At 39.3% G+C, this 56,696-nt stretch carries 57 protein-coding genes and 2 tRNA genes (2 of these 59 only partly in view); 34 read left to right on the forward strand and 25 right to left on the reverse strand.

Features of this window, described 5'->3' with window-relative positions; translation table 11 throughout:
* On the forward strand, nt 1-590 hold the 3' portion of the coding sequence (locus LEP1GSC203_RS11940) for a TRAP transporter large permease (protein ID WP_002973760.1). The gene continues 712 nt to the left of window position 1, outside the view; 590 of the gene's 1,302 nt are visible here — the last part of the coding sequence; its start codon lies beyond the left edge, outside the window; the stop codon is at nt 588-590.
* Between the two features lie 103 nt (nt 591-693).
* Here LEP1GSC203_RS11940 and LEP1GSC203_RS11945 read toward each other — a convergent pair whose 3' ends face one another.
* From LEP1GSC203_RS11945 to fliS, 3 genes are read right to left on the reverse strand one after another with little or no spacing between them, the layout of a single operon-like run.
* Entirely contained in the window at nt 694-1,224 is a 531-nt protein-coding gene (locus LEP1GSC203_RS11945; RefSeq protein ID WP_002973646.1) for a DnaJ domain-containing protein, read from the reverse strand.
* Nucleotides 1,203-1,616, reverse strand: coding sequence for a hypothetical protein (locus tag LEP1GSC203_RS11950; protein ID WP_002974377.1), 414 nt, complete (start codon nt 1,614-1,616; stop codon nt 1,203-1,205). The genes LEP1GSC203_RS11945 and LEP1GSC203_RS11950 overlap by 22 nt, the downstream gene beginning before the upstream one ends.
* Nucleotides 1,617-1,634: 18 nt before the next feature.
* The gene (gene fliS, locus LEP1GSC203_RS11955; protein WP_002974218.1) at nt 1,635-2,081 is read right to left on the reverse strand and encodes a flagellar export chaperone FliS; all 447 of its coding nucleotides are present in this window, start codon (nt 2,079-2,081) and stop codon (nt 1,635-1,637) included.
* A gap of 77 nt (nt 2,082-2,158) precedes the next feature.
* Between fliS and purN the strand changes: the two genes are divergently transcribed.
* Genes purN through fsa form a run of 5 tightly spaced genes read left to right on the forward strand, consistent with a single transcriptional unit; the run spans nt 2,159 to nt 6,424 of the window.
* On the forward strand, nt 2,159-2,773 hold the full coding sequence (gene purN / locus LEP1GSC203_RS11960) for a phosphoribosylglycinamide formyltransferase (RefSeq protein ID WP_002974098.1): 615 nt from the start codon (nt 2,159-2,161) through the stop codon (nt 2,771-2,773).
* Nucleotides 2,770-4,311: a bifunctional phosphoribosylaminoimidazolecarboxamide formyltransferase/IMP cyclohydrolase gene (gene purH, locus LEP1GSC203_RS11965; protein ID WP_002973978.1), complete on the forward strand. Its 1,542-nt coding sequence runs from the start codon at nt 2,770-2,772 to the stop codon at nt 4,309-4,311. Before purN ends, purH begins: the two co-directional genes overlap by 4 nt.
* Nucleotides 4,311-5,015, forward strand: a complete 705-nt coding sequence (locus LEP1GSC203_RS11970; protein ID WP_002973856.1) for a hypothetical protein — start codon at nt 4,311-4,313, stop codon at nt 5,013-5,015. The genes purH and LEP1GSC203_RS11970 overlap by 1 nt, the downstream gene beginning before the upstream one ends.
* A 43-nt stretch (nt 5,016-5,058) precedes the next feature.
* On the forward strand, nt 5,059-5,727 hold the full coding sequence (locus LEP1GSC203_RS11975) for a hypothetical protein (RefSeq protein WP_002973863.1): 669 nt from the start codon (nt 5,059-5,061) through the stop codon (nt 5,725-5,727).
* 52 nt (nt 5,728-5,779) lie between these two features.
* Nucleotides 5,780-6,424, forward strand: coding sequence for a fructose-6-phosphate aldolase (gene fsa / locus LEP1GSC203_RS11980; protein ID WP_002973789.1), 645 nt, complete (start codon nt 5,780-5,782; stop codon nt 6,422-6,424).
* A 4-nt stretch (nt 6,425-6,428) separates the two neighbouring features.
* Here fsa and LEP1GSC203_RS11985 read toward each other — a convergent pair whose 3' ends face one another.
* Genes LEP1GSC203_RS11985 through LEP1GSC203_RS11995 form a run of 3 tightly spaced genes read right to left on the reverse strand, consistent with a single transcriptional unit; the run spans nt 6,429 to nt 8,768 of the window.
* Nucleotides 6,429-6,920: an HPP family protein gene (locus LEP1GSC203_RS11985; protein ID WP_456297489.1), complete on the reverse strand. Its 492-nt coding sequence runs from the start codon at nt 6,918-6,920 to the stop codon at nt 6,429-6,431.
* Nucleotides 6,921-6,942: 22 nt separating this feature from the next.
* Complete coding sequence (locus tag LEP1GSC203_RS11990; RefSeq protein ID WP_002974368.1) at nt 6,943-7,968, reverse strand: DUF1574 domain-containing protein; 1,026 nt, start codon at nt 7,966-7,968, stop codon at nt 6,943-6,945.
* A 56-nt stretch (nt 7,969-8,024) separates the two neighbouring features.
* Nucleotides 8,025-8,768 (reverse strand): pseudouridine synthase, encoded by a 744-nt coding sequence (locus LEP1GSC203_RS11995; protein ID WP_002974548.1) that lies wholly within the window; start codon nt 8,766-8,768, stop codon nt 8,025-8,027.
* Nucleotides 8,769-8,817: 49 nt separating this feature from the next.
* On the opposite strand from LEP1GSC203_RS11995, the gene lipA reads away from it, so the two are divergent.
* Nucleotides 8,818-9,726 carry a lipoyl synthase gene (gene lipA / locus LEP1GSC203_RS12000; RefSeq protein ID WP_039937965.1) on the forward strand — a complete coding sequence of 303 codons (909 nt, stop codon included), beginning with the start codon at nt 8,818-8,820 and terminating at the stop codon, nt 9,724-9,726.
* Nucleotides 9,727-9,741: 15 nt separating this feature from the next.
* Entirely contained in the window at nt 9,742-10,038 is a 297-nt protein-coding gene (locus tag LEP1GSC203_RS12005) for a hypothetical protein (RefSeq protein ID WP_002974459.1), read from the forward strand.
* 161 nt (nt 10,039-10,199) lie between these two features.
* Here the strand turns inward: LEP1GSC203_RS12005 and LEP1GSC203_RS12010 are convergent, their stop codons facing one another.
* Nucleotides 10,200-11,381, reverse strand: coding sequence for a lipoprotein LipL45 (locus LEP1GSC203_RS12010; protein WP_002974154.1), 1,182 nt, complete (start codon nt 11,379-11,381; stop codon nt 10,200-10,202).
* Between the two features lie 258 nt (nt 11,382-11,639).
* On the opposite strand from LEP1GSC203_RS12010, the gene LEP1GSC203_RS12015 reads away from it, so the two are divergent.
* Together LEP1GSC203_RS12015 and LEP1GSC203_RS12020 are read left to right on the forward strand one after the other, a co-directional pair.
* Nucleotides 11,640-12,962 (forward strand): radical SAM protein, encoded by a 1,323-nt coding sequence (locus LEP1GSC203_RS12015; protein ID WP_039937968.1) that lies wholly within the window; start codon nt 11,640-11,642, stop codon nt 12,960-12,962.
* 36 nt (nt 12,963-12,998) lie between these two features.
* The gene (locus tag LEP1GSC203_RS12020; RefSeq protein WP_002973825.1) at nt 12,999-15,074 is read left to right on the forward strand and encodes a PP2C family protein-serine/threonine phosphatase; all 2,076 of its coding nucleotides are present in this window, start codon (nt 12,999-13,001) and stop codon (nt 15,072-15,074) included.
* Between the two features lie 17 nt (nt 15,075-15,091).
* On the opposite strand, the gene LEP1GSC203_RS12025 is transcribed toward LEP1GSC203_RS12020, so the two are convergent.
* Together LEP1GSC203_RS12025 and LEP1GSC203_RS12030 are read right to left on the reverse strand one after the other, a co-directional pair.
* Nucleotides 15,092-15,520 carry a hypothetical protein gene (locus LEP1GSC203_RS12025; protein ID WP_002973941.1) on the reverse strand — a complete coding sequence of 143 codons (429 nt, stop codon included), beginning with the start codon at nt 15,518-15,520 and terminating at the stop codon, nt 15,092-15,094.
* 262 nt (nt 15,521-15,782) lie between these two features.
* Complete coding sequence (locus tag LEP1GSC203_RS12030; RefSeq protein WP_039937970.1) at nt 15,783-16,976, reverse strand: aminotransferase-like domain-containing protein; 1,194 nt, start codon at nt 16,974-16,976, stop codon at nt 15,783-15,785.
* Between the two features lie 73 nt (nt 16,977-17,049).
* Here LEP1GSC203_RS12030 and LEP1GSC203_RS12035 point away from each other — a divergent pair, with 73 nt between their 5' ends.
* Nucleotides 17,050-18,456: an aminotransferase-like domain-containing protein gene (locus tag LEP1GSC203_RS12035; RefSeq protein ID WP_002974333.1), complete on the forward strand. Its 1,407-nt coding sequence runs from the start codon at nt 17,050-17,052 to the stop codon at nt 18,454-18,456.
* 51 nt (nt 18,457-18,507) lie between these two features.
* Entirely contained in the window at nt 18,508-18,765 is a 258-nt protein-coding gene (locus LEP1GSC203_RS12040) for a hypothetical protein (protein ID WP_039937811.1), read from the forward strand.
* 7 nt (nt 18,766-18,772) lie between these two features.
* Here the strand turns inward: LEP1GSC203_RS12040 and LEP1GSC203_RS12045 are convergent.
* A tRNA-Phe gene (locus LEP1GSC203_RS12045) sits at nt 18,773-18,845 on the reverse strand.
* Between the two features lie 70 nt (nt 18,846-18,915).
* Between LEP1GSC203_RS12045 and LEP1GSC203_RS12050 the strand changes: the two genes are divergently transcribed.
* From LEP1GSC203_RS12050 to LEP1GSC203_RS12075, 6 genes are all read left to right on the forward strand, one after another.
* Nucleotides 18,916-19,851, forward strand: a complete 936-nt coding sequence (locus LEP1GSC203_RS12050; RefSeq protein ID WP_002973797.1) for an alpha/beta fold hydrolase — start codon at nt 18,916-18,918, stop codon at nt 19,849-19,851.
* An 85-nt stretch (nt 19,852-19,936) separates the two neighbouring features.
* Nucleotides 19,937-20,557 (forward strand): dephospho-CoA kinase, encoded by a 621-nt coding sequence (gene coaE, locus LEP1GSC203_RS12055; protein WP_002973973.1) that lies wholly within the window; start codon nt 19,937-19,939, stop codon nt 20,555-20,557.
* Complete coding sequence (locus LEP1GSC203_RS12060) at nt 20,554-21,339, forward strand: SPOR domain-containing protein (RefSeq protein WP_002973974.1); 786 nt, start codon at nt 20,554-20,556, stop codon at nt 21,337-21,339. The genes coaE and LEP1GSC203_RS12060 overlap by 4 nt, the downstream gene beginning before the upstream one ends.
* Nucleotides 21,340-21,474: 135 nt before the next feature.
* The gene (locus LEP1GSC203_RS12065) at nt 21,475-21,885 is read left to right on the forward strand and encodes a DUF2452 domain-containing protein (RefSeq protein WP_002973810.1); all 411 of its coding nucleotides are present in this window, start codon (nt 21,475-21,477) and stop codon (nt 21,883-21,885) included.
* A gap of 9 nt (nt 21,886-21,894) precedes the next feature.
* Nucleotides 21,895-22,605: a VanW family protein gene (locus LEP1GSC203_RS12070; RefSeq protein ID WP_002974220.1), complete on the forward strand. Its 711-nt coding sequence runs from the start codon at nt 21,895-21,897 to the stop codon at nt 22,603-22,605.
* Nucleotides 22,562-24,055, forward strand: a complete 1,494-nt coding sequence (locus LEP1GSC203_RS12075; protein ID WP_002974481.1) for a hypothetical protein — start codon at nt 22,562-22,564, stop codon at nt 24,053-24,055. The genes LEP1GSC203_RS12070 and LEP1GSC203_RS12075 overlap by 44 nt, the downstream gene beginning before the upstream one ends.
* Here LEP1GSC203_RS12075 and LEP1GSC203_RS12080 read toward each other — a convergent pair.
* A complete protein-coding gene (locus tag LEP1GSC203_RS12080; RefSeq protein WP_039937972.1) occupies nt 24,030-24,788 on the reverse strand; it encodes an SH3 domain-containing protein in 759 nt (252 codons plus the stop codon). The two genes, LEP1GSC203_RS12075 and LEP1GSC203_RS12080, sit on opposite strands and share 26 nt — an antisense overlap.
* 108 nt (nt 24,789-24,896) lie before the next feature.
* Nucleotides 24,897-25,298, reverse strand: a complete 402-nt coding sequence (locus tag LEP1GSC203_RS12085) for a YidB family protein (RefSeq protein ID WP_002974470.1) — start codon at nt 25,296-25,298, stop codon at nt 24,897-24,899.
* Between the two features lie 407 nt (nt 25,299-25,705).
* On the opposite strand from LEP1GSC203_RS12085, the gene LEP1GSC203_RS12090 reads away from it, so the two are divergent.
* Nucleotides 25,706-27,598 (forward strand): VCBS repeat-containing protein, encoded by a 1,893-nt coding sequence (locus LEP1GSC203_RS12090; RefSeq protein WP_002974181.1) that lies wholly within the window; start codon nt 25,706-25,708, stop codon nt 27,596-27,598.
* Between the two features lie 128 nt (nt 27,599-27,726).
* On the opposite strand, the gene LEP1GSC203_RS12095 is transcribed toward LEP1GSC203_RS12090, so the two are convergent.
* Both LEP1GSC203_RS12095 and LEP1GSC203_RS12100 read right to left on the reverse strand, forming a co-directional pair.
* Nucleotides 27,727-28,206 (reverse strand): Lcl C-terminal domain-containing protein, encoded by a 480-nt coding sequence (locus LEP1GSC203_RS12095; protein WP_002974063.1) that lies wholly within the window; start codon nt 28,204-28,206, stop codon nt 27,727-27,729.
* Nucleotides 28,207-28,228: 22 nt separating this feature from the next.
* The gene (locus LEP1GSC203_RS12100; protein ID WP_002974460.1) at nt 28,229-30,874 is read right to left on the reverse strand and encodes an Lcl domain-containing protein; all 2,646 of its coding nucleotides are present in this window, start codon (nt 30,872-30,874) and stop codon (nt 28,229-28,231) included.
* 246 nt (nt 30,875-31,120) lie between these two features.
* Here LEP1GSC203_RS12100 and LEP1GSC203_RS12105 point away from each other — a divergent pair, with 246 nt between their 5' ends.
* Complete coding sequence (locus LEP1GSC203_RS12105; RefSeq protein WP_002974409.1) at nt 31,121-31,555, forward strand: hypothetical protein; 435 nt, start codon at nt 31,121-31,123, stop codon at nt 31,553-31,555.
* A complete protein-coding gene (locus LEP1GSC203_RS12110) occupies nt 31,555-32,484 on the forward strand; it encodes a hypothetical protein (protein ID WP_002973701.1) in 930 nt (309 codons plus the stop codon). The genes LEP1GSC203_RS12105 and LEP1GSC203_RS12110 overlap by 1 nt, the downstream gene beginning before the upstream one ends.
* A 93-nt stretch (nt 32,485-32,577) precedes the next feature.
* On the opposite strand, the gene LEP1GSC203_RS12115 is transcribed toward LEP1GSC203_RS12110, so the two are convergent.
* The 4 genes from LEP1GSC203_RS12115 to LEP1GSC203_RS12130 form a co-directional block, all read right to left on the reverse strand.
* The gene (locus LEP1GSC203_RS12115) at nt 32,578-33,063 is read right to left on the reverse strand and encodes a VOC family protein (protein ID WP_002973607.1); all 486 of its coding nucleotides are present in this window, start codon (nt 33,061-33,063) and stop codon (nt 32,578-32,580) included.
* Between the two features lie 69 nt (nt 33,064-33,132).
* Entirely contained in the window at nt 33,133-33,954 is an 822-nt protein-coding gene (locus tag LEP1GSC203_RS12120; RefSeq protein WP_002973937.1) for an AraC family transcriptional regulator, read from the reverse strand.
* Nucleotides 33,955-34,120: 166 nt separating this feature from the next.
* Complete coding sequence (locus LEP1GSC203_RS12125; protein WP_002973857.1) at nt 34,121-34,939, reverse strand: arylamine N-acetyltransferase family protein; 819 nt, start codon at nt 34,937-34,939, stop codon at nt 34,121-34,123.
* A 380-nt stretch (nt 34,940-35,319) separates the two neighbouring features.
* Nucleotides 35,320-35,401, reverse strand: a tRNA-Leu gene (locus LEP1GSC203_RS12130).
* A gap of 118 nt (nt 35,402-35,519) precedes the next feature.
* Between LEP1GSC203_RS12130 and LEP1GSC203_RS12135 the strand changes: the two genes are divergently transcribed.
* From LEP1GSC203_RS12135 to LEP1GSC203_RS12145, 3 genes are all read left to right on the forward strand, one after another.
* Nucleotides 35,520-35,942, forward strand: a complete 423-nt coding sequence (locus LEP1GSC203_RS12135; protein ID WP_039937975.1) for a cyclic nucleotide-binding domain-containing protein — start codon at nt 35,520-35,522, stop codon at nt 35,940-35,942.
* A complete protein-coding gene (locus LEP1GSC203_RS12140; protein WP_002974305.1) occupies nt 35,939-36,454 on the forward strand; it encodes a Crp/Fnr family transcriptional regulator in 516 nt (171 codons plus the stop codon). Before LEP1GSC203_RS12135 ends, LEP1GSC203_RS12140 begins: the two co-directional genes overlap by 4 nt.
* Before the next feature lie 78 nt (nt 36,455-36,532).
* A complete protein-coding gene (locus LEP1GSC203_RS12145; RefSeq protein WP_039937976.1) occupies nt 36,533-37,627 on the forward strand; it encodes a PilZ domain-containing protein in 1,095 nt (364 codons plus the stop codon).
* Here LEP1GSC203_RS12145 and LEP1GSC203_RS12150 read toward each other — a convergent pair.
* Nucleotides 37,610-38,314 (reverse strand): IspD/TarI family cytidylyltransferase, encoded by a 705-nt coding sequence (locus LEP1GSC203_RS12150; RefSeq protein ID WP_002973564.1) that lies wholly within the window; start codon nt 38,312-38,314, stop codon nt 37,610-37,612. The genes LEP1GSC203_RS12145 and LEP1GSC203_RS12150 overlap by 18 nt on opposite strands.
* Nucleotides 38,311-39,579, reverse strand: a complete 1,269-nt coding sequence (locus LEP1GSC203_RS12155) for a diaminopimelate decarboxylase (RefSeq protein WP_039937814.1) — start codon at nt 39,577-39,579, stop codon at nt 38,311-38,313. The genes LEP1GSC203_RS12150 and LEP1GSC203_RS12155 overlap by 4 nt, the downstream gene beginning before the upstream one ends.
* Nucleotides 39,580-39,636: 57 nt before the next feature.
* Between LEP1GSC203_RS12155 and LEP1GSC203_RS12160 the strand changes: the two genes are divergently transcribed.
* Genes LEP1GSC203_RS12160 through LEP1GSC203_RS12180 form a run of 5 tightly spaced genes read left to right on the forward strand, consistent with a single transcriptional unit; the run spans nt 39,637 to nt 46,016 of the window.
* The gene (locus tag LEP1GSC203_RS12160) at nt 39,637-40,707 is read left to right on the forward strand and encodes a zinc dependent phospholipase C family protein (RefSeq protein WP_002973875.1); all 1,071 of its coding nucleotides are present in this window, start codon (nt 39,637-39,639) and stop codon (nt 40,705-40,707) included.
* A gap of 26 nt (nt 40,708-40,733) precedes the next feature.
* A complete protein-coding gene (locus tag LEP1GSC203_RS12165; RefSeq protein WP_002974197.1) occupies nt 40,734-43,286 on the forward strand; it encodes a penicillin-binding protein 1A in 2,553 nt (850 codons plus the stop codon).
* 59 nt (nt 43,287-43,345) lie between these two features.
* Entirely contained in the window at nt 43,346-43,750 is a 405-nt protein-coding gene (locus LEP1GSC203_RS12170) for a bactofilin family protein (protein WP_002974102.1), read from the forward strand.
* Between the two features lie 17 nt (nt 43,751-43,767).
* Nucleotides 43,768-44,892 (forward strand): M23 family metallopeptidase, encoded by a 1,125-nt coding sequence (locus LEP1GSC203_RS12175; RefSeq protein WP_039937816.1) that lies wholly within the window; start codon nt 43,768-43,770, stop codon nt 44,890-44,892.
* Nucleotides 44,893-44,915: 23 nt separating this feature from the next.
* Nucleotides 44,916-46,016 carry an alpha/beta hydrolase gene (locus LEP1GSC203_RS12180; RefSeq protein WP_039937979.1) on the forward strand — a complete coding sequence of 367 codons (1,101 nt, stop codon included), beginning with the start codon at nt 44,916-44,918 and terminating at the stop codon, nt 46,014-46,016.
* Here LEP1GSC203_RS12180 and LEP1GSC203_RS12185 read toward each other — a convergent pair whose 3' ends face one another.
* Nucleotides 46,017-47,780 carry a transglutaminase-like domain-containing protein gene (locus LEP1GSC203_RS12185; protein ID WP_002973850.1) on the reverse strand — a complete coding sequence of 588 codons (1,764 nt, stop codon included), beginning with the start codon at nt 47,778-47,780 and terminating at the stop codon, nt 46,017-46,019.
* A 49-nt stretch (nt 47,781-47,829) separates the two neighbouring features.
* Between LEP1GSC203_RS12185 and LEP1GSC203_RS12190 the strand changes: the two genes are divergently transcribed.
* Nucleotides 47,830-48,603 (forward strand): helix-turn-helix transcriptional regulator, encoded by a 774-nt coding sequence (locus LEP1GSC203_RS12190; protein WP_002973629.1) that lies wholly within the window; start codon nt 47,830-47,832, stop codon nt 48,601-48,603.
* A gap of 62 nt (nt 48,604-48,665) precedes the next feature.
* Here the strand turns inward: LEP1GSC203_RS12190 and LEP1GSC203_RS12195 are convergent, their stop codons facing one another.
* From LEP1GSC203_RS12195 to LEP1GSC203_RS12205, 3 genes are all read right to left on the reverse strand, one after another.
* Complete coding sequence (locus tag LEP1GSC203_RS12195) at nt 48,666-49,205, reverse strand: Mpo1 family 2-hydroxy fatty acid dioxygenase (RefSeq protein WP_002973589.1); 540 nt, start codon at nt 49,203-49,205, stop codon at nt 48,666-48,668.
* 82 nt (nt 49,206-49,287) lie between these two features.
* Complete coding sequence (locus LEP1GSC203_RS12200; protein WP_002973936.1) at nt 49,288-51,012, reverse strand: 4-alpha-glucanotransferase; 1,725 nt, start codon at nt 51,010-51,012, stop codon at nt 49,288-49,290.
* A 5-nt stretch (nt 51,013-51,017) separates the two neighbouring features.
* Nucleotides 51,018-52,082 (reverse strand): class I fructose-bisphosphate aldolase, encoded by a 1,065-nt coding sequence (locus LEP1GSC203_RS12205; protein WP_002974334.1) that lies wholly within the window; start codon nt 52,080-52,082, stop codon nt 51,018-51,020.
* A 128-nt stretch (nt 52,083-52,210) separates the two neighbouring features.
* Between LEP1GSC203_RS12205 and LEP1GSC203_RS12210 the strand changes: the two genes are divergently transcribed.
* The 3 genes from LEP1GSC203_RS12210 to LEP1GSC203_RS12220 are packed head-to-tail and all read left to right on the forward strand — an operon-like array spanning nt 52,211 to nt 54,534.
* Nucleotides 52,211-53,074 carry a sensor histidine kinase gene (locus LEP1GSC203_RS12210; RefSeq protein WP_002973704.1) on the forward strand — a complete coding sequence of 288 codons (864 nt, stop codon included), beginning with the start codon at nt 52,211-52,213 and terminating at the stop codon, nt 53,072-53,074.
* Nucleotides 53,071-53,754, forward strand: coding sequence for a response regulator transcription factor (locus LEP1GSC203_RS12215; RefSeq protein WP_002974522.1), 684 nt, complete (start codon nt 53,071-53,073; stop codon nt 53,752-53,754). Before LEP1GSC203_RS12210 ends, LEP1GSC203_RS12215 begins: the two co-directional genes overlap by 4 nt.
* A gap of 48 nt (nt 53,755-53,802) precedes the next feature.
* The gene (locus LEP1GSC203_RS12220; protein WP_002974196.1) at nt 53,803-54,534 is read left to right on the forward strand and encodes a hypothetical protein; all 732 of its coding nucleotides are present in this window, start codon (nt 53,803-53,805) and stop codon (nt 54,532-54,534) included.
* On the opposite strand, the gene LEP1GSC203_RS12225 is transcribed toward LEP1GSC203_RS12220, so the two are convergent.
* The gene (locus tag LEP1GSC203_RS12225) at nt 54,531-56,270 is read right to left on the reverse strand and encodes a PP2C family protein-serine/threonine phosphatase (RefSeq protein WP_002974341.1); all 1,740 of its coding nucleotides are present in this window, start codon (nt 56,268-56,270) and stop codon (nt 54,531-54,533) included. The genes LEP1GSC203_RS12220 and LEP1GSC203_RS12225 overlap by 4 nt on opposite strands.
* A gap of 361 nt (nt 56,271-56,631) precedes the next feature.
* On the opposite strand from LEP1GSC203_RS12225, the gene glnA reads away from it, so the two are divergent.
* On the forward strand, nt 56,632-56,696 hold the beginning of the coding sequence (glnA, locus tag LEP1GSC203_RS12230) for a type I glutamate--ammonia ligase (RefSeq protein ID WP_002973606.1). 1,396 nt of this gene lie beyond the right edge of the window; the window shows 65 of its 1,461 coding nt (coding positions 1-65); the start codon lies at nt 56,632-56,634; the stop codon falls past the right edge of the window.

Below are 56,696 nucleotides of genomic sequence, written 5' to 3' on the forward strand. Positions count from 1 at the left end.
TTACAGCCACAGAATCGGCAGCGATTGCAGTATTTTATGCCATCCTCGTCGAAGTGTTCATCCACAAAGAACTTAGTTTTCCTAAGATCCCGAAGATCATGGCAGAAAGTGCAGAGATGCTTGGGATTCTTTTCCTTATCCTAATCCTTGCAGTCAGTCTGAATAAGTTCATGATCGAAAACGAAATTCCACAGAATTTAGTAGCGACAATGTCTGGACTCATTTCAAGCCCTGTTACCTTCCTCATTGGTGTAAACATATTGTTACTCATTGTGGGAATGTTTATGGATATCATGAGTGCGATCCTTGTATTGGCACCACTACTTGCACCAATGGCAGTGAACTACGGAATCAACCCAGTTCATTTTGGAATCATTATGATTGTGAATTTGGAAATTGGATATTTGACTCCTCCAGTCGGTGTGAACCTATTTGTGGCTTCTGGTATCTTCAAACAACCGTTAGGTAAGGTCATCCAATCGGTAGCTCCGATTGTTGGACTATTCTTAATTGGACTAATTCTTATCAGTTGGATTCCTGATATTTCCCTTGGTCTTTTGGGTAGCGATGCAGTGGCACCTACTCCTTAGATTATGATTTTTGGGAGCTTTTGGTTCGAATTTTTAAATCGTTAAAAGTTTTATGGACCAAAAAAATCTTTGTAAAAAGCCGGGGCAATCCTCCGGCTTTTTTTTAACTCCACCAAACTCGCAGTCGTTCCAAAGAATCTTTGGCATCTTTTGCCCAAATGCTTGTAGAATGTTTTTTTAAAATCTCCGCATAAACTAAAAGCACGGGTTCTAAATCCTTTCGTAACTGGACAAGTTCCTTGTTTAGGTTATCCGAAAGTTCAATGGGATGGAGATTTCTTTTTTCATAATACCTTAAAATGGCTTCCGTTTCTTTTTCCTTCGCCAATTTGTATTCATGAAAAATGGGATCCTTGGAAGGTTTGTGAGTACGTATCTTTGCATCCAGTGGAGCCTCTTCAACCGCAATTTCTCTGTTCGAATATTCATCTTCGGGATGGATGAGAAGGTAGTCTTTTAGTGACTCATAATGTTTGTTTAGTTCCAAAAACATTACATCACTTGTGAATTCACCAGAATCAGGATGGTATTTTTTGGCAAGTTTGTGATAGGATTCTTTGAGTTCGGATTCTGTAAAACCGAGAGAGAGACCTAAAAAATGTAGGGAATCATTTAACAGTAATTTTTTGTCCATGAGAGGCCGGAGGACTGTAGCAAATGAAACTTGAGTCTTCGTTTGATACTGAATTCCCAATATTCTTTTTTACTCTCATTCATTTCGAAAACAAGTAATTCTTGAACTTTCTCTTGGAGATTTCTAGCTTCATCCAACCTTTCAAAGACGGTTTCAGAAATGGCAATTTCCTCTTCCGTATAAACTTCCATTTCTTGCCTTTCCCAAAGTTCCCGGTCCACTTCTTCCAACTTTCGTATTAAGGTTTCATTTTTAAATTCTATCTTTACAGCCGTATCCGCATCTCGGTAAGAAAGTAATTCTTCTTCTCTTTTCAAATTAACGATGAGAGAATCTAAGTATTGGATTTTTTTTTGTAAAAGTTGTTTTGTGGATTGTTTGGATGAAATCATAAATTTGTGAGTAATCAATTATCCAGTAATGGAAATTCCTGTAGGTCGTGTGCCGGGAGGTGTATTTGGATTTGGAGTGTCTTTTTTTTCTAACTCTTCCCAAGAGATTTTTAACTCAATTAGGATTTTAATACACTCTTCAATGATTTCTTTGTCTTTTCGCATGTTGGCTTCCAACAAACGTTTCTTCAAATAAACATATAAGGACAAAAGGTTATTTGCGACTTCTTTCCCCTCTTCCATATTGAGAGAAAGAAGAAGTTCAGTAATGATGTCTTGGGTTTTGATGATATTGTTGTTCACAACATCATACTTTCTGGGAGTCATATTGTCTTTTGCCACACCAAGGAATCGAATGGCTCCGTCAAAGAGCATCACAATTAGTTTGATTTGGCTAACGGTAGATATCTCATTGGCTTTGTATTCATTGTAAGCAGAGGCACCGGTTTTTCTCGCAAGCGACATTTTTTTCTCCTGAGTATTCCCATCGACCAAAAAGGATACTTGCTTAATGACCCAAGTGAATATTCTTAGAATATCACATGGGAAAAATAAAACGTGCCGTTTTTTTGGCCTCAGGAAGAGGATCCAATTTTACCGCTTCTGTCGAGTACATTCGAAAAAAAAAGCTAAAGCTCGACCTGGTTGCCCTTGTGACTGACAACCCGGAGGCCAAAGCCATAAGTGTTGCCAAAACCTTTGGAATACCTACAAAAGTCATTCCTTACGCCACTTATGCACAAAAAACGGACTACCATAAGGATTTACTCCACGAAGTGGAAAACCTAAAACCCGATCTCATTGTGGCATGTGGGTACATGCGAATTCTAAAATCGGAGTTCGTGCGCCGGTTTCAAAACCAAATCATCAATGTCCACCCAAGCCTCCTGCCTGCATTTCCTGGCCTTGATTCCCAAAAGCAGGCACTGGACTATGGTGTGAAGGTGGCAGGTTGTACGGTTCATTTTGTGGAAGAAGGTGTGGACACAGGTCCCATCATTTTGCAAAAAGCGATTGCCATTGCTCCCGAATGGACTGAAAAAGAACTATCCCTTGCAATCCTTGCGGAAGAACATAAAATCCTTCCTCTCGCTATACAACTGTTTTGTGAAGATAAATTAAAAATCAAAGAACGAAAGGTAGAAATCCTAAAATGATCGAAATCAAACGAGCACTCGTATCCGTATCCGACAAAGCCGGAATTACGGAAATCTGTTCCTTCCTCGCCAAAAACGGTGTGGAAATTCTTTCCACTGGTGGAACCTATGATGCCCTCTCCAAAGAAGGAATTCCTGTAAAAAAAGTAGATGAGTTTACTGGTTTTCCTGAAATCCTCCATGGCCGAGTGAAAACCCTCCACCCGAAAATTCACGGAGGACTTCTCGGTGATACGACAAACCCCGACCATGTCAAACAAATGGAAAGTAATGGAATTGTTCCCATCACTCTAGTCATTGTGAACTTGTATCCCTTTGTCAAAACTGTGATGAAACCGGATGTAACCTTGGAAGATGCAATCGAAAATATTGATATCGGTGGACCATCTATGCTTCGTTCGGCGGCAAAAAACCATAAAAACGTTGTGGTGCTCACTGATCCAAAAGATTACGAATCCTTCCAAACAGAGTTTACGACAAACAAAGGAAAGGTTTCTCGCGAAACTGCATTTCAATATGCTGCCAAAGTTTTTTCTGAAACCGCATCATACGACTCAGCGATATCTACATTTTTTAATAAAAAACTAGATATAAAATACCCTGATAAAATTACCTTAGCCTTTAACAAAAAACAAAAACTTCGTTACGGTGAAAACCCGCACCAAGATGCAGCCTTCTACGAACCACTCTTCATCAAATCACAGTTTGAAGCCTTGCAAGGAAAAGAACTCTCTTTCAACAATATGTTGGATTTTGATGCGGCCTTTCATGTAGCAAGCCTACTTCCAAAAAATGCAGTCTCCATTGTAAAACATTTAAACCCTTGTGGGATTGCCTTTGGGGAAACGGTTCTCGAATCCTTTGAGCTAGCGAGAAAAACAGATCCTATTTCTGCATTTGGTGGAATCATAGGAATCCATGGTCGCGTGGAAAAAGAATCTGCTGAAGAAATTACAAAGAACTTTGTGGAAGGTGTGATTGCCGAAAGTTTTTCAGACGAGGCATTAGAGATTTTTTCAAAAAAACCTAACATCCGTTTAATTCCCATTGCTAAGTTTGACGAAGCATTGGACGAATTAGATTTACGTTCCCTCCACCACGGCCTTCTCATTCAAAATCGCGATTATGATTTGATCACTAAAGACAAACTAAAAATTGTTTCAAAAAAACAACCCACAGCAGATGATTTAGAAGGTTTGATGTTTGCTTGGAACTGTGTGAAGTTTATCAAATCGAATGCGATTGTTTATACGGATCAAAACTCCACTTTGGGAATTGGAGCCGGACAAATGTCTCGTGTGGACTCTGTAGAACTTGGGGCAATGAAAGCCCAAAAAGTGGGACTTTCGGTTGTTGGTTCCTATGTAGGTAGTGATGCTTTTTTTCCTTTCCGCGATGGAATCGATGCCATTGCCAAAGTTGGTGCGAAAGCAATCATACAACCAGGCGGGTCCATTCGCGATGAAGAAGTGATCCAAGCAGCTGATGAACATGGTCTAATCATGGTCTTTACTGGAATGAGGCATTTCCGTCACTAATGGAATTTTTTCTTTTCCTCCTATTTCTCGCCTTCTTTTGTTTGGTGACAGCTGTCATTGTTTATTACGTAAAGATTCTTTTCTTTTCGGCCAAAACAAATTACAGAAGAGAAGAACTAACAGACATTCGCGGGGATGTGTTTCGCATTTGTCTGGATGTTTTTGAATCAGGGGGAAATTTAGTTTATGGGGCACTCGCTTTTTTCTGTAGTGCCCTCTTAGTCTGGCTTTGGTCCTTACTTGGATCCTTACTCGGGGAAAAAGGACCTGGGCCATTTGAACATATCTTCCATATGCCGATTTTCTTTTTGGCTGTTTTCTTTTCCTTTCCCTTCCTAAAAGACGCCTACCGAGGAGAAAAGTATTTAGCCCTTGCTAAGCCGGTTCTTTCCGGCCTTGCCCTTGGTAATTTGTCTGCAGGGGCAGTCCACTACGGCCTTGACCGAGACCTATACTTTTTGTTTTACTTACTCCTCCTCCTTTTACAAATTCCTGTTCTCGTTTTTCTCTGGAACCGGGAGCCTATTTTCGGGGTAAGTTTTGAAGAGCCAGAAAATTTTGCTTATGAAGAAGATTGGGGTGCTCCCACCTCAACTGGTTCTTCCCCAGAGAACTTTGCCGATGCAGAAGAAGATGGCCCTTTTACAAATGAATCCGATGAATTTGGACTCGGTGACGACCCCTTCCCGGACGAATTTAAGTAAGAAACCGGTTCTCTTTTTTCCCGGTTCGACCGATAGAAATCATATGAAGAAATACCTACTTTTCCTTCTTTTTTGTTTTCCTGGACTTCTTTTGGCCCAAACGGAAATTTCCAATAGTTTGGATGGATTTGCAGAAGCCTCTTGGGGAATGACCTTTGAATCCATTCGCGAGAAATTTTTGTCTATGGCTACCAATCCGGAATCAAAGGAAAAGATCGAACTTTTAAATGAGAAAAAGGACGAAAGCCTTCTCATCAAACGCAATGGTATTTTCTATCTTTATCGCTTTTATAAAACTCCAGAACTATTGAAAGAAGTGCGAACGAAACAAGGATCTCAAGAAGCAGATCCTTCGATCGATGGAAAAACAGAATTCCGTGAAAATGGAATCCTCTTTTCCGTCGGTGTCACTTTCAATTTAGTCCCCACAGAAAAAATCAAAGAGAAGATGGAAAAAAAATATGGCAAACCGAGAAAGGAAGCCATCGGTGATGATAAAGTTTCCGGAGCTGCGATTTGGGAACTTGTAGAAAGAAGAGAGAACCCTCCTCGAGGCGGTTTTGCCGTTGTTTGGAGAGAAGGTTACAAAAAGGCAGCTTACACTCGTCGAATTGATTATTTTTCTGCCAATCTCAAAGAGGTGATCGCAAAGGATTATGTCGATTTCTTCAGCGTTCAAGAAACAAAAACCTTGCGGGATTTAATCCCGTAGTTACCCTGTCTCGTGAGGCTTGGCAAACCAATTGCCAAGCAGACGAGGCAAAATGAATTTATTTTTAGACACAGCCAACATTGACGAAATTAAAAAAGTCCATGAACTTGGTCTCCTAGATGGGATCACCACGAACCCATCCATCATCGCAAAATCCGGCCGTAAGTTCACGGAAGTCATCAAAGAAATTTGTAGTTTTGTAAAAGGACCAGTAAGTGCGGAAGTTCTTGCAACGGATGCCCCTACAATGATCAAAGAAGGTATAGAACTTTCTAAAATTGCAGAAAACGTTGTCGTAAAAGTTCCACTCATTCCAGAAGGAATCAAAGCGGTGAAAGCTTTTTCGGAACAAGGGATCCAAACCAACGTCACACTTTGTTTTACTGCCAACCAAGCCCTACTTGCTGCCAAAGCAGGTGCTAGTTTCATTTCTCCTTTTGTGGGTCGATTGGATGATATTGGTTATGATGGATTGGAACTTATCTCTGAGATCCGAGACATTTATGACAATTACGGAATTGAAACGCAAATCCTTGCGGCATCCGTTCGTCACCCCATCCACTTTAAAGAAGTGGCTCTTCGTGGTGCTGATTGTGTCACTCTTCCTTATTCTGTATTTGAAATGCTTTTCAAACACCCACTCACTGACAGTGGGCTTGCAAAATTTGTAGAAGATTCTAAAAAACTAAACTGGTAAAAATCTAAAACCACACCACCGGATACTTTCGGTGGTGGACCAAATTATTCACAACTAGTGCGTTTACAAGGAGAATCAAAACTCCAATGAGCACTGGAAATAAGATAAAATCCACTCCCACTCCTCCAAGCACTCCGATCATTGCTGTGGCTCCCCCTGGTGGATGTAAAGTGTGAGTCCAATACATAACAAAAATCGAAAGCCCTACAGAAAACCCAATGGTGAAAAAGTTTGTTCCCAGTGTGGCGACAAGGATGACGGCAATTGTGGCAGAAATCAAGTGCCCTCCAATTAAATTCCGAGGTTGCGAAAGGGGAGCATCGGGAACTGCAAATAAAAGAACTGCCGTTGCGCCAAACGATCCAATCAGAAGCGAATGGCCAGATAAATTTGTGATGGCAAGAATCGACCAAATGGATACTGTACTACTGATCAAACTCCAGATGGCAAACCGAAGGGAACGTTTGTTCCGTTTTACGGTAAGAGGTGCTTTGATTTTATTCGGTAAACTTTTGAATCTACTTTTCAGCGTAGTTCACCCAAATTTCTTTCATCTGGTCGATAAAACAAAATGCAGATTGGTGAGAAGCATCATTAAATAAATCGCAAGTTCCTGGTTTGTTCCAGTTCAATGGGTAAGCACCATAGGAATTGGCAAGAGTCTCCATAGGTTCCCACCAAACTTCTTTTATACGAAACTTTTCATAATACTTATAATAATCACCATATACTTTGGGCCAAAGGACAAGGGTTTTGATTTGATTCTTCCTCGTAAGTTCTAAAAATGCTTCTACATAGGGTTTCTGAGACTCACCCACAGTATAAGAACTCATATACAAACTTCCAATACGTAGGGTATCTTTTTTGATTTTTTCGATAGGATTGGACTGCACTCCATAAATCAAATATTCACCCTTTGAATAATTGATGAGTTGGAACTCCTGGTTATACCGAGACTTATATTCTCTGAGTTTTCCTTGTTTGAGCCGAGAACTAAAAAGGGAAAGATTTAATTCTACACTACGAATGACAAAAAGTTTATCCAAGAAAAAGGTCCATTTTTCTTTTAGAGGAATGTCTTTCCAAACAATGTCCAAACAATCTTTATCACATCCCATTCGTAAAAATGGTGAAAGAATAAAACCTTTATTATCATCGAACGCTTCTGGACTTAATGAAAGAATCACAAACTCGGGTTTGACTCCTGAGTCCAATAAGTCTTTAAGTTGTATATAGGAATTCATTGGAATTCCTTGCGGACTACTGAAATTATAAAGAGTCCAAGCTTTGTTGTAAGGTTCTGGGATTCCTAATTCAGAAAATGGATAAGATCGAGAATCCCCAAAAACGAGTGCGAGTTTTTTCTCCTGACTATCTTTATCAGACAAAAGTCGTTTCGCTAAAACCTTTCTCTGAAAATAAAATACAGAATTGCCTGCCTGCAGAAATTCATCATGAAAGACAGGCAAAAGAAAAATTTTATCTACCAAAAAGATAAATAAGAAAAGGACAACTGGATAAAATAAAAACGGTTTTGATTTCAAAAAAACAAATCCCCTAACCTCACCATTTTAAGAGAGGATTGGATTCTTCAACCAAATTAAGGAGCCGGTTTTCCGAGAACCTGTTCTTCCGTCACCACTTTGTATTTTCCTTCTTCCAATACAAAGTCTCTTAAATCCAACTTTCCAATCCGTATCCGATAGAGATCAAGGACCACCATTTCCTTTGCCTTACACATTCTACGGATTTGTCGTTTTTTTCCCTCTTTTAAGATGATACTGAGATAACTAGTAAAACCTGGAGGGGTTTTTTCAGTTACTACATTGGCTGGTTTTACGGCAAGAGCACGGAGAGTTTCCCCTCCTTCCCTTACACCTAACATAAATTCATCGGCAATTGGTTTCCATGCCACAGGTTGTTTCAAACTAATGATATATTCTTTATCAATTTTGTTGCGTGGGTGTGTGACTTTTTGGATAAAGTCTCCATCGATGGACAAAAGCAATAGACCCCTTGAATCTAAGTCCAATCGTCCAGCATAGTTGTATTTTTGAAAGGCTTCCGGTAAAAGTGAGAAGATAGTGTTCTCATGAAACTTGTCTTCGTGAGAAGTTAAGTATCCAGGAGGTTTGTTAAAGGCGATAATTTTCGGCCGTTTCAAAGACTCCTCTTCCATCTGGACAGATTTTCCATCGAAGCTGATGGAATCAGTCTCTGCGATTTGAAAGGAAAGGTCTGTGATGGTACTGCCGTTGACTTTGATTCGGCCTGCGAGGACCAATTCTTCTACTTTCCGACGGGAACCGAGACCTAATTTGGCTAGAAATGCGTTGATCCTCATGATTTTCCATTTTACAAAGTGGCCTCATTTCAAAAAGTCTAAAGAAGGTATGAATCCATTAAAAAAGAAACCTCGCTCACGTAATATCAGCCCCAAGGTGACACACCCCGAGTGGATGAAAGTTCGAGTGAGTTTTCCGACAGAGGGAGATGCCCTAAGTCAGGTGCGTAGAGAGGTAGAATCCAAACAACTTCATACGGTTTGTGAATCTGCCAGTTGCCCGAACCTCAACCATTGTTGGAATCGGCGCACCGCTACCTATATGCTCTCCGGTGATATCTGTACAAGACGATGCCAATATTGTGATGTGGCCTTTGGAAAACCAAAACCTCTCGATTTAGAAGAACCTGAGCGCGTGGCAAGATCAGTTGCTGCCTTAGAACTACGCCATGTAGTTCTTACTGCTGTCAACCGAGACGATTTGAAAGATGGAGGTGCAGGTCACTTTGCCGAAACCATAACCAAAATCAAATCCTACCGTCCCGAATGTTCGATTGAAGTCCTAATCCCTGACTTTAAAGCCAAAGAAGATTCCTTACAAATCCTTTACGCTTCAAAACCCAATATCATCAACCACAACATTGAAACCGTCGAACGATTGTTTCCGACGATCACTCCTCAAAAGAACTACAAACGTTCGTTAGAAGTTCTTTCCCATATTGCAAAACATGGATTTCTCACTAAAAGTGGGCTCATCCTTGGACTTGGGGAAAAGGAAGAAGATGTAAAACAATGTCTTGAGGATTTATTTACAAGTGGGGTTCGGATGCTGACCATTGGCCAATACCTACAACCTGGTCCGACCCACTACCCTGTCCAAGAGTTTATCAAACCAGAAACATTCCAATTTTGGAAGGAGTATGCCTACAAAACGGGATTCAAAACCGTTGCTTCCGGTCCACTGGTTCGTTCCTCTTACCATGCTGATGAATATTTTTCAGACGAAGCCACTGATTAGTCCGAAAGATAAAGTATGGACCAAGAACAATTGGAGGCATTCCAAGAAGAACTTGCTAAAACATTCTTTTTCTCAATTCTAAAGGATTTGAGTGAAATTGGAGAAACCTTAAACGACTTCGAAGTGAAGGTCCTCATCCAAAAGGCTTTAGCCCATTCGCCCGATTTACAAGTGGAATGGGGAGATATGGATCGTTTTGGAAATAGTACCTTACTTGTAAAATACCAATCCAATCTACTTTTGATTGAAGCAAGTCCACTCATCAGTGCCATACGAATCCTATGGAACGAATATAAATCCAAAGAAGTTTGAACTTCGCACACCAACAAAAAACATAAAACCAATCCGCCAACACAAATCGCTTGAATTCATCGAATGAATTTCGTTGGAACTACTGAATAGAATTACAGTACATAAAAAAAGCCCGAAAGATTTCTCTTTCAGGCTTCTTTTCTACTTAAGGGTTGGTTTATTTAGAATTTAGATTTCTGTTGAAGGTCGTAAATGACTTCTTCTACATTATCCATATCAATTCTCTTAACACCATTTTCAGTGTGAACAATCAACTGTCCGTTTTCTTGGTTGATGATCGCTCCAATCACTGTTTTACCATCTACTAATACGATTTTTTCAATTCTTTCGTAGTAGTTTACGATGTCTTTTTTAGACTTAAATTCTTTAGGTTGGTTAGCCAAAGAGTCTTCGAATTTTTTCTTCTCTTCTTCTTGGCGTTTTGCAACGTCTTGTTCAATCACATGTCTCTTAGCATCGATCTCTTGTTTTTTCAACTCATCTAACTTTTCAGTTTGAGCAGATTCGCTAAGTCTAGTGATCTCTTGTGCAGTTTGTTTATCAACTGTCACGATAGTTTTGATTTCTTGCTCTTCGTTTTTAGTAAGTTTTGCACTTTCAACAACGAGTTTTTCTTTTTCAGAAGTTTTGAATGCTTTTGACAAATCCAAAGATTTGATATCAGCAGACTTCGCAAGGTCAGCAGATTTTGCTGATTGTGTAGATGCTTGGTCTTTTTCTAAGATGACTTCTGCTTTCGCAAGAGAGGCTTGTAGTTTTTGTAAGTCAGCATTTCCAGAAATTTCTTCTGAAGAAAGTTTTTCTAAAGCAGGAACGCGTGGAGCAAATGCAACCGCACCTTCAACTACTTTTACTTTCGCAGGTTTTCCTTCAGCAGCTTCTACGATAAAAGACGTTCCTCGCACACCCGCAATCGCAGTCGGTGTTACGACAGTAAAGTTGTCTTCTTTCTTAGCTTTGTTGACCTTCGCGAAAACTTTTCCAGAAACTAGAGCAATTTGAGTGTCTGTAGTTCCAGAATTGTCTTGGGAAAGTTTTGCAAAGTCAATCGCGGACTTAGGAGAGATACGAATGCTCGATCCATCCGCAAATTGGATGTCTACTTTTCCATTGTCGCCTGTGACTACGTTATCCCCGGATTTCAGAAGGGCACCAAGCTGTGCTTTTTCTTCTGTTTGGTCTGCGTGTTGGATTTTTGAATCTCCTACCGCAAATACGACTACCGCAGATAAATCTGCTGGTTTTTTTGGTGCTTCGGACACTTCTGCGTCTGGTTTCTTACAAACTGTAAGACCAGTAAAAAGAAGCGCTAGGCCCATTATGGTTAGTTTCGATGCTTTCATATCGTCCTGTCCCTTAGTGAAATTCAACTTTCGTTACTCTCTAATCAACAAACTGGGGCATAAGAAATTCCCAGCTTTTTTGTATTTTTTTCTAGAATGAAAAAAAATTCATTAGTTCGGAAAAAAAATAATTTAGTGACCGGATTTGTAAACGAATATTCAGTATTTTTCCCTGAAACTAGCTATTTTCAAGGGAAAAGAAGGGTTTTTTCGGGAAAATCGCTTTGTCTAAGATCAAGGAAGAAAAAAACTCCCATTATGGCTGAAACCTCCACACTGAACCAAAGACCTGCCTCCTCCATTAAGCTCCTGGAAGAAATGGAGAGGATGTACAAAGACCTACCTATGGAAGCCATTGTCAAACAGGACATCCTAAGACAGGGCATTCATTTTTTACCGGAATCCTTTTTAGTCAAAGATCCTTACAAATCCAAAGATTATTTTATCTTTTCCTTTGACCATATCCCACTTGCTGACCTAAAAGACGGTGCTGACACCAAAGCACCCGAAGAAATTAAAATCTCCGGTGGCCACTTTGGTCTTTTAAAGACGGTGATCTCCACAAGAAACAATCCCAACTCACCATATAAAATGAAGATAAAGGAAGGGATCCCTACTTTGTTTTTAGAGGAAACTGAGATTGGAAGTGCAGAATACCCACCGGTACCGTCTTGGTACAGACATAAAACCAAATCTGGAAAATTACCTGGCGAGGTGGCACCAGTCATTGAATGGGGATACCTTTTGTATCTGACTGTATTTCGAAACTGCCAATACTTTGGAAAAGACGAAGAATGTGCTTATTGCGATATCAATCATAACTACCGCCAACAAAAAGGTGCCGGCAGACCCTATACGGGGGTAAAAGACGTAGAAGATATTTTAGAAGTTCTTTCTTGGGTGGATGCAGAAGACCAAATCGCAAAAGTGTATACTTTGACCGGCGGATCTGTACTAACCAATTTAAAGAAAAAATCGGAAGTCGATTTTTACCTCCAATACCCAGAAGCCATTGAAGCAAGGTTCCCCAAACGTTGGATGGGAAAACTAGTGGCCCAAGCCTTTGAAAAAGAAGACTGTAAAAAGTTCAAAGATGCGGGAATTCAAATCTATCATCCCAACTATGAAGTTTGGGACAAGGCTCTATTCGAAAAAATCTGTCCAGGTAAGGCCAGTTGGATTGGTTATGAAAATTGGATTCGCCGAGTGGTAGATTCCGCAGAAGTCTTTGGCCCTGAAAATGTAATTCCTAACTTTGTAGGTGGAGTGGAACTTTCTGAACCTTGGGGATTTAAGACGGTAGCCGAAGCCATTTCTTCTACAAAACAAGGTTTAGATTTCTTTATGTCCAAAGGGATAGTACCTAGATTTACCGCATGGTGTCCCGAACCTTATACAACCCTCGGCCAACAAGCAGGCCCTCCACTTGTGTATTTTTGTGAACTCCTGCGTGCATGGAAGGAAACCTTTGAACAGTACGGATTGCCCACACCTCCAGGGTATGGGGAACCGGGTCCAGGAAAGGCAGTATTTTCTGTTTCTGCTTTTATGGATGTGATAGGATATTCTGGACGAAATTAGTCCTTTCCTGTACAAAGAAAAAACTAAAATCCGTTTATGCGAAAACAAATCCTACTGACGGGAGTTTTTTCTCTCCTGTTTTTTACCTTGGCTTGTCAGAACCCTGAACAGGAAGAACCACACCGGTTCCGCCAAGGGGTTTTAGACATCCATGACCTGACATTCAAAGAAAATACCATCATTGACTTAGAAGGGGAATGGGAATTGTATTTTGGGGATTTCCACTACCCTCCCTTTCACGGCGAAAAACTGCTGACGGGATATTTGGCCATTCCTAGTTCTTGGCAAGATGAAGAATTTGGTGGAGAAGAATTACCAAGGACTGGGCATGTCACCTTACGCGCGTTCATTCATATTAGCAAACAAACCATTGGCCAAGAATTAAGAATTTATATACCTGATATTGCCTCTTCCTATCGTTTTTTTGCCAATGGTGTTTTGATTGGTGGGCAAGGAAAACCTGGAATCAATAAATTTGATGATACTCCAAGGATCAAATCCAAATACTATACTCTGATTCCTGACAAAGAAGTGATAGAACTTGTATTTCATATTGCAAACTATGATAACAATTTTGGTGGTTTTTGGGCTATCCCCAGCTTAGGAAACAAAAATGCCTTGGACAGAGAGAAAATGCTCTCTATTGCGAGGGAACTCTTTTTACTAGGAGCACTTGTTCTCATTGGTTTGTATCATTTTGGATTGTATTTTTATAAACGAAAAGAAACTTCCATCTTCTACTTTGCAATCTTTTGTTTTTTACTCGGGATTCGTTTGGCCTTTACCGGTGAAAGGTATATCTTGGAATTATTTCCAGGTTTTCATTGGCCTACAGCCTTTCGTATTGAGTTTGCCTCTTATTATTTTGCAGTTCCTACATTTTTATTATTTATCTATTCGCTTTTCCCAGAAGAATCCAATAAAAAATATGTTCGTTATGTGTTAGTTGCAAGTACCATTTTTGCACTTACACTTTTTTTTCCGATTTCTGTATTTACCATATTATTGTATGGGTTTCAAGCTTTATCATTTTTTACGATTGGATATGTAATTCATATCAACTTAAAGGCGGTTTTCAACAAACGTCCCAATTCAAAATTATTTTTTTTAGGACTTTTGGTATTAGCCTTTTCTGTGGCTTTTGATATTTTACGTCACAGTGTCAATAATCGTGGGATTGGTCTTACCCCTTACGCCCTACTCTGTTTTATTTTTATCCAATCACTCATCCTTTCTAGTCGGATAGCCAATGCATTTTTACGTGCAGAAGAATTAGCGGAAAGTTTAAAAATCAGTAACGAATCTTTGTTAGCCGTGACAGAAAATCTGGAACAAATTGTTTCCGAAAGAACCTACCAATTAAATTCCTCATTGAATCGAATCAAAAAGGATCTCCTTCTTGCAAAAAAAATCCAACAGAAGATCCTTCCAGAAGATGGAATCAAATTCGAACATTTAAAAATCCATTTGTATTTCCAACCACAAGAAGAAGTGGGTGGAGACTTTTATGATATTTTTGAATTGGATGATGGAACGGTTCGTTTTTTTGTCGCTGATGCTACAGGACATGGAATCCAAGCGGCTTTGTATACGATGGCCATTAAATCGGAATATGAAGCCATTAAACGTTTTATCACAAAAACTGATGATTTGATGAATCATCTCAACCAAAAAATTCAAAACAAATTTTCTGGATTAAAAATTGTGTTCTCTGGATTTTTATTAGATATCAATACTAATACAAAGACCATTTACTACTCGTCAGCGGGGCACCCAAACCAAATCTTTCAATCTGCTGATAACCAAACGATTTTAAATCGTACAGGAAATATCATTGGATTAAAAAAAGACCAACCCTACACTCAAAAACAATTCCAAATGGCTAAGGGAGATAGAATTCTTTTATTTACCGATGGAATGTTAGAACAAAAAAACGAATCAAGGGAAGAATTTGGAATGGAAAGAATTCAAAAGATTCTTACGGATTATCAAGGAAAGGAATCAGAAAGAGTTCTTGCGGAACTGGTCATCCAACTTTTCCTCTTCCAAGGGAGAGAAGAACAAGAGGATGACCAAACGATGGTTCTTATCGAATGGGAAAAAACTTCTTAATCGTTTCTAATCAATCTTTATTTTTTTAAAAAGAGATTGTCCACACCGTTCTTTTCAAACTCAGCATCATATTTTTCTGCTTCCTTAGTGACTTTGGTTTCGTAATCTTCTGGGCTTAGTGCTTCTAATTCTTTTGCTGATACTTTTTGCTCTAAATCTCTTTGGGCAAGTTCTGTAGAAAGGTCTGTCCAGAAGATATCGTCGTTATAAGGTTCGATATAGGATTCGAAAACTTCTTGGAAGTATTCTTCCGAAATGGTGAAAAGTCCATTTTCGGAAATGATAGGTCCTTTTTCTCCACCTGAGGAAAGTTTTTTAAGAAGAGACTGGATGAATTCATCCACAGAAGGATCAGTTTCTTCATGTGGGGAATTGCTTACCCATTCGAACACAGCCAGTGCGTTCAAAAGGTGTTTTGTTTCTTGGGGATTAAGATCTAGATTCATGATTACCTACTTTGTTTCCATAGAAGCAAGAATCCTTCGCATAGGCAAATCAAAGAATGACTGTGGACCTGTTTTCCTTATAGTTTTGATACATCTGGTCGACGAGGAGACGAAAAGATGGATCTTCTTTTAGAATTTCCAACTTCTCCTCCAGGCTTAAAATTGAAAATTTAGGATACAAAGCTTTGGTGACTGCAGGCTTCATACCTAGCAAGTAAACATACGAGTAGTATTTGTCAAACAAAAAAATACTAAACGTATGTCACGTATTTATGTCTCGATAAACTTTTGCGATTCGTTTGACACCCACTTCCATTTCTTCTTTTTCAAGGAAACTAAAGTTCATACGAAAGTAGGAAGAGAGTTTACTTACCTGGGAAAATTCACTCCCCGGAACCATAGCCACACCACTCGCTAAACATTGGTTCATCATTTCTTTTTGTAGCACGTCGGGGAATTCCACCCAGAGAAACATCCCACCTTCTGGAACTACAAACTTTGCTTCTGGGATGTATTCTTTTAGTAAGGAACTCAAAATTTTTTGTTTTTCGTAATAATAGGATTGGATAGAATCTAGGTGTTTTGTCCAATCCATTTGATCCAAAAGTTGGGAGACTACAACTTGAGAGAACTGGTTTGAATTCAGATCATTTCCTTGTTTGACTGCAGTAAACAATGATCGATAGACTTCGGGAACCACGGCCCAACCCAAACGAAAACCAGGAGATAGAATTTTTGAAAAACTTCCCAAAACAAACGTTAGATCATTCCTTTCACGGAAAGAACTAACTGAAGGATAAACATTTCCTAGAAAGTCCAAATACCGATAGGCTTCATCTTCTATGAGGATCACTTCTTTTTCATCTAAAATGGTAGCGATTTGTTTTCTTTTTTCTACTGACCAAGTATAAGTGGAGGGATTTTGGTAAGAAGGATTAATGTAAAAAACATGGATTTTGTTTTGTGATAAGATTTCTTCTAACCAATAAAGATTTGGTCCATCAGTCTCCATAGGTACACTAAAAAAATTAGGTTGGTAGGGAGAGAATGCCTGCAAAGCCCCGAGATATACAGGATCTTCTAATAATACATTCGTTTCTTCATCCATAAACATCTTTCCTAAAATATCCAATCCTTGTTGGGATCCGTGTGTGATGGAAATAGAATCAGAAGTGACCCACGGAACATCCGTTAATTTCTCAGTTATTTGGGTTCGAAGGGCTAGGTATCCCGAAGAATCCCCATACTGAAGGGCAAATCTAGAATGGTCTTTCACCACAGATTCCATAACAGAACTTAAAATATCTTTGGAAAGTAAATGCGGATTCGGAAGCCCTCCTGCAAAAGAAAGGATATCCGAGTTTTCTACCGTTAACTTCAAAATTTCACGTATGACAGAGGTGCGAACAAAAGAAGTTCGTTTCGCTGAAAAAATAGTTGGTAATTCCGTATCCATTGTTATAGAATAACAAAAAGGAAAGAAACTGTCCATATACAGTTAGTTCTTTCTATTCATATACAGTTATCTTATGACAAAATACAAACAATTAGCAGAAGACCTAAAAAAAGAAATCCAATTGGGGTATTATTCAGAAAAAGAAAGAATTCCTTCCCTTCGAGAAATTCAAAGTCTAAAGTTTTGTAGTCTCACCACAGCCAAAGAAGCCTACCGGATCCTAGAAGAAGAAGGTTATATTTTTGTAGTTCCAAAATCAGGATACTTTGTCCATCCGAATATAAGCTCTGTCATTTCAGGTCCACAAAATGAATTTTATCCCGCAGTAGAAGCGGATGACAGAATCCAACAAATCATGCGAACCGTGATGGATCCAAAACTGATCTCATTTGGGGCAGCCATTCCTTCGGATTTTTACCTTCCTCTAGGCGGATTAGTTTCTTCTTTTAAAAAAGCCCTTAGACACAAAGAAATTTTCTCTTATGGAGATTTACAAGGGAACTCGGAACTTCGCGAATGGATTAGCAAACGTTTGTCGATCCAAGGCTATAGAGTGAACTCTGAACAAATTCAAATCACCAATGGGTGCACAGAAGCGATCACTTTTTCTTTAGCCACCGCAACAGAACCTGGAGATACTGTCATTGTCCCCTCACCCATCTATGTTGGTTTATTTCAAATCTTGGAAACACTCAAACTTAAAGTTGTGGAAATACCTTATAGAGAAAAAGAAGGAATTTCTATTGATGAATATGAAAAACTAATCAAACGACACAAACCTAAAGTATTTTTATTTTCAGCTAACTTCAATAATCCGAACGGAATTTTAATGAGTGAAACTTCCAAACAAAGTTTGGCAAAAATTTCCTATCAATTTGGGATTCATTTAGTAGAAGATGATATTTATGGAGATTTGTATTTTTCTGGAACGAGACCAAGGCCCCTAGTCAGCGATTTTCCAAACGATCCAAAAGGTCCTAAATCTTTCCTTTGTTCTTCGTTTTCCAAAACCATAGCCCCTGGACTTAGAATGGGTTGGGTGGCTTCCAAAAATGGAATCCAAAACTTAAGCAAACGAACACGGGCTTATAAAATTTCGGAAAATCACCCTACGCAAATGGCTGTGATTCAATTTTTGAAATTGCAAACCTACGAAAGGCATTTAAAATTCCTACGTTCAGAATACAAAAAACTCACGGAAGAATATTCTAATCTTTTATCTCATTACAGTGAAGGTTCTCTAAATATTTTAAAACCAGATGGTGGCTTTGTCTTATGGATCAAATCACCGTTAGATGGTAATAAGTTACTGAATGAATCCAAAAAAATAGGAATGACCATAGCCCCTGGTTCCCTATTTGGTCTATCGAAACATTGGGACAACCACTTTCGATTGAATGTGTCCGTGGGTTTTTCACCGAAAATTAGAGAGAAACTCCTCCAATTTTCCAAGTTGTTCTTAAAAAAAAGGAAAAACTAATTTTAAAGTTTTTGGTTGCAACCAGAAGAACGGGAACCAACGTTTAGGAATATGTCAGAAAACACACGCAAGTATCTGGAAACATCGCAAATCATTCCTTCCAAAGGAATGTCTTACACTATGTATGAAATCGAAGGCCAAGATACAATTTTACGAATGCTCACCTTTATCCCAGACAATGATGAGATCCATATTTATCCCAAACCACCGGTGAAAAAACTTTATAAACCCGAACTTTGTAAAAAGGTAGAAGAGAATGAATTTTTAGGACTTTGGACGATGGGAGAAGAAAGGAAGGCAGGAAATTAGGCAACCGTGGCCCCGGACAGAATCGAACTGCCGACACGAGGATTTTCAGTCCTCTGCTCTACCGACTGAGCTACAGGGCCTTCGGTTACAACCAAAGTATTTTTTCACACCCCGCTGTCAACGAACCTTTCTATTTTTTGTGAGGACATTATGAAGACCCATTGGAAACCTTTCTTTACCACTTTAGTATCAACACTATTTTTTGTTCAATGTGCAGCAACCCTCCACAAAACAGGAATTAGCCTAGAAAGATATAGATCCAACCTAGAAACCAAATCCATTTTGGTAGAAAATTTAAACTGGAAATATACCGAAAGAACCGGAACCAAAGAAACACTAGTCGTGGTACATGGATTTGGTGGAGACAAAGACCACTGGACCCGGTTTTCAAGACACCTTCCTGAAGGAATCCGCGTGATCGCTCCCGACCTTCCTGGTTTCGGAGAATCGGACAAACCAGAAGGAATCAACTACACCCAAGAAGCCCAGGCAGAACGGCTTTACCAATTCACGGAAACGTTGGGTCTTAAGAATTTTCACATCGCTGGAAATTCCATGGGTGGTGGAATCGCTGGAATCTTTGCTGCCAAATACCCGGAAAAAGTAAAATCTCTCATCCTCTTTGACAATGCAGGAATCAAAAGCCCCACTCCCAGTGAGATGCAAACGATAGAGATGGCAGGAAAAGAAAGTCCCCTCCTTCTCACAAGTCCCGAAGACTTTGATAGACTCCTTGCCTTTACCTTTGTCAAACCGCCCTATCTTCCCGGTTTTTTGAAAACATACTTTGCAAAAAAATCCTTTGCCAATAGAGATTGGAACGCATCCATCCTGAAACAAATCAGAAAAGAAGGTTATTTCTTAGAAAGAAATTTGGAAAAAATCCAGTCTCCCACACTTGTGATTTGGGGAAAGGAAGACAAAGTCATTCACTACACCGTGATGGATGTATTGAAAAAGAAACTAAAACCAAAGTTAGAAACAGTCCTATTGGAAAATATGGGACATGCTCCGATGATTGAAGACCCTCCTTTGTCCGCCAAACTGGTACAAGACTGGATTTTCAACGTAGAAATATCCAAATAAAAAGGTAAAAATACTTTAGTATTTTTTTTCCAGTTTAGTATAAAAAAATACTTGTACTTTCACGGGTTTTTTATGTTATAAACCCGTGACTCCAAAACATAACAACAAAACATTGATCGGAATTACCGGATCCATTGGATCAGGAAAGTCCACTGTGCTCACTATGTTTGGGGAGTTAGGAGCAGAGACCATCAGTTCTGACTCTATAGCACGTAGATTCACAGAACCGAATAGCCCAGTCATCCATAAACTAGTCTCTATTTTTGGAGATTCGATACTTGACGCAGAAGGTGCTCCCTCTAGACAAAAAATTGCCGCACTTGCTTTTTCCGACAAAACAAAACTAAACGCTCTCAATGAACTTCTTCACCCTTTAGTCCGTAAATCTTTTGTTGAATTTTTAAATTCAAGAGAAGACGGGAGTATCATCGCATGGGAAGTTCCCCTTCTATTTGAAACCGACGCACATACATTATGCGACTATACGGTTACTGTTGCGGTAAAACCCGAAGTGGCTTGGGAGCGGGTAAAGGCACGCGGTGGGATGGACAAGGAAGATTTTGAAAAACGAAATCTCTCCCAAATGGACTTAGAGAAAAAAAAGTCTCTCTCCGATTTTGTCGTAACGAACGATAATCAAAGAGAAGAGTTAAAAGAACAAATCGTTATCATTTATTCTAAAATCAAACAAAGGATTCAATCATGAAAGAAAGAGTATTTTACGTAATCAACTTAGATAAACAAAGAATTGGTGTTTTGTCCCTCTTTCTTTTTGCACTATTCTTTTCCATTTTCTTTCTTGGTGTTTCTGTAGGTAAAGGAAAACAAGAAGAGACTATCGCAAGGCAAAAACCGATGGAGGAGGCTCCCACAACTCCTGAGTTAAGTGATGGATCCATTCCTTCTCCAACAGCAGCGAATGTTGCCGATGCGGCCGTAGGAACCAATGCGGCATCCTCACTTGTGCAAGGAACAAAATCCAAAGAACCATCGAACCTAGGTACAGAAATTCCGATGGCAGATGTTGGAAACCATCCCTATTTTGTGGAAACTTCTACTGCCAAAGATGAAGAAGAAGAAAAGAAACAACAAATTGTAGATTTGACAAAACGAACTGAAAAACATGTTTCCGCAAACAAAAAAGAAGAAAGATTTAAAAACTTGGCATCTACTTCCAAACATTCGAAATCACAAAAAACTTCTTCACAAAATGTTAGTGTTTCGAAACCAGAAGGAAAACAATTTACCATTCAGTTAGCTGCCTTTACTAGCAGACAATCTGCCGAAACATTTTTATCACAACTAAAAGCAGATAACCATGGTAAGTTGGCTCTGAAAACCTTCATTGTTGTAAAAAATGGATTCTTTGTGGTACAAATGGGAAAATCGAAAGATAAATCCACACTTACCAAAACTCTTTCCAAAACTTCCATGCCTAAAGAGATAAAATCAAAAGCCATGGTTGTGAGTTACCAACCGCTTTCCTAAAAAAGAGATCGTCAAAAAACCTTGGCCTTCGGCTTTCCTAAAGAATTTTAGGAGAGCCTTTTTCTACTGTATCCTCCACTACATTCCAGAAATTATTTGCAAATTTAAGAAAAGGACGATTGTCTAATCCCTAGAATGGAAACACAGGAAATTCCCCACCATAGTCTTACTTATGGAACAAGCAGACTCGCACCGGCAATCAGTCTTGTGGACCGTGCGAAAGAAATTGAAATGGCCGAAGAATCCGTCCAACTGCATTTGCATGGAAAATTGGAAGTCATTGCCAATCAAATCCGACGTTTGAAAGAAGAAGCAGAACTCATTCTAAAACGCGCGGAAAAAGACATTGAACTCCATAAAGCACGTTGCCAATTTGAAAAGAAACCGGGCCAAACCATCCATCTTTATAAAAAAGAAAATGGAAATTACTTTTCGTTACTTTCTCCGAAAGAATGGGGTAGTCACCCTCCTCACCCTTATCAGGGTACATATATCATGAATCCAGATCGAAGTTTTACCGAAGTGTTTCTTGATTCCAAGGATTAACACCTAACTTTGATTTCCTACCTAAAACTAAAAGTCAAAGTCGCCAAAAGATGGTTTGGTGTGATTCTCACAGGAGATTACTTTCGTTTGGGATTGAAACAAACAAAGAAATCCATTGGAGACTGGCAGGAGGAAACTTCCATCACCCTTCCTATTTTTGACTCACCTCTCAAAGAAGGGAAACTCCATAACCTAAGAATCGCGATTCAAAAAATCAACGGTCGTATTTTATATCCCGGCAAAATTTTTTCTTTTTGGTCGGAATTAGGTGAGCCAAACCAGCGAAAAGGATACAAAGAAGGAAGGGTGATTCGAAACGGTTTGGTTTCCACAGAAATTGCGGGAGGTCTTTGCCAATTGTCAGGGATCATCTACTACCTTTCCTTGGAACTTGGCCTCCGTATCCTTGAGAGATTCCCACACTCTCGCGATTTATATACCGAAGAAACAAGATTTACCCCACTCGGAACTGATGCCTCCGTTGTGTATCCCACAAAAGATTTACGAATCCAAAACACATTTTCTTACCCTTTACTTTTTCATTGGGAACTCAATGAATCTGAACTTACCTTTCGCATACGAGCCGCATTTCCATTCAAACGAAGGAAATTGTATTTCCAACAAACTAAAAAAAATGGATTTTCGAATGTGAAAGTATTCCTAGGATCAGAAGAAGATGGCAGTTCTCTCTTATGTTCTTCCGATGATTACCTTTTGTAAAAAGAAGGGAATTGTATTTGTAATCTTTCTCTGCATTGTCTGTTTGCAAGCGGCAGTTCAATTTAGTTCGAACTTTGCCTATGGAGCGGATGGTTACTATTACGCGGCACAAGTCAATTCCTATGTAACCAAAGGACGATTCTTTAGTCCAGATTCTTCCCCTATTTTGTATGGCCTTGTCTACTTTTCCAAACTAGGAACAAATATTGTCGCCACGAATAAAGTTTTCATCTCGTTACTGGTTGGTGTATTGTTTCTTTCGGGTTATAGGTTAGCTAAACTTATTACAAAAAATATTCCCACTTCGATCCTTTGGGGACTCCTCCTTGTATCTTCTTCGTTTTTGCCCCATTTCAGTTTTAACTTTATCAAAAACTTAGGGGGAATTGTATTTTTTATCTTATTTCTCACTGAACTTTGGATTTTGGAAAAAAATGAGAAAAAAGGAAACCTAACAAACTATATACGAATTGGTTTGGCGTTTGTTTTGGTATTTTTTAGTCATAAAATTACTGCCAGTATTTCTTTACTATTTCTACTATTTTGGGTTTGGAAAGAATTTCCTATATCCAAAGTCTATCGCCTTTGTCTTTTATTGGGAATTCCTCTTTTACTTGTTGGATTGGCCTTTGTATTTCCTAACCTTTTGCATTGGAGTGATCTAAAAACCATTCTTTCCGAAGATTTAAAGTTTCAATTCCTTTCTCCCTTTTATCAATATTCAAAAATCTTTCCTGAATTTATATTAGAACAAACCTTATTCTTTTTATCACCTTTGTTCTATTTGACCACACGATCATCACTAAATCCAAAAGCCAAGTTGTTCTATGACAAATCATTCGTTTTATATTTTTTACTCACTCTTCCTATCTTTAGTTATACGGCTTTTGATTTTCCCTTTCGTTTGTTCCTACTTGTTTTTATTCCTGGTAGTATTCTCCTACTTCCCATCCTCTCCAAAATCAATTCAAAGGTTTTAGTCACCATTTTTTGTATTTTCCTTTTTCTATACCAATGGTTTACCATGACTCGTGAAAAAGATTTTAATCACCAAGATTACAAACTCTACTCCATTTTACTTCCTCTGTTTCAATTTCCCAAAGATAGTTTGATCATTGTCCATCAAGGGTTTGATTATTTTATTTGTTACAATAAGGCCGGCGATGCTTTCCATTTTTTGCCAGAAGAGAAACATAAAAATAGACCAATTTACCGTATTGCGTATGGAGTCTCAGCCAATGAATATAAACAGTATCTTCCTAAAGAGGTAAAGATACAATACTTGCCTGGTTTTTATTCTGTTTTAAAAGAAGAGAACTGGCAGGAATTTATCAACTCAGTTCCTGCCGAAAGGAAACATCGTATTTTGGATTGGAAAAACCCTCATACCCATCGAACCAATACAATGTTACGAAATGAAACCTTTAAGGAGAGGAATAAGAAGATTTAGTAAATGCAGATTCAATGGCGCAGGCTGCATCTTTTTCTTTCTTTTCGCGTAATAACAATAGTTTGTCGTTACAAATATAAAAATAGATATTTTCTTTTCCAGCTACTGGGTAAGTGCTTAGAGATACCAAATGTTCATCGGAATCGGAATATCCAAAATAAGCATTGTTGTAGGCCGTTCTTTCTTCTTCTGTTTGTGGGAATTGAATAAAAATAGAAGGTCGAACCAATCGAGACTTGGTATCTAGTTCTAAATGGTCGGAGTAAACTTCAAACACTCCTTCTAATTTTTCACTGATTCCAGAATACTGCTGAAACTCCCGATAAACAAAACTCTCACCATCAAACTCAAGTGTGTTTGTACATTCCATTCTATCAGGAAGTTTACAATACACAAAATTACCTTGTAGAGCGGCAATCATCGCCTCCCTTGATTCCACTTTGGTGATCGATAAGTATCCACCAAACACCCAACCAGTGATTTCTTTGGACTGGACCCGGTACCAATACGCAGAAAGGCCATCGATTTCTTCATCGTTTTCTGACTTTTCCAAAACTTTCACTTCATCGCCGAGTTTTAATTTTCCTACTTTCTCCCCATCTAAGGTAGGGGTTTTTCTCGCATTCAGTACTGTAGCGGAAATAAACGCGTTTTTGCCCACTTCAATCGTAGGAGTTTTTTTACATTGAAACAATACGAGGAGAACAAAGGAAAACAAGAACAGTTTCTTCATGGAAGAAAGATTGATTTTTAGGAGAAATTTTGGCAAGAAAAAATGAGGATTGTGAAAAAAGAAATACCACCTAATTTTCAATAGGTGGCTAAATGGTTCGAAATAATATTATTTCGTAAACAAAGATGCCAAGGAAGTAAGTTGGGAGGCAAGATCACCGCCTGGTTCTTTTCCCTCTGGAGATAGTTTATCGATGACTACAGGCAATAAATTTCCAATAAGACCAGCCGTAGCTTCCGAATCCAATCCTACTTTTTTTGCCAATTCTTGGATGGAATCATTTCCAAGAACTTTCATCACATCACTTGCTCCAATGTTCACATTCTCTCCAGTTCCCACCCATGAGGATGCGGCTTCTGCAAATCCTTTGTCTTTAAACTTTTGTACGATTCCAGAAACCCCACCATTTTCTTCTACGATCTTCTGGATCCCAGAAACGATTTGTGGATTGTTTTGTACGAGCTCAACTGCCTGAGCTGCAACGGCTTTCAAACTTTCAAAAAAACTCATAGGGAATAAAATGACTTAGAAATTTACAAAAGGAAAGATATTTTTTGTATTCTATTTTTTTATTTCCTAAGTTTTGATTCTAGGTTCTTCTAAAAAAATCCTTAAAATTCCCACGAAGGATGGAAATCGAAATTCTTGTGATTCGGAATTTTTTATAGTAAAAGGAAAGCCCAGCTCAATTTTTAAAAAAATGTACAAAGTGTTCGGTAAAAAGCAAACGTCAAACCAATATTCTACTTTGTATAAATATTGGGCAGGTCCGAGAAACCTTTCTTAGAACCAAGAAAGCCCTAAATTCAGTCAGGATTATCCATCCCTGTCCTACGTTTTTATTTTCTCACTAAAATAAATTATTGCCTTTCCATCCGACAAACCTAACATCAATCCAATGTTAGCTTTCCTAAATTATGACATTTGATACATTCCGTCATTCTCTGAACCATAGACTGCTATTGTTAGTATTTTCCTTTGCTTTAGTTGGTTGTTGGGCCAATCCTCTTACCCACACACCGATTGAATGTTTCATAAAATTATCCAATTTTCTTTGCCCAGACAAAGATGCCTTAAAACGCTTCTCACCTGCACAGTATTTACTTTTACTTCCTGAATCCTCAGTCACTATTTCCAACCTTACCAACCACTCCATTGTGGAAACAGGGTTTGTTGTTGGAACTGCTCCCCCGGGCGTCACCTTTGTAAACGTTGGCATTGACGATGCACCACCGACCCAAGTGCCAGTGGTCAATGGAACTTGGAGGTATGGCCTACCAGCAAAAGCCATCACAGGAACCTTTTGGACATATGGAAGCCTTCATACTATCTATGCGCACATTCCTTATGAAAGGTCCAATACCATCCAAGTGCGGAAGGGAACCAATTATGATACTGATGGAGATGGGTATCCCGATTTGATTGTATCGGCAAGTCCAGGTGCGGGAACACAAGGATATGGATATATCTATAAATCAAATCCCATAACCAAACAATTAGAAACAACTCCAAGTACATCACTAACAGATGGAACCACAGGAACTTATTTTGGAAGTCGCATCGGATCAGGTGACTTTAATGGAGATGGGTATGCGGATGTCTTAGTCGGGAGTCAAGCGTATGCTGGCATCATTGCCTTTGGCGGTAGAGTTTTAACTTTCAACAGTAGAGGCCAAGCAGGAGTTCCTTCTCAAAATTTAAACACTGGTGGAGTGGCCGATGCGATTCTTACTGGTACTGGGAATGGAGGTAGATTAGGTGCTGGCGTGTTAAGTGCTGATATCAATAACGATGGTTATGATGATGGAGTATTTGCTTCCCCTTGGAATGACGATGTTTTCATCTTCTATAGCCAAGGATCTGCCGGAGTTATTTCTCAAAATACAAACTCAGCGAATTTAACTTATAAACCTGCAGCAAATGATAATTTCGGAACTTATGCTTATGCTGGAGATGTCAACGGGGATGGTTTTTTAGACCTAGTAGTCAGCGCAGCAACGTACTCCACGATCGTGGGCCGGATATATATTTTCATTTCCAATCAAGGATCCTTGCCTACGACTCCTCAACAAATCCTCGTTGCTCCACTCGAACCTTCCCCTGGTTGTGCTGCTGGTATCGGTTGTCAATTTGGAACTAGTTTTGTATTGGATTATTTTAATTCCGATCGTTGTATCGATCTTGCTGTAGGTGGACCCAACTTCAATACAAGACAAGGAATTGTTTTTGTGTATCATTCTACTTGTGATCCCATTAGTCCCTATTCAAACCCTCCAGTGGCAACACTACTCGGACCACCGACTACCAGCTGTAATGGTGGTAATAATTGTTCTTTTGGAGGAACCTTAGCATCCGGTGATACAAACGGGGATGGGTTCCCCGATTTACTGATTGGAGCCGCAGGCGCTAGTGCGGGAATCGGAGACGTTTATTTAGTGTTAAATGATCCAATCACCGGATTTCGCAATATGGATCTAAGTGCCGGGGGTTCAGCTGATAGTCTTTTTTCTGGCTCTCTTGCCAATCGTCTTTTTTCATCGGGGCTTCAATTCCAAGACACTAATGCGGATGGACTCCAAGACATCGTCATCTCAGAACCTTTTACCACCAATCTACTGTATACCTTTCATAGCATTCGAGGGGGTGTGCCCGCTAGCCAAAACCTAAATGGAAGTGGAGTGACAAGCCAAACCCTTTCCCCACCGGCAGGGACTTCTTTGGGGAATACGATTGCAGAATTGAGAATGAAGGCGGAAGGATATTTGTGGGCTCTGTTCTCTAAAACGAAAAAGTATTTTTCGTTCATTTAAGAGGAGATCAGTTTTTGTTTATTTTTAGCACTTGCTATCGATTGGTGGATAGATATTTAATTGGCCGCACGACCGCACTTTTTGATTTCATCGAGAAATTTAAAAAAAGTCATTTGATTCTATTATCATCAAGGCCCAGAAACACACCTTACAAAGCCACCTTGATTTTTAAGATCGTCGAATTCCATTCCAGAATAACTAAAAAACAATGCTCTTGCGGCATTAGAACCAAAAGCATTCGAAGTAGTAGAACTCCAATAGTAACCTTCTGTCGCTGTCGATGGAAAAGCAACTGTCTCAACAAAAGGAACCGTTGTCTTTGTAAGATCTATTATACTCATTAGTTCGATGATATTCGGAAGTCTCCAAATTCGGGAGGCCAAGCTGAGGCTGTGGCATTGATTCAAAGCAACTTGCCAATTTACATAAGTAGCCGACGAACCAGAACAGTCTGCCCCAGTCTGACCCCAACTGCATTTTTGCCAAACAAGACCTGTTGCCACGTCCGTCACAGTTCCATTCCCATTCTCAGTAAATGGTGCTGCGATTAACTGTGATCTGAATAAAAAAAACAAAATTATTACGTATTTAATTTTGAAAGCATTCATATTACCTACTCCTATTTTATTGTTAATTGGAAACGCAACGAACATAAAAATTACTACTACTACTTTTAGAATAAAAACTAGCAACTATTCCATTTCCGAAACTAATTGTGTGTAAATTTTGAAAATTTGATGCCGAAGAAGTTGAAGTCTGGTATTCACCAGAACTGGTATTGGGAAATCTAACTGTATTGATTTTTGCGATTGCGTTATTTGATTCACCATATTCGAGCAAAGTCGAAAGCTCAGGTCTCGTTGGCAATCTCCAATTCGTTCTTCCTGAATAACCACTTCCACTATTTGCCAGATTCAAATAAGCACAGGCATTCACTGCATTATAAAATGTAAAATTAGACGCCGAACCGCTGCAGACATTTGCTGTTTGCCCTTCAGTACATGATTTCCAGACAAGTCCTGTGACATTGTCAGTTGTTGTGTAATCATTTCCGGAAGCAGTTGGCCCCGTATAACTTCTCGCAGAGCCAGAGAGAATGTCTGCATCTTGCTTCGGCCAACTGGAATTACCACAAGCCTGGAACCCAGGGTCGTTATAACAAAGAGTCTGTCCTGTTCTAAGTAATGGTGTGATCGCTTGGGTGTGCATTCCGGTGGAAAAGGTTCGCTGAACATTGGAAGCTATAACATTGCCTGCCACATCTTTTAAGTTTGCGGAAGCAAGAGTCCAACGAATTTGTGAGTTTTCAGGAAAGTATATCCAACTCAAATTGATTTGTAAGGTTGTGGTGTTCACCCAAGTAAATGTTGTCCCCGTATTCGGAATGCTAACGTAACTTGTTCCATCCCAATTTTCCGTTGTCAAAGTGGGTGTTAAACTCGTGTCCATAACTTCCGAGAAAAAAACAGTAATCCTACCAGGTCTTGGGGCATATCCAGTTGCCGTGTCCGTCGGTGTGGAAGAAGAGACTGTGGGTGCTGAACCATCTTTGGTGATCGTGGTTGTCGTTGCCCCGTAATTGCCAACCAAATTGGGGCCTACACAAATTCGAACTATATTAGCACCAGAGGAAAAACTGGCATTGGCGATGGTGCTACTGACTGGCGTCGATGCAGTGGCAGTTCCACTCACATTGGTTCCCGTTGCCGCCGTACCATTCGAACAATCTGTACCACCAATCCGAATTTGATAATTTCCCGTAATAGAAGACTGCCAAGCAATGGTTTGGGTTGCAGAACCATTGACGAATTGGCTTGTGGGAGTATAGGAATTGATGGTAATCGTCGCAACCGTAGTGTCAACTGTATAGTTTGCTGATACAACACCGCTTACATTTCCTGCAGAGTCTCTTGCGATATACTTGGTATAGGTTACCGCTGCATCCGTCATACTCAAGGGGGAAGAATACAATGTTCCGGATGTAACCACTCCCGTAGAACCAGTGATCGCCGGGTTTGTTGGAGCCGAGCCTATGTTTGAGGAATATACAATTTTATCGCAAGAACCACCGCCCGTGTCAGAGCAGGAAAGTGTTACCGAAGTCGCTGTTCCATAAGATCCAGCACCAGGACTGGCACTGACAGTCGGAGCCGTATCGTCTCTTGTCAAAGGGAAAGTAGAATTACCTTTGAGTGTGCTAATGCTATCAGTCACACAGATGCGAAAGGTTTTAGTCGATTGTCCTGAAAAGGCATTTGCTGCAGTCAAGGTAGTTGTGATGTTTCCTCCGGCGCTTGCCGTTCCCGATACATTTGTTCCCACTGCCGTTATTCCATTGTTACAATCTGTCCCACCATCTAATACCACATAACTTCCGTTTCGATTGCTTTGCCATTGGATACTGGCACTACTAATCGCACCTCCGGCATTGGAAACATATTGAGTGGATTGAGTGCCTATTGTAATATTAGGAATATTTGTATCGATGGTATAAGTGGATGTAGCTGGTGGACTGGTATTTCCTGCAAGATCCCGACAAAGATACCGCAAAACATAGGTTCCATCTCCATTCCCCCCTACATTGATTGTTACTTGAGGAGGAGGAACCATCGTTCCGTTGAGGGGTGAAAATGAGGGAGGTGTATTATTCAGAGTATATATGATCTGTGAAGTTCCCACCAAATCCGAACAAGATATAGTCACGGATTGCGCTCCACCAAAATTTCCGCCAGGAACATTCACCGTAATGCTAGGAGGTGTTAGATCATTTCGAATCGCAGACAAAATACCATCATTGATGGTTCCGTCCCCATCGGTATCAAAACCATCCGGTTGCCCATCGTTATTTGTATCAATCAAAGTCACAGGAGAACCAGTACCATTTGGCCCCGTGGTTAAATTTGGATTTCCATTGGGATTGAGATAGTAGTTAGGAATTCCGTCTCCATTCGTGTCGATGGCATCGGCCGTTCCATCTCCATTGGTATCTAAAAGAAGAATGTCTGGAGAACCATTCCCATCGCTATCAATTCCGTCTGCCTTACCGTTCCCATCTGCATCCAAAACAATACCATCGGCTTTTCCATTTCCATCAAGATCGGCGGGATTTCCCGGAGTTAACTGAGACCCTCCTCCGGTAGGACTCCCGATTCCCAGAAAAAGCAATAGTAAACTAATATTAGACTGTCCACCTTGCGGGACACAAGAATTCGATAGGGAAATAGCTAAAACAAGAAATGTTTTCTTGATTCGTAGAATTTTTGTTAGTTTTCGCATAATGAGTATTACCTCATAAGTCAAAAACGAGACAATCCGTCAAACTATTTTAAAACAAAAAATTCGAAAGAATAGGTAAATTATATATCACTTGTTATCGATAAAGGGTATTCTTTATAAAAACAAACCTAAAATTTATAAAAGTAAAAAATGTTGTTAGGTGAAAACAGGAAATCCCTAATCTTGAAAAAATGTGTAGACGTTTGGTGGTAAATGCTACCGCATACAAAAAGAAGTACTTTTTCTATGCGAAACCTAAGCCTAAAAAAACTAATCCTTGTTTTTTGTATTTTATCTTTCGAATGTAGGCTTCCGATCAATAATCCAAACACTAGTTTAACTATTTCAAAAAAAGAAACAGAAGACAAAATTACAAATTATACCTTAATCAAAACAATGAGTTGTCAGTTCGACCCATTCCGATCTACCATTTTTTCAGAACTTGGAAATGACGAAGACCCAAGTCCTGATGCTAACAACGAATCTATATATTACGAAAAACGTGCCGTTAGTGCCTGTTTACGAAGCATATTAGCCATACCTTGTCCAAACTATCCAACAAATACAATTCAAGCCATTTCTGAAATGGCGGCACAAATTGCTGCAAATAGAATATTAAACTGCACTTTTAAGGTAGCGCTATTTTTTGAGTTTGAAAAACCTTTTTATGGAAATTTCTAATGCCAAAGTATAATCGAATTTTATTTTATTTAACTATTATAAGTATTTTGTGGATCACCAATGATTCCATTTTGAAAATTTACTATCCGGGATGGATTACAGGAAAAATTTCCGACATCATTGGAATTTTGTTAACACCACTGATAATCACAGGATTAATCTCATTATTTTTCAAAAAACAAAATCTCAAAATAATTTTTTGGTCCTCTTTTTTACTTTCTAATTTTATTTTTTTATTCATTAATCTATCCCAATCCAACAACAATTCATTCTACAAGCTCATTGGCTCAAATGAAACTATGAATTTGGCTGATAAATCTGACTTACTTTTTTTACCTTTTTCTATATTCACAATTTATATATTTAAACACGCAAAACCTTTCTTTAAAATTTCCATTTTTAGAAAGTTTATTCTACTCCTTTTCCCAACACTTGCGCTGATTAACACTTCCTATCCGAGAGGAAGGTCTGATATACAATCTATCCTACTACTTCTCTCTTCAGCAAATGATTTGATCATACAGCTGGATCCAAAAGAAATTCAATTAACAGATAATTTATACAATTTCCGATTCCAATTTTTAGGAATGAATAACGAAAGTAGTCCGAGGTCTTCTGAAATTCAAAATCAAAGTTCCGAATGCCCGAGTCCGCCAAACTCACCAATTGAATTAGGAAATACCGAAAATACATATATTGAATCCGGTAAATTCCAAAACTATAAAATCGAAATTTCAAAAAGTAAAAATTTTGAATCAATAGAAAAAACAGCCGACTGTTACAACACAGACTGTTCAATCGATCTCCAAGGTTTAAATTCTGGTCATTATTTTTGGAAAGTTCGCATCCGCTATCTTTATAGAAATGCTTGCGAATTGAAATATGAAAACATAAATGTAATGCAGGAAATCCATTATTTTACGAGGTAAATCCATAAATGCAAGCAAACCCAAGGCTTTAGCCTTTTGTTTTCTTAAAAGGGATTCCTTGCAACTTATGGTAGGGCAAAAATTTATTTGTTCTTACTTTTGCGAATGCATTCCCATCTTATTTCCCTCAGAGTCAACGAACAAAGCATAGTAACCCATCTGCGGATCAATCAAGGTTTTAGGCAGAATGATCTTCCCACCATTTTTCTCTACTTGATCCAATGCAGGCAACAGATCATTCCCGAGATTCAAATATACCAATACACCATTTTTTGCAGGAATGTAATCATTTCCTTTGACTAAGACAACATTGACAGATCCTTCTTTTGCAGGCAATACACCCATTTCCGTTTCACCCATTGCCATGGTTTCAATACTAACACCAAGGATTGTTTGATAGAATTGAATTGCTCGTTTTAAATTTGTCACAGGAATTTCAATGATTGATATCATATTATGATTCCCAGCTATATCCATTTCTTCTCCTACTATTGAAGCCCTATCTGAATTGATTTCTTTTTTACAATCGGTAAACCCAAATCCCAAAAAAAACAAAAATATGATGATGATTTTTTTCATTCCACTTTTCCTTTTAATAGAATCATGATAAAACATCTCAAACTACATAAATTGTAAAAATGCGACAACTCAACTTTTTTTGTAAAAAAGAGAAGAAAGTAATAAAGAATCATCATTAAAAAAATGTTTGGGACTTGATCCCGTAAACTCGATAAAGTCTTTTATAAAATGTGACTGATCGAAATATTCACTTTCGTAGGCTATTTGTGTTAGGTTTTTTGAATCCTGATGTAAAACCATTTTCAAGGCCGCCTGCATTCTGATAATTTTTCCTAACTTTTTAGGAGTCATACCTACTTGTTTTAAGAATTGCCTTTCCAATTGTTTTCTTTTTGTTTTATCATTGTTTAGAATTTTAGCTATAGAAACTTTCCCCCTAGTTTCCATAAGAATATAAATTGTAGTTTTTACAATCCGATCAATTGTGGTTCTCTCTTCCAACATTTTCAAAAGAAAGTTTTCAATCACTTTGATTCTCATTTCCGTATTTTTAGCCTGAATTATATTTTCTTCCAAGTCCAGAGCAACATCCCTTTCAAATAGTGTAGAGAGAGGTGTTTCCTTATTTGCTAAACTATCTATTGGTATTGTCAAAAAGTTAACAAACCCATACGGATAAAACCGAACTGCAAATGTATCCACAGAACCAGTAGGCTCTATATAAAATGGTTCTGTAATTTGACCAATGACACATGCCCTTGGTTGCAAAATATAATCATTTCCAGTTGTGTATCGTTTGATTTCATCCCCTAAAATAAACGCCATTTCCATACAACCATCTGGAATGATTCGTTGTCTTTGGTGTGAACCAACTTTTGGAATTTTCAAAGTCCAATAACAATTTACAATCGAACTTAACTCAGGATGAGGGGAAAAAGTTTGGTAGTCCATAAATGAATTTTCCATGCATTAGATCATTGTTTCGAATCTTTCCCTGTATCTGATTCACAATTTACAATAAAAATTGCTAGGAAACAGAAGAAATACAAAACTAATCGATTGTTCTGAGAAGTTTTACTTTTCGGAAATCTAAATTGTATTTTATTATCTTTTGAAATTATTGATCCCACTGCAAACCAGGAGTCGTAAATTCAGTGCCTACAGGAAATACAAGATTAAATTTTCCCTTAAGAACTTCCAATAATTCTTCCGGTGACTTAACGATCAATTTATGTGCTAGGCCATTTCTATCCCGTTCCGATAATTCTCTATTTACAAGTGTATGTCTTTTCCCATCGACTCCTGCTCTTGCAACAATCAAACGATCTTTAAAATGTGATTTTGGATGAGTGCTTGTGAACCAATTCGCGAGTTCACGATCTATTTCAGGCATTTCTTCCAGCGTAGATTCACATACATCGATCCAGCCACTGGGGAAAAGTACCTGATGGAAATATTTATTATTTTCGTATAGAATTCTTCTTGTTTCGTGATTTGTTTTTTGTTCAACATCAGTTATTAATTGAATCGCTGATGTCAATGACACTCCCCCCACTCCAACATCTGTTAACCAGGATTTCCCAGAAAGTTCCACACGTAGAAAAACATGTGTTCGCGGAGGAGTAAAATCTCTAGGTTTATCTAAGCGAACTCTAGCACTAATTGGAGTTACTTCAAATCCCAATTTTTTCAAAACATTAAAAAGAAGTACATTTTGCTCAAAACAATACCCTCCACGATGTTGGATGATTAATTTTTCAAAAATTGAATCTAGACTAATGTCAATATTTTTATCTAATAGTATATCTAAGTTCTCAAAGGGTATACTTCGCACATGTGCCAATGTAATCTTGTTTAGCAAATCAAGGGAAGGAATACGATTCTCATTAAACCCGATTCGATTAAAATATGCGTCTAAAAAAGTTTGATCATTCAAAAATCACATCCTAATTCTATTATCTAATTTTTATAAATTTATAATTAAAGTAAATGAAATTTCTTGGTATACCACATAACAGGCTGTAACTGTTTTAGTTCCTAGTTTTATTAACCAATGGATCTGCTACAGGGCTTACCTTTTTCGATTGAACTTTTATATAGAATCAGATCTGCTCTGGGACTTGACCTCTCCGCTGCAAACACTTCGTGTGTTTGCTACGCTTCGAGGCACGGCTCCCTTCGTCGCATGCAATCCAGGCATGCTCTATGCTATGATTGCTCACCTTTGGTCGCAACCATAGCAGCCTCAGGGAACTGTTCAAGCCCCTCGGTTTGTATCAATTTGAATGTTATGATTGATTTTAAGGAAGTTTGTTATGCGGGCGGAGGGACTTGAACCCCCATGCCTCTCGGCGCCAGAACCTAAATCTGGTGCGTCTGCCAATTTCGCCACGCCCGCATTGAGTATGTATAAGCAGGTTTTTGTACTAGGGAAATCTGTCTAGTGAGTTTTTGTGATTCACTTGCCTTTGATTTGAAATTTTATTCTCATGTCAGATACCAATAGGACAACTCCGATGAACATACTGGAATTTATGCAAAATATCTCTACGCAAGTGTATTTGCGAGGGGATGTGATCTTTCGCGAAGGCGATCCACATGATGGAAGTATGTACTGTATTATGAGTGGAATGTTTGCCGTCACCAAACGAACACCAGATGGAAGCCAAGAAGTCATCAAAGGATTGGGACCGGGGGAATTTTTTGGCGAACTTTCCCTTCTCACAAGAAGGCCCCGGGCTATGACCATCAGTGTGGTCTCGGCCAATGCGAGGGTCGGAATTTTAAGAGATGACCAATTTGAAAAATTAGCTCGGATCAATACGCATTTTTTATTCCAACTGACCAAAAGTACAGTCGAAAAACTCCACCGGGCCGAAGCCAGACTCACCGAACTCGATAAAATGTTAGAAGAAATCAAAAAGGAAGAAGAGAAATGAACGTCGACCATTTGCGAAAATACATCAACGAAGTCAGAATTGATCATTTTTCAGAAGGGACCAAAGTGTTTTCCGAAGGAGAAGACTGTAACGGGAAAATGTTCTTTGTTTTTGCCGGTGGACTCCAAGTTTTCAAACGAAAAGCAAGTGGAGAAGACCTCTACGTTCGAGATATCAAACCCGGAGAGTTTTTTGGAGAGATGGCCTTAGTATTTCCTTCACCCAGGGCAGCCACTGTGGTTGCCTCCGCAGAAGATACGAAAGTAGGAATCATCACAAAAGAAATTTTTTTGTCTATGGGAAAAGAAAGTCCAGGATTTCTTTCTGTCATTCTTCACAGTATCATAAATCGCCTAACATCCGTAGAAGATACAATCTCGGAACGTCAACAAGAATTGCATATTCTGATCAACGGAATGCCTTCGTTACAGGTAGTTCCCGTTACCACAGAAACCGTCACATCCAATGAGGACAAAGCACAAGATTCGCCAAAACTAGAGGAGAAAGACTAGGATGGAACTTTCGTTTCTCGGTATCTTTCACTTTAAAAATAAGTTGACTAAATCCCTAAAATCGATTTTGATTTGCGGGTGACTTTGCGGTTCTTCAACTATCCCATCCCCGTTCTACTGGTGACCCTTGGCTTTCTTGCGGTACCCTTTCTTAATGTCTATATTACAGCATCCTTATACGATCTTGATTTAGACCATTTTGGAATGATTCTTTCTAGAATCCAACCGTTACAATATGTACTCTCTGGTCTCAGTGCTATCATTGCCTATGGTCTTGTTACCAAAAAAAAATTTGGATACTACCTCTTCCTTTGTTTTACTTTTCTTGTCCTAACTTATAATGTTTGGATGGTATTGTCAGTCACTCTGGGAAAAAAGATCTTTCTTGCAGGTATCCGCATCCACACAGCAGACATCATTTGGAATATGGTCACTACAACATTGTTACTTGGGACTGTATTTTATTTCCTTCGTAGAGAGATAGCGGCACCATACTTAAGCGGAATTCGTCGAGGTTGGAGAACTAAATATAGAGAAACACACCCTGTTCCTTTCCATTGGACCAACGCTGATGGAGAACGTGAAGGAGATGGGCAAACCATCAATATTTCTCGTAATGGGATTCTTATCCCCATCCCAGCACACCACTTCCTAAATGTAGGTGACCCAATCAACCTCCTCTTAAAGTTAGAAAAAGAAAACCGGGAACCGGTTTCCATTTCTGTCCAAGCCAAGATTGTCAGGATCGACGAAGAGAATGATGGATCCGAAATTGCCGGCGTTCAACTCTTCTTTCAAATCAACCAAAAAGAAGAAAAACAAATCTACGAAGCTTTTCTGGCACGAGTGTTTGCACCAAGATATCCTGTATCAAATCCAGTGAACTTCTTCGGAAAAGATAATAAAATCTTCCAAGGCACCCTTCTGAATGTATCGATGGAAGGATTATATATTGAAACAAACTCTGTTTTAGACCAAGATCAAATTTGTAATGTAAAAATCCAAACTAGATCAGGGGACATTTCTGTCGGAGGAGTAGTGCGCTGGTCGAATCCACAAGGAAAGTATGGAAAGCCGAGTGGGTTTGGAATTCAAATCGATACCATCGAAAACAAAAACCTATTTCGTATTTGGATTTGGAAACAACGTTTTAAACTATTCCACGGTCGGTAAGTCTTCCCAAAACAATGAGTCCGCGAGTTCTGCATCCCCAGGACTTGTGACTTTGATGTTGTGGTAATCTGTCTCCACGATTCCCACCCTTCTTTTTCCCATCCAAGTACAAAGGTCCGTGGGGTGTTTCTTTACATCCATTGGTAAATCTTCAGCAAACAATTCTTGGATCATAAATCCGGCAATGGATTGAGGAGTTTTCACAGAATACACTTCTTCTCTTTTTAATGGTTCTTCAGTGAAGTTTTGGTGGATACGGACTCGCACCAAACTTTCCGTAGACTTTCCGACAAGGGTCGCCCCTCCAAAGATTTTTGTTTGTTCTACCAGCTGATAGAGTTCATTTTGTTTAAAATTTGGTCTAGCGACATCATGAATAAAAATAATATCCTTTGTATCATATGAAATCGATTTCAGTCCGCATAACGTAGACAGATGGCGACTTTCCCCGCCAGGAACAATCTGGTCGTTCCCTTCTAATAAATCATCTAGTTCTTTTTCTGTTTCTAAAATCCAATCGGGATGCGAAACAACTGTGATCGACTTAGTAAGTCCAAAGGTTCGAAACCGTTTAACCGAATGCCGAAGAAGAGACTCACCTCTGACTTTTAAAAATTGTTTGGGAACCTCGGCTCCCATTCGACTTCCTGTCCCACCCGCAAGCAGGACAACATACAAATTGTTCATTCTACCACGAGGATTTCATTACGAAAGATCTCAAGAACCGGTTCTTTTTTACGGATGAGTTTTCCTTCGCCGTTTTTGCGAAGTAAAACTTCGGCAGTTTCTGGAAAACTATTGTAGTTCTTAGTGGACATTCCAGCACAATAAGCACCTACCGCTTCCATCACTACATAGTCACCAACTTCTGCTTCTCCCATAAGACGAGTGATGGGTTCTCCTCCTTCTTTTTGAGTGAACACATCTCCTGATTCACAACAGTGACCCACAACCACGTATTCTGTGTTCGATTTGGGAACTCCCCCCTCTTTTTTTACTGTAACTAGAGGGTGTCTTGCTCCGTATAACGAAGGTCTGGTGTTAGAATCCATTCCCGCATCTAATTTTAAAAATCGAAATCCTTTTGCACCGGTGTCAATCAAATCATCCACAGTGGTGAGCAGCGCTCCGCAAAGTGCCACAAGATAGGTTCCAGGTTCAATTTCTAAAATGAGTTTTCTACCGTGTTTTGAAGCAAATTCCTCAAATTGAAGTTTTACAGGAGCACCAATCTTTTGTAAGTCGGTTGATTTTTCATCTTCCATACGACCCACCTTATAACCACCACCGAGACTGACCACAGTGACTGTAGGGAAAGCCTCTGCATATTCCAATGTATACTTAGCTACTGCCTTCCAAACTTCGGGGTCACTGCCCGATCCAATATGTGTGTGGACTTTTTCGACTACGATTTTGTATTTTTCCACGATGGCTTTCACTTCTGGCAATTTTTCATGCCAAATCCCGAAAGAAGAAGTAACTCCTCCCACATCCGTTTTTTTGGTATGTCCAGAGCCTAATCCCGGATTGAAACGAATCGAAACGGACTTTCCTGGAAATGTTTTTCCAAAGGCTTCTAGTTGGCGAAGAGAACATGCATTGAACTTCACCCCTTTGCCAATGAGCTCTTCGAAAGCTTTTGGGAATTCTTGGGAAGTGAGCATGATAGATTCCGGTTTGAATCCGAAATGAAGGGCACGCACCACTTCATGTTCCGAAGATGCATCGATGAGGATGCCTTTCTTTTTCATGATCTGTAGGATATTAGAATTAGGATTTGCCTTCATGGCGTAACGGACTTGTAACCCATAGGCATTGGGGAATGCTAAGGCTTCGTCACATTTTTGTTCAATTTCTTTCTCTGAATAGACAAAGACTGGGGTTCCAAATTCTTTTGCCAAAGTTCGCACTTGGTCTTCTTTCAAAAACTTTAGTTTTTCGATTGATGTCATAGGATTTAAGATAAACCTTTCAATAGGTTCCATTCCATAAAGTCAAAAAAGTAGAAAATGGCAGGAAAGATTACACATATTGAAGCTCTCTCCCAAGTGAAAAAACATTTGGAACATGGCAATGCGACCCAACGTCGGATTGCCGCATTACTTTCCCGTCCAGACGTGGCTTCTTACGCCAACCTTGGTGCCGTGGCTCCCGATATCTTTTACTTCTATCATGTGTTGCAACCCAAACGAACCAAGAAGGCAGCTTTCTTTGGAGACCTTGCCCATCACGACCGTGTGGCGGAACTCATCCTTAGTTTTCTCGACCAAGTGTATGATACTGAAATGGGACTGTATCGTGACCGTTTCCTTGCTTTCACTTTAGGATATATCTGCCACTGTGTGGTAGACATCCAAACCCATCCGTATATCTTTTATATTTCTGGGGATTACTATAACAACGATAAGAAGATCTCTTACCAAGCACAAGTAAACCATATGAAGGTAGAGTTTGGACTAGATACTCTTCTTATCAACCACCGCTGGGGAATGAGTGCCAAAGAATATGATTTCCCACAGTACATTGACATTCGTCATAGAACTGTGGGGATCAAAAACAAAATGGATCCAGTGTTATGGAACTTTTGGTTGCAATCTCTAAAAGAGACCTATCCAGAAGAGTTTGCTTCTTCCTATTTAGGATCCGAAAAAAAAATCATCCCAGGGGATATCTTAAATGAATCTTACCTTGGGTTTTACCGCTTCACATCCACTTTGGATTCAAGAAGTGCCTTTATGCGGGGTCTTGTCAGTGTAGTGGATACACTGACCTTTCATAAATACAATGCCAGTGTGCTGATGCTTCCAGCCATGGAAGCCATCAATCCCAAAATTATGAATGACGAAAAGAGAGAATGGTTTTATCCCGCAGACCCCAAAAGAAAGTTCAACGACTCATTTATTGAACTTTTGAACCAAGCAAGCCAAGCGAGTAAAGAAATTTTAACGAGAGCTTACGAATATAGTTTTTCTCCGGAAAGCAGATCGAAAATTCTGGAATCTCTCGGTGGTTATAATTTAGATACTGGTCTCCGTTACCACGGAATTGACCATATGAAGGAATTTTCTCCACTCGTTTGACGTGGATATAAAGTTAAGGGAAATTTATGAAACAAGAACCCGTTGGGCTCTTTGAAAAGTATTTTATCATTTGGTTTCGAATTGTTACAGAAAGGATTTGGACCGGAGACAAAAAATTAAGAAACACCACCATTGCCATCTTTGCCTTTGGTGCCTTGAATGTTTTTTTGCTTACCGGTTCTGTAAAAGATTTCTTTCGATTAAAAGAAGCTGCCGTTTACGACATCCCTTCCACTTTGTATGGACTGAATGACAAAGGGGAATATGAACCCATTGCAGAATATTATAAATTTTCAAGGATCCCCGTTCGTTTAGAACAACTAAAACCAGAAGAAACAGCCCTGTCACCAGACAACAGACATAAGGTGATCCAGTGTTTTTTATCCACAGAAGATAATTCCTTTTATTCCCATAATGGAATTGATTTAAAGGGAATTGCTCGTGCTTTTGTCGTAAACCTAATGGCGGGTCGAGTGAAAGAAGGTGCATCTACCATCACCCAACAAGTAGCAAGGCTCAAATTTTTATCCATCGAAAGATCTATCGCAAGAAAAGCTCGGGAAGCATGGCTTGCCTTTTTACTAGAACTTGCTTATCCCAAAGACAAAATTTTGGAAGTGTATTTGAATGAAATCCCTCTCGGACATGGAACGATCGGTGTTGGAGCTGCTTCTAGGTTTTATTTTCGAAAAGAAGTCCAAGATGTGAGTTGGGGGGAAGCTGCTATCCTTGCCAGTCTCACCACAAGGCCCACCCAATTTAGTCCCATAGTCAATCCTGTTTCCAGCATGAACAAGGTACGGGTCGTCTTTCGTAAGTTAGTTGAGAATGGGCGAATGTCTGTTTCCGATGCAGAAAAAGAATATGCAGCCTTAGAAGAATACTATACCAACCTCAACCGTTCCCCAAACGATTCTGCTTTTTCTGATAGGCTAAACCGATTTCCTTATATCACAGAATACATCAGAAAGAATTTAATTCGTTCCATTGGTTCTGGTCGATTGTACAATGGTGGTCTTAAAATTTATTCAACCATTCAAATCCGCCACCAAGAAGAAGCGGAAAAAGCCCTCCTTCCAGCCTTACAAAGACAAACTTTAGAATCCAACCAAAGAGCCTTCCGAAACATTGATGCCTTTGATGATTTGTATGGCAGTGGGTATTCTCTCATTGCCGATTTATATGATCTTCCCGATTTTAAATTCCATATTTCAAGGACGGAACGTACGTTTTCTTCTGCCTACCAAGAGGACATTCGTGATGAGTTCTTCGCCTTGAACTTGTTAACTGGTGATGATTTTCTAGGTGATGTAATTGATAAAAATTACACTTCGCAAACAACAAAGGACCACCTCCTTCCCGTAGAAGGTTCTCTCATTGCCATTAGGCCAGAAACAGGATACATCACAGCCATGGTGGGAGGTTCAGGCTTTCGTTCCGACAACCAACAAATTCGTCCTTTCCAAGCGTTCCGTCAACCTGGCTCTGCTTTCAAACCCATCCTGTATGCGGCTGCTATGGACCATTCTGGCAAAAACCCTGACCCGGAAAAAAATGTAACACCAGCCACACTCTTTGCTGACTCTCCTCTCCAATACTTAATGGAAGACGGAGACGAATGGGCACCGGAAAACTATAGCAGTGAATATTCAGGTTTTATTTTGTTACGAAAGGCCTTGGAACAATCCAAAAACTCTGTGGCGGTCCGCGTTTTAGAACAAGTAGGACTTTCCAACCTAATGGAAAGTTTACGAGGACTATTACAACTTCCCGGACGAGACATTCCTTATAACTTCAGTGTCTCACTTGGTTCCTTTGAACTCACACCATATGAATTGACAAGAGCCTATGCAGCCCTTGCTTCAGGTGGTAAAACAGTAAATCCAATCTCAGTTTTGTATGTAGAAGACAATGCGGGAAATGTGATCAAAGACTTCCGTAAAGAATTCGATGAGGATGACCGCAAACAAATCATTTCGAAAGAAGCAGCATTTCTCATCACTTCTATGATGAAAGATGTGGTAGAAGAAGGAACAGGCCGGGGAGTTTTGTCTTACGGCTTAAACCGCAAAGCCTATGGAAAAACGGGAACCACTAACAACTTCCGAGATGCTTGGTTTGTCGGTTACACCCCAGAACTTGTGACTTCGGTATGGTTTGGATATGATGTGGGAACCATTTCTCTCGGACGCGGGATGACAGGGGGGAAATTAGCGGCTCCCGTTTGGGGGAGGTTTATGGCAAGAGCCCTCGACCGCGAACCTCATATCGAATTTCCTTGGCTACCTGAGGTAAAAGTCACCAAAAAGACGGTTTGTCGTATGTCTGGCAAACTTCCCAGTAACCAGTGCCACGACCTATTTGAAGAGTATTTTATCCCACAGACAGCGCCGAAAGAGATTTGTAATGACCATGGCTCTTCCTGGAACGTAGTTGAGTCAAAACAGAACCTTCCTTCAACGCAAGTCCTTCATACAGAAAAGAAAAAACAGGAAAAAGTAGAAAAACTCACCCCATCCTCCAAAGCTCCGAAACGAAAAAAGTCGGTCTTTAGCGGAGATGAGGAAATCGACTACTAAAAAGGCTTGTCAAGAAGACCGAAAATTTTGATTCTCACAGAAGGGGAAAAGGAGCAGGAATGGCAATAGGTAAGGATTCCATCAATAGCGTTATCGGACCAGGGTCGATATTTGAAGGTAAGTTTTATATCGCAGGTTCACTCAGAATCGATGGAAAATTCGAAGGTGATATCAAAACTGAGGATGCACTCGTTATCGGTGAAACCGGTAAAGTAAAAACAAACATCAGCGCAAGAGAAGTCATTGTATCAGGTACCCTCATCGGAAACATCAAAGCCGAAAACGAAGTAAAACTCGAAGGTACAGGTCGTATGTTAGGTGATATTACTGCTCCTTACTTAGAGCTGCAAAAAGGTGTTGTTGCTAAAGGAAATATCACAATCACAGGCGGTCAGAAAAAAGACGTACGTAAGATTGTGGAAGAATCCTTTGGTGGTATTAAATCTTTAGATACCAAGGATTAAACCATCTTTATTAACACATGCTACTTCGATCACCAGAAAAGTCTACGATCGGTAAGCATGTGTTACGTTGGGGAAACGTAAATGTTATCCAAGTTTCCCCAGGTAAGTATTTCTATAATCTCCAGTCGCAATCCAGTGTCCTACATGGGACGATCGATCTCAACCGAAAACGTTATCGTATCCTTCCCCTTCTCACTTCTTCTTTTATCTTAGCATTTTTACTCTCCATCATCGTAGACAAACAAACTTACGAAGAAAGTTTAATGGAAAAAGAATTCCTGAGTATGTCCACTGAGGTAGAAGAAAATGATGTAAAGGATAAAGAAGCAAAACTGGCCGATGCCAAATACTTACAAGAAACAGAAGATAAAAAAATGGCCATCCTTCGTTCTGCTGATTTGGATGCTCTTGCAGAAAACAAAAATAAAAAACTAAAAGTCACTCAATACAAAGTCAAAAAAAATGAAACTTTATCGGACATCGCACGCAGATTCAAAGTTTCCGCAGAATCCATTGCTGGAAGTTCTGGAATTAATCCAGAAGTATCCATCCTTCCTGGCCAATTCCTAAATATCCCCAACAAACAAGGATTAGTATACAAATTAAAAAAAGGCGATACACTGGCAAAGGTTGCTGACTATTACAAAGTAAAAATCGACGATATTTATTCAGAAAACCAATTGGAAGATTACGATTTATTCAAATCGGGCCAAAAAGTTTTTTTACCAGGTGCCATCATTCCAGACACAGGACCTGTATGGAGAATTCCTGTGTCCTCGAAAGTGATTACCTCTGGATGGGGAACTCGCTCTTACCCTCAATACAAATTCCATATGGCTCTCGACTTACGAGCCAATTACGAATCGGTGTATGCGGCAAGAAAAGGAAAAGTCACGTATTCCGGTTGGATGGGTGGGTATGGCAACGCTATCATCCTCACCCATGACGATAGTTACCAAACCTTGTATGCACATAATTCAAAACTTTTTGTCAAAGAAGGGGATTATGTAAGTGCCGGTAAGGTCATCTCTCGTTCTGGTTGTACAGGCTATTGTTTTGGACCTCACCTCCATTTTGAAGTCATCAAAGACGGAAAAAACGTAAACCCTACAAAAATCATCAAAGGATTTTCTTACAAATGAAATTAACCAATCTATCGAACTTAATGACAAAAAATCCCACCCAAAAACATTCAATTTTTCTAATATTCTTGTTTTTTGTTACAAATTTATTTTTCTCTTGTAGCCCAAAAATTGGAGAACAAATCAACAAAAGGATCGTAGATCCATTCGACGAAACTAAAATCCTAAACGTACATTTTGTGACTACACGCAGAGAAATGACTGTAAAAGACAATTGTGATGTTTCCAGTTTTGGATTCATAACAGACATCAATCCTCATTACGGAATTTGTTTGGTCAATATTCCCGCAAAACATATCATTGGTGATGTTTCTCTCGACAATGCCCAAGACAAAAACCAATTCTTTCAATTCAAAGGTCGTATCAACACGGACGATAAAGAATTTTTAACTAAAATCAAATCTTCTGCTTCTGAGGAAGTTTTAGTTTTTGTCCACGGTTTCAATGTCAATTTTGATGAGGCGGTCCTTCGTGCAGGACAAATCAAATATGATTTGAAATTTCCTGGCGAAGTTGTGGTGTATTCTTGGCCCGCAGGAGCTGATGCCGGCCTATTATCACAAGTGATGGTAAAATCCACTTACGATCTAAACTTCACAGAAGCAAAAGTCAATCGCGAACCATTTACTAAATTTCTCTCAGACATCACAAACCTTGGTAAAAAAATACATTTGGTAGTACACAGTATGGGCCACCAAGTGGTGTTACCCTCTGTGGCAATGCTTGCCAAACAAGGGAAAAAGAAATTCCTTTCGGAACTCATTTTAAATGCTCCTGACTTTGATAAAAATGAATTTGAAATGATTTTAAGTGACCTCACCAATTCTTCTGAGAGAATTACTCTCTATTGTTCGCCTGGAGACAATGCACTGGTTGCTTCCCAAAAAGTCAATGGAGGAGCCCGGGCCGGTATGTGTTTTAAATATTCCGGTGTCGACGTAATCAATGTCAACGAAGTGGACGATCCTGTATTTGGTGTGGGTGGGCTTGGTCATGGATATTATTCTTCAAGGCCCATTCTCACAGACATCTACCAAGTGTTACTTGGTGTGTCTGTTGAAAAAAGACTTTTTATTAGGAAATCAGGTCCCAAAAATGGAGAAAACTTTGTCCTTAGGAAATAACTAAGGAACTAGTAAATCTTCTCCTTTTAATAGGGCACGGTTTGTTTTAAGAGGGACGATTCCCTCTTCTTTCTCCTCAGGTCCCTTAACTTCCTTTCCTACTTCCGATTTTGACACAACCAATTTGAATTTGATTTTCTTTCCTAAACTTAAACTTTCTTTCGCCAATTGGACAAGTCTATCACCACCTGCAATTTGCGGATGAGTAGGATTCGAAAGGGTAGCAAACACCACATGTCTTGCATAAGTCACACCAGGTTTGGATTTTGGTGGGGCCAGAGGTTCCATCGGGATCCAACCAAGTCCTTCCACCCAAACTTCTACAAACTTATGGTTGAAAGTGATTTCATTTGCAGTTTCCGTAGGTAAATAGTTCCAAACCAATCGGGAAGGAATTCCTTTACCACGTAACAATGCCATGGTGACGTAAGAATGTTCCGTGCAACCCCCATTGTTTTTTTCGATTACTTGGGGAGCAGGTTCAAAACTCCCCGACTTATAGGGAATGGAGGCTACATACTCCTGCGTTTTCAATAGTACATCTTTTAGGTTAGAACTCTCTTGAAATAGAGAATTTCTTTTTTCCGTAACCGTGGGTGAATTTATTTTCAAAAACCAATCATCTTGCAGGTAATTTGCAAACAACTTGGAATTTTGATTCTGAGGTATACTTAAATCTGGATCCAAGTTCCATTGGATTTTATACCGTGTGAGTAACGCCCGATAGACGGTAATTTCTCCAATATCCCCCGCTTTCCTACTGGGAATGTTAAGAACTAACAAACGGTTTCCCGATTCATCCACTTCGAGTTTAGAATCCGAAGAAAATGTTTCTTCTCTAAGCACTTGGGATGCCGTATCCTCTTTTGGCAAAACAAAATGAATTTTGGTTTCCGGAAGGTCTACAAGGGCTGTCCACTGGAACTGGTATTCGATTTGATTTTGAATCGGAGAAAAACGAAACACCTTATTGCCATCGGCAACTTCGAGAGGTGTTGTCAGCGGAAAAATAGAATTTCCATATCCCTTCCATTCCCCATAAGTTTTTGTTAATGGATCAAAAATGATATATTGATCTTCTCCAATGGCAGCTAATTTAAATAAGGCTCTATGGGTAACAGGAAACTTGAACTCACCCATACCCATTTGTTTTTTTGGTGAAAATACTTGGACGGTATTTCCCCAAAAAGAAGAGATCAGAAAAATTTCGGATTCATTTCGTTTGGTGATACGTTGTACCGAAGGAAAAGGAAGTGGAATTTGGGAAACCAGTTCCCCGGTATTCCAATTGTAAACCTCCAATTGGTTTTTATCCAACCGGTAAATTTGATTTTCCAAACAAACGATGTCTTTCCAAGACTTTCCTTTGTCCGGCCAAACTAATTTTCTCTGCACAGCAAAGGACTGAGGATTCATTTCCCAAAGAGTATTTGCTGTTTGGAACAGAAGATTCCCACGACACTCGGTCCAACCTGTGACCTTTCCACCTTCCCAAGGAAGGCGTGTCGCTTCTTTTGAAGCTAAATTCCAAACAAGGATTGAAGATTGTTTTGTAGAATCTTTCGTTTGGATAAGAATTCGGCCTTCCGAATACAAAATCGATTCAAAGAGGTCCACGGTTTCTGATTCGAGAAATGTCGGAGGAATTTGCCAATTGTATTGGGAGCGCACTTCTTTCCAAGAGATGAGTTCTTTTGCATATTTTTCTGCCAATAGAGAAGAAAACAAAAATGGGAAAAGTATAACCCAAACTATTTTTTTCATTCGATAATCCTTGCCTTTTTCAGAATGGCCTTTAGAGTTTTTCTAATTTATGGATTCTAAAAGAAAAGGAAGTCTTTTTTATTTTGGAGAAAGAATTCTCCTAGGAACAGATGGCATTGTCACAGAACCTCACTCTCATTACGCCGTTTCTATCTTAGTATCTCTCCGCGGATCTTTTCATTTGTACACAAATCACAATGTCGTAATTGAAACGGAAGGGATTATCATACCGCCCAACTTTTACCACAGATTGGATGGATCAAATTCAGAAATGGTCATCATCCAACTGGATCCAAAATCAGAGGAATACAAACGGATCGAAATGGACCAATCTCCAAAAACAATCGATGCGGATACTAGGTCTAAAATTATAAAAATCGCCGATCCATTGTTTGGTGATACACTCACCTGTGATTCTGCCAGGTCTGTTTACAACCAAATTCTCTCTCTTCTTGGCTCCAAAACGAATCCAAAAAAATATGATGAACGAATTGAAATGGCAATTCAGCGAATTAAAGAAAAAATCCCAAACCCTGTCACCCTTCTAGAACTTTCTGATATTTCGGGAATTTCTACAGATCGTTTTATGCATTTGTTTAAGGAAAATATGGGTATCCCTCTAAGGCAATATCTATTATGGCAACGACTTCACATTGCCGCAAAACTTTTGCAAGGTGGGGAAAATTTAACAACAGCATCCCATGCTGCCGGTTTTAGTGACCAGGCTCATTTGTCTCGGACTTTCAAAAAAATGTTTGGTGTGAAACCTTCTCTATTTTTGGGAGGCCAGTCACTCCGTAAGGTATGTTTTTGCGAGGATTAAAACTAATCACAATTGAAAAGTAAACCCCCGCATCTCATTTTAACAATCCTTAGAAAATTGATTTAAGCAGTTTTATGGGAGAAGTCTTTCCATACTCCCCTAGCTTTCAGTTCATTATCCACTGCATCTTTTAATTCCAATCGGTATCCCAACTCAAAGAAAACATCTGCCACCACAAATAAGGGCGCTGATACTAAAGCTTGGAATAGATTGTCAAAAAGGGCTGGCCTACTTTTTTCAAAAATGAAATGTCCATAGAACTGAGCTCCCCATCCGATCACTTGGCCAAGGCCAAAGATGGTCCAAGCAGTGGTTGCCGGTAGTTGGGTAGTAATCCATTCGGAAGTCAAATACAGTCCTCCAAAAACAAGAGTCGCCACAAACGCAAACAATACATCCAAAGTATAATAGTAACCAAGAACCGCTAGAGTGAATACTAGGGAGGCAGACACATGGAAGCCATTGTATTCAAAAAGACTAAAACGGCTAAGGACAACAAACAAAGTGAAGGTGATTGTTGGCACACCAAGCACATGAACTAGTACGTTACGTTTTTCCTGATGGTAAGCGGAATAAAACGCCATTTCTTTTGCAAATCTCAAGGGAGACCTCCGGGTGTAAAGATCCATACTACCAGAAACAAACCCTTCCGACTTGAACGAACCTGTCATAGGCTAAAAAAAATTAAGAATTTCTTTGGGATTCTAGAAGGAGCTTTCGTAAGGTAAAGTTACGCTGAAAATCAGAAACAAAGTCTTCGATAAGAATCGGAAACCGGTAGGTCCAATTGGAATGGTCGGGAGTTCCAGGTAAGTTAATCCTATGTTTTTCGGGATGTTCCAAAACATCAGAAACGCCGAGGGCCAAATCTTGGAAAAGTTGGATGGAGAAAAGACTACTCGTTTGGAATACAAAGCTAAGTAGTCCAATGAGCGCTTCTTCTTCGGAAGAAGGTCTTGGTTTCCCAATCCGATCAAAGAAAAATTGTAATTTGGACTCTTTATCTCCTTCGTGATTCCACCAATACAACGCCAAACTTGTGTCATGTGTCGACAATACGGAAATTGCATTTTCCCTATACAACTCTTCGGGAATAAAATCACCCGTGGTAAAGGATCTAGTCCAACGAACGACATCAATTCCAATCATCTTTCTTTCAAATAGGGAATCACGTATAAAAGAAGGAACAGAACCCAAATCTTCCGCACAAGGAATCATCGAAGAAAATGATTCAAAGATTTCTAAAATTTTTTCACCTGCCTCTTTCCAATGTTTTTCTTCTTCTTCGATATGAAGTTCAGACAATGGAAATAGTTTTGCCTTGGTCTCCTCTTCTAAGTTTTGGTAGGAAGATTCTTTCCAAAAGTCCCAATAGAAAATATAATGATCGGGAATGAATTCATGGATGAGTCCCAAAGATTCAAACAATTTAGGATCTAAGTCTTCTTTCTGAAATTCTTCTTTGGCAATTCCAAATTGTGGATGGAACCAACCGTGGAGTGCTGTGGTATCGTCTTTCGGGATAGACCAAATCCGATACATTCCAATCACATGATCAATGCGGTAGAGATGGAAAAAATGTTCTAAATAAGACAAACGATCTTTCCACCAAGAGTAGTTTGATTTTTCTAATACTTCCCAATTCAAAACAGGGAATCCCCAAGTTTGACCTGTTTTAGAAAAATCATCGGGTGGGGCACCCGCCTGCAAGTCCAAAATAAAATATTCAGGATGTTCCCAAACATCACAAGAATTCCGAGAAGTAAGGATGGGCATATCACCTTTCAAATAAACACCCACATCTTCGTAATGTATCTTTACCTCAGATAACTGATCATAGGCGATCTTTTGTAAATATACCCAGAAAAGGGCTTCTTCTCTTCGTTTTGAAAATATATATTCTTTGGCTTTGTTTGGGTCTTGGTATTCTTTCGGCCATTCCCACCAACCCTTTCCTTTAAATTCTTCATATAAAAGCCGAAAGGCCGCATAGGAATAACACCAAGGATGTTCTTCTAAAAAGTAAGTAGCCTTCTTTATCGCTTCTTTTTGATTTTCTAAATAGTATTCTCGGATGATTTCTATTTTCAAATTCCGTATGCGAAGGGGATTGTTTTGTAGAGAACGAATCTCACGTTTACGAGATACTTGATTCAGATTTAATTTGTATAAGGAAATATAAAGTGGATCAATCGCGAAAGCAGAGATGGCACTATAAGGAGAGTACCCGAAACCGGTATCGTTGAGAGGTAATAATTGTATGATGCTAAATCCAACATCCTTTGCCCAATGACAAAGCGGATATAGACTATAAATGTCACCACATTCAAAAGAATGTTCTGAAACAATAGAGGGCAGAGATACAAGTACCCCTGCCCTTCGTTGTTTTACATTTTGGAAAGATCCCAAGTCTATTAAGCGACTGTGATTTCTTTCGATAAGTATACGTCTTGGATGGCGTTGAGTAGAGCAACCCCTTCCTTCATTGGTTTTTGGAAAGCTTTTCTTCCAGAGATAAGACCCATTCCCCCAGCACGTTTGTTGATTACGGCAGTTTTGATCGCATCTTGTAAGTCGTTTTCTCCAGAAGCTCCACCGGAATTGATGAGACCCGCTCTTCCCAAATAACAATTTGCTACTTGGTATCGAGTGAGGTCAATTGGGTGGTCAGAAGTAAGATCAGAATAGATACGTTTGTCTGTTTTACCATAAGAAGATTCCTGGTTTAAAACATTGTATCCACCGTTGTTTTCAGGTAACTTTTGTTTGATGATGTCTGCTTGGATAGTCACACCTAAATGGTTAGCTTGCCCCGTTAAGTCAGCAGAAACATGATAATCTTTATCTTTTTTGAAAGCATTGTTTCTCACATAACACCAAAGGATGGTTGCCATTCCTAGTTCGTGAGCCATTTGAAAGATTTTTGAAATCTCAACAATTTCACGACCTGAATCTGCAGATCCAAAATATATGGTAGCACCTATCGCAACACAACCTTGGTCATACGCTTGTTTTACAGTCGCAAACAAAATTTGTTCACTTTTGTTTGGGTAAGTAAGAAGTTCGTTGTGGTTGATTTTCAAAATGAATGGAATTTTGTGAGCGTACTTTCTGGCAACAGATCCAAGAACACCGAGTGTTGTCGCAACTCCGTTACAACCACCTTCGATTGCCAATTTGATGATGTTTTCACCGTCAAAATAGATCGGGTTTTTTGCAAAAGAGGCACCAGCAGAGTGTTCAATTCCTTGGTCCACCGGGAGAATGGAAACATAACCAGTTCCACCAAGGCGACCACTTCCCAGAAGGGTTTGGATGCTACGAAGAACAGGGATGGACCTGTCTGTGGGAGCGAAAATTCTATCAACCCAGTCAGAGCCGGGTACGTGGATTAGTTCTTTAGCGATTTTTGGCGATTTGAATCCAAGTAGGGATTCCGCATCGTTTCCAAGATGTTTCGAGATTTCGTCGAAGTTCAAAGTTGTTCTCCTAAAAAATAAATTCTCGGGTTCTTCCAATGTGACAACATCTTTTTTTGCTCGTCGTCCATCCGCATGGGCTTAACTTGAATTGAGAGGCAAATTTGAGAGGATCAGCACAATTTCGAATGTTTTTTTCCCTAGCTTGGCTTTTCCTCACTCTATCTTTGGGAGTGTGGTGGTGGATTTTGGGTTTCCGTCAGGCAAAAACCATTTCGGAAATTTCTATTAGTGCCGCTCGTCAAGTAGAACTAAACCGAGTCAATCGGATGCTCCAACTGGAAGGATCTTTTTTCTTATCCATGTTGACCCTAGGTGGAGTGACCCTTGCAGTTTTGTCTTACAGAGACCACAAACGCTCCAAACTTATCTCTGACTTTTTTTCCACCGTCACTCATGAAATGAAAACTCCTATCGCCAGCTTACAACTGCAAGTTGAAGTTCTCTTAGAAAATTCAAAAGAGCCAGAACTCAAAAGAAAATTAGAAAAGATATGGAAAGAAAACCAAAGAATTGAATCCCAAATGGGAAATGCTTTTTATCTCGCAAGTCTTATGCAAGGAGAATCCTTGTATATGGAATCAATTTCCATTGCTGATTTATGTGAATCCTACTCCCACCATGAACCAAATTTGATTTGGAATGTATCTGTTCCGAAAGCAACCAGAGTCCGCATTGATAAAAAAGCATTTTTTGCTATGCTTAAAAACTTAAGTGAAAATGCAAAACGTCATGGAAAAGCAAATTCAATAAAACTCTCAATCACCAAAGAAAATAAACAAATTTCTTTTCTCTTGGAAGACGATGGAACAGGATTTGTAGGGAACAAAAAAAATCTTACCCTACCATTTTTACGCCATTCGAAAACAAGTGGGAGTGGAATTGGTTTGTATATTGTCAAAAAATTAATCGAAAAAATGAAAGGTCACTTGGAATTTCCGAACAGTTCGTCCGGTTTTCAGGTGAAACTGAATTTAAAAGAGGTTCCATGAAACCAAGGATCTTACTTGTCGAAGATGATGAGGGTCTCGGCGAAACTTTAAAAGAAAGATTGGAACAGGACCGTTACCGAGTCCAGTGGGCCAAAACGGTAGCGGAAGCTGAAACCCTTTTTTCTCCAGGCCAATTTGATTTGGTGGTCCTCGATCTTCGACTTCCCGATGGAAATGGTTTCCAACTTGCAGAACTTTTTTTGTCCAAAGAAAAAGACATCCCCTTTCTATTTTTAACAGCCCAGGCCGGTGCCCAGGAAAGGCTTCGTGGATTTGAACTCGGGGCAGCCGAATTCATTCCCAAACCTTTCCACTTAAAAGAATTTCTCATTCGATTGGAACGGGTGGTTGCCCAAACTCGCCCCCACTTTGGACAAAAATGGAAAATGGGAGAAAAGGAAATCCATTTGGATTCCTTTTTAGTGAAAAAAGAAGACGGGACTTCTGTATTACTTTCGAAGCGAGATTGTGCCTTACTTGCCCTCCTCCTTTCTGATGCGAGAAAAGTCTTTAGTCGTTCTGAAATTTTGGACTACCTTGTAGGAGAGGAAAGTTTTCCTACAGAAAGGACCATCGATAATGCCATCGTTCGACTTCGGGATGCCTTGGGAGAAGAATCCATCCGTAATGTCAGGGGGGTGGGATACCAATGGGTGGCAGAGATCTTCCCACTAAAATAAGGTTCCTTCCCGTTGGGGATTTCGGGAATTTCGCCGATACTTTGAGTAATGAAACAAGGATTCTTACTTTCCCTTTTATTCGTGCTATCCTTGTTTTCGCAATCTTTAGGTGCCTGGGAAACTGACATCGATTACAACTACGAATACGAAAAAAATGGTCCCTATACTAAGTTTTCTGACTGGGTTCCCTACAAACTTCATAAATGGGAACCAAAGTATTTAGAAGATTTTTATGAGTTGTATAATTTAAAACAACATTACAACGACAATGAAATCAGAAAGAATATCTATTGGCTGAAAATTGCCCTGGGGAAACGGTTTCGTCACCCCAAACACTCGCTATGTGAGACAAAAACAGAAAAGGAATATTATAAATATAGGAACTTGATGTTTATGCATATCAACATTCAAATCATGCGTTCCTATATGAGACTTGCCTCAAAATTTGATAAACGCCATGTATATTTTTACAATTTAGATTTTGCCCATGAACTTAAAGAAAGTTTTGGAGTAGCAGAAAGTTTCTACAAAGAAGCACTACCTTACTGGGAAAAATCAAAAGAATACGCGGACAAAGCAAGTGAAGTTCCAGTGGATTTGGATTTAGGAACCATTGAAACAGAAAGATATGAAATAATTACCGGCAAATTAGACTTTGGTCATATCATTGAAAATCATTTAGAAAGATTGGACGGGAAAAAGAAAATTGTATCTGAGTATTTGGCAAAATATCCAGAAGCAGATGCTAAAGTTTTAGATATTGCCGATAGAGAAAATTAAAATTCCAAAAATAATACGGCAATATCGTCGTGTATGATTCGGTCTTTATCAATGAGACAGTTCGCGATCATTTTTTGAATCAAAGTTTCTGTATTTTCAGATACAGAAATCATTTCGGAGAGTTCTTGTAAAAAGATATCTAAACCTATATATCCACCGCCCTCTTCCTCTAATTCATAAATCCCATCCGAATACAAAAGCAAACGATCACCTGGATCAAAGGTTTTAGAAATTGTTTTTCCCTGCCATGAATCCAAGAGTAAAATCGGATACATTTCGTCTTTCACAAGTTTCATCACTCTTTCACTCTCTTTCCAAAACACAACAGGAGGATGGCCTGCAAAACTAAACTCTACCCTTCTTTCCTTTGGAAAAAGCCGAAGAACACAAGCAGATATATGATGTTTAAAAATGATTGTTTTTAATTCCAAGTGCATCGCAGCTAAAATATCTGCAGGAGTGGATTCTAATTTGGAATGTTTTTTAAAAGATACCGCAGCTATCCCTGAGACTAATGCTGAAGAAATCCCATGACCAGAAATATCACCAAAAAAAATATCAATACAATCATTCGTTGGTTTTTCGTAAAGAATTAGGTCGCCACCAATTTCATCATAAGGCAAAAACCGCGATTGTATTTTTACATTTGGAATTTCACCAAAATCTTTAGCAACCCAAGCTTCTTGAGTTAACTTTGCAAGCGCCAAATCTTCTTTGACATCGGAATAAAATCTTTGCAGGACTTTTTCCTTTTTCATTAGTTTGATTTCGTTCTTTGCTCGCACTAACCCTTGCGAAATAAAACCAGCAACCAAACCAAGTAACCTTTTAGTTTCTTCTGACCAATTACCAATCCGCTCAAAAGTGGTAATTCCAAGAATTCCAATCACACTCCCTTCATCACGTAATCCCACTACTAAAATGGAACGAACTTCTGCTCGTTTAAAAAGATCCAAATGCCAAGGTTCGTCCAACATTTGGGAAGTGTCTGCAATATGGATCACTCCATCGGAAGCAAGAATTCCCAATCGTTCAGGATTCATCTTCGCTATCGGGAGTTTGGTTCCAACTTCAAACAAAGACGGAATTCCATCTAACACCCATTCGTGGGTTACGGAAAGAAATTGTTTGTCAGATGAAATCTCAGCAGCAAAAACACGGTCAGCCCGTGAATATTTTCCTAGTTCCTCCAAGGCAAATTGGATGGCATCAGATACTAATTCTGCTTTAGAATGCACAAAGGTTTTAGAAACTTCTGTCACAATTTGTGAAAACCGGAGGAGACCAGAAAGTTTTACTTCCGATTCCCGGATGGAAGATATTTCAATTTGTTGTCCCCAAATACGAACAAGAAATCCATCCTCCACTTGCCCATGGGAATTCATTAAAAATACACGTTGGTTGCCATCTGACAAATCCACAATGTACTCATAGTTTTCTAATTGGTATGTGCTTTGGATGAATTTACGGAGTAAAAATACGCTTTTTAGCGTAACAAGATCCTTTAAATACTTACCAATGATCTCATGGACAGAAAGATACCCATAAAACTGTGCCATGGCCAAATTACATTCCCGAATGATGCTATGGTTCCAGATGAATTCCATCTGTTCCTCTTCAGAAAGAGAAATCGGCATCGGAATATCGAACTCATAACACCAAATGGCGTCTTTGGAAAGGTGGATAAAGCTCTCTAAATGTTGGTAACGACCGTAATCCGGTTTCCGAGAACTCATCTAGATTCTAACCTCTAGGAATCTTCGGCTACTGCCACAAAAAAAACATACATAATAGAGATTTCAAAAAATTTCCAATTTCTCTTCGAAAATGATTCGATTCCGTTGACCAAATCACCCCTTTTGTAGATAGTATTTCGAAATGGCGGAGGCTTAAATAGAGCAATTTTGTGCACTATTTAAGCAATTGGTTTCCACTATATGCAATTTGTGTAAATTCTGGGCGCGGTTTTCGAATCATTTTGCTTAGAAACTCCACGAAACCCTTATATTTAGGTCGAAATGCCTTGGTATAAATCTTGCATCTTATTGGACATCAGATTACAACAATCAGACCGACCTCTGAAAGAAGGAGAATCAAATGCAGTTCGCAACCCCAAAATTTACTTCCGGAAAGGAAGTGGTTGAGTATGCCAAAAAAAATGG

The sequence above is a fragment of the Leptospira terpstrae serovar Hualin str. LT 11-33 = ATCC 700639 genome (assembly GCF_000332495.1).
GTDB lineage: Bacteria > Spirochaetota > Leptospiria > Leptospirales > Leptospiraceae > Leptospira_A > Leptospira_A terpstrae.

Excerpts from the sequence above, each read along its gene's own strand:
- LEP1GSC203_RS11945 (WP_002973646.1), bottom strand. The coding sequence starts at position 1,224 with ATGGACAAAAAATTACTGTTAAATGATTCCCTACATTTTTTAGGTCTC.
- LEP1GSC203_RS11950 (WP_002974377.1), bottom strand. The coding sequence starts at position 1,616 with ATGATTTCATCCAAACAATCCACAAAACAACTTTTACAAAAAAAAATC.
- fliS (WP_002974218.1), bottom strand. The coding sequence starts at position 2,081 with ATGTCGCTTGCGAGAAAAACCGGTGCCTCTGCTTACAATGAATACAAA.
- purN (WP_002974098.1), top strand. The coding sequence starts at position 2,159 with ATGGGAAAAATAAAACGTGCCGTTTTTTTGGCCTCAGGAAGAGGATCC.
- purH (WP_002973978.1), top strand. The coding sequence starts at position 2,770 with ATGATCGAAATCAAACGAGCACTCGTATCCGTATCCGACAAAGCCGGA.
- LEP1GSC203_RS11970 (WP_002973856.1), top strand. The coding sequence starts at position 4,311 with ATGGAATTTTTTCTTTTCCTCCTATTTCTCGCCTTCTTTTGTTTGGTG.
- LEP1GSC203_RS11975 (WP_002973863.1), top strand. The coding sequence starts at position 5,059 with ATGAAGAAATACCTACTTTTCCTTCTTTTTTGTTTTCCTGGACTTCTT.
- fsa (WP_002973789.1), top strand. The coding sequence starts at position 5,780 with ATGAATTTATTTTTAGACACAGCCAACATTGACGAAATTAAAAAAGTC.
- LEP1GSC203_RS11995 (WP_002974548.1), bottom strand. The coding sequence starts at position 8,768 with ATGAGGATCAACGCATTTCTAGCCAAATTAGGTCTCGGTTCCCGTCGG.
- lipA (WP_039937965.1), top strand. The coding sequence starts at position 8,818 with ATGAATCCATTAAAAAAGAAACCTCGCTCACGTAATATCAGCCCCAAG.
- LEP1GSC203_RS12005 (WP_002974459.1), top strand. The coding sequence starts at position 9,742 with ATGGACCAAGAACAATTGGAGGCATTCCAAGAAGAACTTGCTAAAACA.
- LEP1GSC203_RS12010 (WP_002974154.1), bottom strand. The coding sequence starts at position 11,381 with ATGAAAGCATCGAAACTAACCATAATGGGCCTAGCGCTTCTTTTTACT.
- LEP1GSC203_RS12015 (WP_039937968.1), top strand. The coding sequence starts at position 11,640 with ATGGCTGAAACCTCCACACTGAACCAAAGACCTGCCTCCTCCATTAAG.
- LEP1GSC203_RS12020 (WP_002973825.1), top strand. The coding sequence starts at position 12,999 with ATGCGAAAACAAATCCTACTGACGGGAGTTTTTTCTCTCCTGTTTTTT.
- LEP1GSC203_RS12025 (WP_002973941.1), bottom strand. The coding sequence starts at position 15,520 with ATGAATCTAGATCTTAATCCCCAAGAAACAAAACACCTTTTGAACGCA.
- LEP1GSC203_RS12030 (WP_039937970.1), bottom strand. The coding sequence starts at position 16,976 with ATGGATACGGAATTACCAACTATTTTTTCAGCGAAACGAACTTCTTTT.
- LEP1GSC203_RS12035 (WP_002974333.1), top strand. The coding sequence starts at position 17,050 with ATGACAAAATACAAACAATTAGCAGAAGACCTAAAAAAAGAAATCCAA.
- LEP1GSC203_RS12040 (WP_039937811.1), top strand. The coding sequence starts at position 18,508 with ATGTCAGAAAACACACGCAAGTATCTGGAAACATCGCAAATCATTCCT.
- LEP1GSC203_RS12050 (WP_002973797.1), top strand. The coding sequence starts at position 18,916 with ATGAAGACCCATTGGAAACCTTTCTTTACCACTTTAGTATCAACACTA.
- LEP1GSC203_RS12060 (WP_002973974.1), top strand. The coding sequence starts at position 20,554 with ATGAAAGAAAGAGTATTTTACGTAATCAACTTAGATAAACAAAGAATT.
- LEP1GSC203_RS12065 (WP_002973810.1), top strand. The coding sequence starts at position 21,475 with ATGGAAACACAGGAAATTCCCCACCATAGTCTTACTTATGGAACAAGC.
- LEP1GSC203_RS12075 (WP_002974481.1), top strand. The coding sequence starts at position 22,562 with ATGGCAGTTCTCTCTTATGTTCTTCCGATGATTACCTTTTGTAAAAAG.
- LEP1GSC203_RS12080 (WP_039937972.1), bottom strand. The coding sequence starts at position 24,788 with ATGAAGAAACTGTTCTTGTTTTCCTTTGTTCTCCTCGTATTGTTTCAA.
- LEP1GSC203_RS12085 (WP_002974470.1), bottom strand. The coding sequence starts at position 25,298 with ATGAGTTTTTTTGAAAGTTTGAAAGCCGTTGCAGCTCAGGCAGTTGAG.
- LEP1GSC203_RS12090 (WP_002974181.1), top strand. The coding sequence starts at position 25,706 with ATGACATTTGATACATTCCGTCATTCTCTGAACCATAGACTGCTATTG.
- LEP1GSC203_RS12095 (WP_002974063.1), bottom strand. The coding sequence starts at position 28,206 with ATGAATGCTTTCAAAATTAAATACGTAATAATTTTGTTTTTTTTATTC.
- LEP1GSC203_RS12100 (WP_002974460.1), bottom strand. The coding sequence starts at position 30,874 with ATGCGAAAACTAACAAAAATTCTACGAATCAAGAAAACATTTCTTGTT.
- LEP1GSC203_RS12105 (WP_002974409.1), top strand. The coding sequence starts at position 31,121 with ATGCGAAACCTAAGCCTAAAAAAACTAATCCTTGTTTTTTGTATTTTA.
- LEP1GSC203_RS12110 (WP_002973701.1), top strand. The coding sequence starts at position 31,555 with ATGCCAAAGTATAATCGAATTTTATTTTATTTAACTATTATAAGTATT.
- LEP1GSC203_RS12115 (WP_002973607.1), bottom strand. The coding sequence starts at position 33,063 with ATGAAAAAAATCATCATCATATTTTTGTTTTTTTTGGGATTTGGGTTT.
- LEP1GSC203_RS12120 (WP_002973937.1), bottom strand. The coding sequence starts at position 33,954 with ATGGACTACCAAACTTTTTCCCCTCATCCTGAGTTAAGTTCGATTGTA.
- LEP1GSC203_RS12135 (WP_039937975.1), top strand. The coding sequence starts at position 35,520 with ATGAACATACTGGAATTTATGCAAAATATCTCTACGCAAGTGTATTTG.
- LEP1GSC203_RS12140 (WP_002974305.1), top strand. The coding sequence starts at position 35,939 with ATGAACGTCGACCATTTGCGAAAATACATCAACGAAGTCAGAATTGAT.
- LEP1GSC203_RS12150 (WP_002973564.1), bottom strand. The coding sequence starts at position 38,314 with ATGAACAATTTGTATGTTGTCCTGCTTGCGGGTGGGACAGGAAGTCGA.
- LEP1GSC203_RS12155 (WP_039937814.1), bottom strand. The coding sequence starts at position 39,579 with ATGACATCAATCGAAAAACTAAAGTTTTTGAAAGAAGACCAAGTGCGA.
- LEP1GSC203_RS12160 (WP_002973875.1), top strand. The coding sequence starts at position 39,637 with ATGGCAGGAAAGATTACACATATTGAAGCTCTCTCCCAAGTGAAAAAA.
- LEP1GSC203_RS12165 (WP_002974197.1), top strand. The coding sequence starts at position 40,734 with ATGAAACAAGAACCCGTTGGGCTCTTTGAAAAGTATTTTATCATTTGG.
- LEP1GSC203_RS12170 (WP_002974102.1), top strand. The coding sequence starts at position 43,346 with ATGGCAATAGGTAAGGATTCCATCAATAGCGTTATCGGACCAGGGTCG.
- LEP1GSC203_RS12175 (WP_039937816.1), top strand. The coding sequence starts at position 43,768 with ATGCTACTTCGATCACCAGAAAAGTCTACGATCGGTAAGCATGTGTTA.
- LEP1GSC203_RS12180 (WP_039937979.1), top strand. The coding sequence starts at position 44,916 with ATGACAAAAAATCCCACCCAAAAACATTCAATTTTTCTAATATTCTTG.
- LEP1GSC203_RS12185 (WP_002973850.1), bottom strand. The coding sequence starts at position 47,780 with ATGAAAAAAATAGTTTGGGTTATACTTTTCCCATTTTTGTTTTCTTCT.
- LEP1GSC203_RS12190 (WP_002973629.1), top strand. The coding sequence starts at position 47,830 with ATGGATTCTAAAAGAAAAGGAAGTCTTTTTTATTTTGGAGAAAGAATT.
- LEP1GSC203_RS12210 (WP_002973704.1), top strand. The coding sequence starts at position 52,211 with ATGTTTTTTTCCCTAGCTTGGCTTTTCCTCACTCTATCTTTGGGAGTG.
- LEP1GSC203_RS12215 (WP_002974522.1), top strand. The coding sequence starts at position 53,071 with ATGAAACCAAGGATCTTACTTGTCGAAGATGATGAGGGTCTCGGCGAA.
- LEP1GSC203_RS12220 (WP_002974196.1), top strand. The coding sequence starts at position 53,803 with ATGAAACAAGGATTCTTACTTTCCCTTTTATTCGTGCTATCCTTGTTT.
- LEP1GSC203_RS12225 (WP_002974341.1), bottom strand. The coding sequence starts at position 56,270 with ATGAGTTCTCGGAAACCGGATTACGGTCGTTACCAACATTTAGAGAGC.